This is a genomic window from Ruegeria sp. BF12 (assembly GCF_056538705.1).
On sequence record NZ_JBQFTP010000024.1, the window covers coordinates 1 to 48,596 of the forward strand.

At 57.8% G+C, this 48,596-nt stretch carries 46 protein-coding genes; 13 read left to right on the forward strand and 33 right to left on the reverse strand.

Going from position 1 to position 48,596, the window contains the following annotated elements; genetic code table 11:
• Positions 1–380 (forward strand): hypothetical protein (locus ACR0J0_RS22225; protein WP_480666171.1); only part of this gene is annotated, 380 nt, incomplete at its 5' end.
• 384 nt (positions 381–764) lie between these two features.
• Here the strand turns inward: ACR0J0_RS22225 and ACR0J0_RS22230 are convergent.
• Together ACR0J0_RS22230 and ACR0J0_RS22235 are read right to left on the reverse strand one after the other, a co-directional pair.
• Complete coding sequence (locus ACR0J0_RS22230; RefSeq protein WP_480666172.1) at positions 765–962, reverse strand: hypothetical protein; 198 nt, start codon at positions 960–962, stop codon at positions 765–767.
• A 469-nt stretch (positions 963–1,431) separates the two neighbouring features.
• Positions 1,432–1,797: an HAD hydrolase-like protein gene (locus ACR0J0_RS22235; protein ID WP_480666173.1), complete on the reverse strand. Its 366-nt coding sequence runs from the start codon at positions 1,795–1,797 to the stop codon at positions 1,432–1,434.
• 502 nt (positions 1,798–2,299) lie between these two features.
• Between ACR0J0_RS22235 and ACR0J0_RS22240 the strand changes: the two genes are divergently transcribed.
• Together ACR0J0_RS22240 and ACR0J0_RS22245 are read left to right on the forward strand one after the other, a co-directional pair.
• On the forward strand, positions 2,300–2,893 hold the full coding sequence (locus ACR0J0_RS22240) for a helix-turn-helix transcriptional regulator (protein ID WP_480666174.1): 594 nt from the start codon (positions 2,300–2,302) through the stop codon (positions 2,891–2,893).
• A gap of 348 nt (positions 2,894–3,241) precedes the next feature.
• Entirely contained in the window at positions 3,242–3,493 is a 252-nt protein-coding gene (locus ACR0J0_RS22245) for a hypothetical protein (RefSeq protein ID WP_480666175.1), read from the forward strand.
• A 64-nt stretch (positions 3,494–3,557) separates the two neighbouring features.
• On the opposite strand, the gene ACR0J0_RS22250 is transcribed toward ACR0J0_RS22245, so the two are convergent.
• The 3 genes from ACR0J0_RS22250 to ACR0J0_RS22260 are packed head-to-tail and all read right to left on the reverse strand — an operon-like array spanning position 3,558 to position 6,890.
• Positions 3,558–4,793 carry an ABC transporter permease gene (locus ACR0J0_RS22250; RefSeq protein WP_480666176.1) on the reverse strand — a complete coding sequence of 412 codons (1,236 nt, stop codon included), beginning with the start codon at positions 4,791–4,793 and terminating at the stop codon, positions 3,558–3,560.
• The gene (locus ACR0J0_RS22255) at positions 4,790–5,554 is read right to left on the reverse strand and encodes an ABC transporter ATP-binding protein (protein ID WP_480666177.1); all 765 of its coding nucleotides are present in this window, start codon (positions 5,552–5,554) and stop codon (positions 4,790–4,792) included. The genes ACR0J0_RS22250 and ACR0J0_RS22255 overlap by 4 nt, the downstream gene beginning before the upstream one ends.
• 7 nt (positions 5,555–5,561) lie before the next feature.
• The gene (locus tag ACR0J0_RS22260; protein ID WP_480666178.1) at positions 5,562–6,890 is read right to left on the reverse strand and encodes an efflux RND transporter periplasmic adaptor subunit; all 1,329 of its coding nucleotides are present in this window, start codon (positions 6,888–6,890) and stop codon (positions 5,562–5,564) included.
• A 546-nt stretch (positions 6,891–7,436) separates the two neighbouring features.
• Between ACR0J0_RS22260 and ACR0J0_RS22265 the strand changes: the two genes are divergently transcribed.
• Positions 7,437–8,345, forward strand: a complete 909-nt coding sequence (locus ACR0J0_RS22265; RefSeq protein WP_480666179.1) for a GNAT family N-acetyltransferase — start codon at positions 7,437–7,439, stop codon at positions 8,343–8,345.
• A gap of 142 nt (positions 8,346–8,487) precedes the next feature.
• Here the strand turns inward: ACR0J0_RS22265 and ACR0J0_RS22270 are convergent, their stop codons facing one another.
• The 21 genes from ACR0J0_RS22270 to ACR0J0_RS22370 form a co-directional block, all read right to left on the reverse strand.
• Positions 8,488–9,018 carry an N-acetyltransferase family protein gene (locus ACR0J0_RS22270; protein WP_480666180.1) on the reverse strand — a complete coding sequence of 177 codons (531 nt, stop codon included), beginning with the start codon at positions 9,016–9,018 and terminating at the stop codon, positions 8,488–8,490.
• A 645-nt stretch (positions 9,019–9,663) separates the two neighbouring features.
• Complete coding sequence (locus ACR0J0_RS22275) at positions 9,664–10,566, reverse strand: FAD:protein FMN transferase (RefSeq protein ID WP_480666181.1); 903 nt, start codon at positions 10,564–10,566, stop codon at positions 9,664–9,666.
• Positions 10,563–11,078 (reverse strand): nitrous oxide reductase accessory protein NosL, encoded by a 516-nt coding sequence (locus tag ACR0J0_RS22280; RefSeq protein ID WP_480666182.1) that lies wholly within the window; start codon positions 11,076–11,078, stop codon positions 10,563–10,565. The genes ACR0J0_RS22275 and ACR0J0_RS22280 overlap by 4 nt, the downstream gene beginning before the upstream one ends.
• Positions 11,075–11,896: an ABC transporter permease gene (locus tag ACR0J0_RS22285; protein ID WP_480666183.1), complete on the reverse strand. Its 822-nt coding sequence runs from the start codon at positions 11,894–11,896 to the stop codon at positions 11,075–11,077. Before ACR0J0_RS22285 ends, ACR0J0_RS22280 begins: the two co-directional genes overlap by 4 nt.
• Positions 11,893–12,786: an ABC transporter ATP-binding protein gene (locus tag ACR0J0_RS22290; RefSeq protein ID WP_480666184.1), complete on the reverse strand. Its 894-nt coding sequence runs from the start codon at positions 12,784–12,786 to the stop codon at positions 11,893–11,895. Before ACR0J0_RS22290 ends, ACR0J0_RS22285 begins: the two co-directional genes overlap by 4 nt.
• Entirely contained in the window at positions 12,776–14,032 is a 1,257-nt protein-coding gene (locus tag ACR0J0_RS22295) for a nitrous oxide reductase family maturation protein NosD (RefSeq protein WP_480666185.1), read from the reverse strand. Before ACR0J0_RS22295 ends, ACR0J0_RS22290 begins: the two co-directional genes overlap by 11 nt.
• Before the next feature lie 3 nt (positions 14,033–14,035).
• Positions 14,036–15,943: a TAT-dependent nitrous-oxide reductase gene (gene nosZ, locus ACR0J0_RS22300; protein WP_480666186.1), complete on the reverse strand. Its 1,908-nt coding sequence runs from the start codon at positions 15,941–15,943 to the stop codon at positions 14,036–14,038.
• Between the two features lie 16 nt (positions 15,944–15,959).
• On the reverse strand, positions 15,960–18,083 hold the full coding sequence (locus ACR0J0_RS22305) for a 4Fe-4S binding protein (protein WP_480666214.1): 2,124 nt from the start codon (positions 18,081–18,083) through the stop codon (positions 15,960–15,962).
• 44 nt (positions 18,084–18,127) lie between these two features.
• Entirely contained in the window at positions 18,128–18,592 is a 465-nt protein-coding gene (locus ACR0J0_RS22310; protein WP_480666187.1) for a DUF2946 family protein, read from the reverse strand.
• An 89-nt stretch (positions 18,593–18,681) separates the two neighbouring features.
• Positions 18,682–18,945, reverse strand: a complete 264-nt coding sequence (locus ACR0J0_RS22315) for a hypothetical protein (protein ID WP_480666188.1) — start codon at positions 18,943–18,945, stop codon at positions 18,682–18,684.
• Entirely contained in the window at positions 18,902–20,455 is a 1,554-nt protein-coding gene (locus tag ACR0J0_RS22320) for a cytochrome D1 domain-containing protein (protein ID WP_480666189.1), read from the reverse strand. The genes ACR0J0_RS22315 and ACR0J0_RS22320 overlap by 44 nt, the downstream gene beginning before the upstream one ends.
• The gene (gene nirJ, locus ACR0J0_RS22325; protein WP_480666190.1) at positions 20,430–21,644 is read right to left on the reverse strand and encodes a heme d1 biosynthesis radical SAM protein NirJ; all 1,215 of its coding nucleotides are present in this window, start codon (positions 21,642–21,644) and stop codon (positions 20,430–20,432) included. Before nirJ ends, ACR0J0_RS22320 begins: the two co-directional genes overlap by 26 nt.
• Positions 21,645–21,647: 3 nt before the next feature.
• Positions 21,648–22,142 (reverse strand): siroheme decarboxylase subunit beta, encoded by a 495-nt coding sequence (gene ahbB / locus ACR0J0_RS22330; RefSeq protein WP_480666191.1) that lies wholly within the window; start codon positions 22,140–22,142, stop codon positions 21,648–21,650.
• A complete protein-coding gene (locus ACR0J0_RS22335; protein ID WP_480666192.1) occupies positions 22,139–22,588 on the reverse strand; it encodes an Lrp/AsnC family transcriptional regulator in 450 nt (149 codons plus the stop codon). The genes ahbB (ACR0J0_RS22330) and ACR0J0_RS22335 overlap by 4 nt, the downstream gene beginning before the upstream one ends.
• Positions 22,585–23,574, reverse strand: coding sequence for a siroheme decarboxylase subunit beta (ahbB, locus tag ACR0J0_RS22340; RefSeq protein WP_480666193.1), 990 nt, complete (start codon positions 23,572–23,574; stop codon positions 22,585–22,587). Before ahbB (ACR0J0_RS22340) ends, ACR0J0_RS22335 begins: the two co-directional genes overlap by 4 nt.
• A 3-nt stretch (positions 23,575–23,577) precedes the next feature.
• The gene (locus tag ACR0J0_RS22345; protein WP_480666194.1) at positions 23,578–24,723 is read right to left on the reverse strand and encodes a cytochrome D1 domain-containing protein; all 1,146 of its coding nucleotides are present in this window, start codon (positions 24,721–24,723) and stop codon (positions 23,578–23,580) included.
• Positions 24,720–25,070 carry a c-type cytochrome gene (locus tag ACR0J0_RS22350; RefSeq protein ID WP_480666195.1) on the reverse strand — a complete coding sequence of 117 codons (351 nt, stop codon included), beginning with the start codon at positions 25,068–25,070 and terminating at the stop codon, positions 24,720–24,722. Before ACR0J0_RS22350 ends, ACR0J0_RS22345 begins: the two co-directional genes overlap by 4 nt.
• Positions 25,063–25,824, reverse strand: a complete 762-nt coding sequence (gene cobA / locus ACR0J0_RS22355; RefSeq protein ID WP_480666196.1) for a uroporphyrinogen-III C-methyltransferase — start codon at positions 25,822–25,824, stop codon at positions 25,063–25,065. Before cobA ends, ACR0J0_RS22350 begins: the two co-directional genes overlap by 8 nt.
• Before the next feature lie 205 nt (positions 25,825–26,029).
• On the reverse strand, positions 26,030–26,431 hold the full coding sequence (locus ACR0J0_RS22360; RefSeq protein ID WP_480666197.1) for a cupredoxin domain-containing protein: 402 nt from the start codon (positions 26,429–26,431) through the stop codon (positions 26,030–26,032).
• Between the two features lie 54 nt (positions 26,432–26,485).
• Positions 26,486–28,273 carry a NapC/NirT family cytochrome c gene (locus ACR0J0_RS22365; RefSeq protein WP_480666198.1) on the reverse strand — a complete coding sequence of 596 codons (1,788 nt, stop codon included), beginning with the start codon at positions 28,271–28,273 and terminating at the stop codon, positions 26,486–26,488.
• A 124-nt stretch (positions 28,274–28,397) separates the two neighbouring features.
• The gene (locus tag ACR0J0_RS22370) at positions 28,398–30,074 is read right to left on the reverse strand and encodes a cytochrome D1 domain-containing protein (RefSeq protein WP_480666199.1); all 1,677 of its coding nucleotides are present in this window, start codon (positions 30,072–30,074) and stop codon (positions 28,398–28,400) included.
• A 235-nt stretch (positions 30,075–30,309) separates the two neighbouring features.
• On the opposite strand from ACR0J0_RS22370, the gene ACR0J0_RS22375 reads away from it, so the two are divergent.
• From ACR0J0_RS22375 to ACR0J0_RS22405, 7 genes are all read left to right on the forward strand, one after another.
• On the forward strand, positions 30,310–31,491 hold the full coding sequence (locus tag ACR0J0_RS22375) for an NnrS family protein (protein WP_480666200.1): 1,182 nt from the start codon (positions 30,310–30,312) through the stop codon (positions 31,489–31,491).
• Between the two features lie 99 nt (positions 31,492–31,590).
• Positions 31,591–32,040 (forward strand): c-type cytochrome, encoded by a 450-nt coding sequence (locus ACR0J0_RS22380; RefSeq protein WP_480666201.1) that lies wholly within the window; start codon positions 31,591–31,593, stop codon positions 32,038–32,040.
• Between the two features lie 15 nt (positions 32,041–32,055).
• Entirely contained in the window at positions 32,056–33,423 is a 1,368-nt protein-coding gene (locus ACR0J0_RS22385; protein WP_239343150.1) for a cbb3-type cytochrome c oxidase subunit I, read from the forward strand.
• 5 nt (positions 33,424–33,428) lie between these two features.
• Positions 33,429–34,238, forward strand: coding sequence for an AAA family ATPase (locus ACR0J0_RS22390; RefSeq protein WP_480666202.1), 810 nt, complete (start codon positions 33,429–33,431; stop codon positions 34,236–34,238).
• Between the two features lie 9 nt (positions 34,239–34,247).
• Positions 34,248–36,170 carry a nitric oxide reductase activation protein NorD gene (locus ACR0J0_RS22395; RefSeq protein ID WP_480666203.1) on the forward strand — a complete coding sequence of 641 codons (1,923 nt, stop codon included), beginning with the start codon at positions 34,248–34,250 and terminating at the stop codon, positions 36,168–36,170.
• Positions 36,167–36,715 (forward strand): cytochrome c oxidase subunit 3, encoded by a 549-nt coding sequence (locus ACR0J0_RS22400; protein WP_480666204.1) that lies wholly within the window; start codon positions 36,167–36,169, stop codon positions 36,713–36,715. The genes ACR0J0_RS22395 and ACR0J0_RS22400 overlap by 4 nt, the downstream gene beginning before the upstream one ends.
• A gap of 5 nt (positions 36,716–36,720) precedes the next feature.
• Positions 36,721–37,008 (forward strand): cytochrome C oxidase subunit IV family protein, encoded by a 288-nt coding sequence (locus ACR0J0_RS22405; RefSeq protein ID WP_480666205.1) that lies wholly within the window; start codon positions 36,721–36,723, stop codon positions 37,006–37,008.
• Between the two features lie 58 nt (positions 37,009–37,066).
• Here ACR0J0_RS22405 and hemA read toward each other — a convergent pair whose 3' ends face one another.
• The gene (gene hemA, locus ACR0J0_RS22410; RefSeq protein WP_480666206.1) at positions 37,067–38,290 is read right to left on the reverse strand and encodes a 5-aminolevulinate synthase; all 1,224 of its coding nucleotides are present in this window, start codon (positions 38,288–38,290) and stop codon (positions 37,067–37,069) included.
• 182 nt (positions 38,291–38,472) lie between these two features.
• On the opposite strand from hemA, the gene ACR0J0_RS22415 reads away from it, so the two are divergent.
• Both ACR0J0_RS22415 and ACR0J0_RS22420 read left to right on the forward strand, forming a co-directional pair.
• Complete coding sequence (locus tag ACR0J0_RS22415) at positions 38,473–39,165, forward strand: Crp/Fnr family transcriptional regulator (protein ID WP_480666207.1); 693 nt, start codon at positions 38,473–38,475, stop codon at positions 39,163–39,165.
• A gap of 134 nt (positions 39,166–39,299) precedes the next feature.
• Positions 39,300–40,919: an adenylate/guanylate cyclase domain-containing protein gene (locus tag ACR0J0_RS22420; RefSeq protein WP_480666208.1), complete on the forward strand. Its 1,620-nt coding sequence runs from the start codon at positions 39,300–39,302 to the stop codon at positions 40,917–40,919.
• 100 nt (positions 40,920–41,019) lie between these two features.
• On the opposite strand, the gene arcC is transcribed toward ACR0J0_RS22420, so the two are convergent.
• The 6 genes from arcC to ACR0J0_RS22450 all read right to left on the reverse strand — a co-directional run bounded on the left by arcC (position 41,020) and on the right by ACR0J0_RS22450 (position 48,405).
• Positions 41,020–41,958 carry a carbamate kinase gene (gene arcC, locus ACR0J0_RS22425; protein ID WP_480666209.1) on the reverse strand — a complete coding sequence of 313 codons (939 nt, stop codon included), beginning with the start codon at positions 41,956–41,958 and terminating at the stop codon, positions 41,020–41,022.
• A gap of 3 nt (positions 41,959–41,961) precedes the next feature.
• Complete coding sequence (gene argF, locus ACR0J0_RS22430; RefSeq protein WP_170423409.1) at positions 41,962–42,960, reverse strand: ornithine carbamoyltransferase; 999 nt, start codon at positions 42,958–42,960, stop codon at positions 41,962–41,964.
• 56 nt (positions 42,961–43,016) lie between these two features.
• Positions 43,017–44,243 carry an arginine deiminase gene (locus ACR0J0_RS22435; protein WP_480666210.1) on the reverse strand — a complete coding sequence of 409 codons (1,227 nt, stop codon included), beginning with the start codon at positions 44,241–44,243 and terminating at the stop codon, positions 43,017–43,019.
• Positions 44,244–44,257: 14 nt separating this feature from the next.
• A complete protein-coding gene (locus ACR0J0_RS22440; protein ID WP_480666211.1) occupies positions 44,258–45,619 on the reverse strand; it encodes an amino acid permease in 1,362 nt (453 codons plus the stop codon).
• Between the two features lie 9 nt (positions 45,620–45,628).
• Positions 45,629–47,116, reverse strand: a complete 1,488-nt coding sequence (locus tag ACR0J0_RS22445; protein ID WP_480666212.1) for a YfcC family protein — start codon at positions 47,114–47,116, stop codon at positions 45,629–45,631.
• A gap of 281 nt (positions 47,117–47,397) precedes the next feature.
• Positions 47,398–48,405, reverse strand: a complete 1,008-nt coding sequence (locus ACR0J0_RS22450; protein ID WP_480666213.1) for a helix-turn-helix domain-containing protein — start codon at positions 48,403–48,405, stop codon at positions 47,398–47,400.
• Between the last annotated feature and the right edge of the window lie 191 nt (positions 48,406–48,596).

Sequence of the window (48,596 nt, forward strand, 5' to 3'; positions counted from 1 at the left end):
AGATGCGTTGGATGATGTTGAAGGACGCCTATCGGGAAGGGGATGCGTCGCGAACGTCCGCCGGCGTCCGCCTGCACTGCGTTCATGAAGCAGCTCACTTCCAGATGCTGATCGTCGATTGGAATCCGTTCGAATACGTGACCGATATCCTCCACAATTCGTCCATCGAGGGCCTTACAAATCTGGAGACCTATGAGTTGGTTCCGGTAGAAGAAGGCACCGAGGTCGTGTTTCGGATGGGGCAGCTGACTGACGCTGAAGGCAAACATCATCCCGTAGAGGAATCTGCAGTAATCGATCTGTTCGAGAATCTTTATCCTGTGGCTTTCGGTATTCTGGACGAAATGGCGTTGGAGCTTCATCAAAAGAAACAAGAGTAATGACTCTTGGGCGACTATTTGTCGGAACCATCATTGTGAGGCAGCCAGTCACAGTGAACCCTCTCGCGCTGAGCTGTCTGACGCGCGGCTGATCAGGAACGGGTTGCTATTTGAATTTTTAAAAATTGGCTCATATCTATGCGAGGTTTTGTCGCCGCCAACGTTGGCGAAAGCGGTCACCAACGCAATCATGTTGAACGGCAGAAAAGTCCCGCTTGTCGGCCATCCGACACTGGACTTTGAACATCCGGAATGCGCGGGTTCTCGGCACTCGGTATCTGCACTCCAAATATGGCAGTGGTGGTCCGGCAATTCCAACAATTAGAAAGGGCCGCTTTGCGAGGCGCAACCAGCGCAGTGGCCTAAACAGTGTGATCAAGTAAGTTAGTTAGGTCGCACCGCAACGAGAACGACGTTAAGTTTATCTTCCAAGGCCTGCAGTTTCTCGAGCTGTTCTTTTGGCAGCGTCACAGTATCAGTTTCAACAGCGGTAAGAGCCACAACCGGGCTTCCAATTTCTTTTTCAAGTTCCCGAACCGCATTGAGTTTATCGGCTTCAAGTTCCGCGATCGGGTATAGCATAGCAATCTCCTGGCTACTGATGATGGAAAGCATAGCCTATTTTCGCGATGTTTGGGCATACTATGGTAGATCGGCCTTGTTGCGCCCACCCGCCTTTCGTTGAACTCCGCTGAATGTCCCTTTAGTGCCGCATTCAGATGAATGCACGCGCAATACTCAGCTTATCCGGGAACGGCCGGTAAGGGCTCTTCCCGCTAGTCAAAACGACCCGCAGAGAACGGCGGCCAAGAGCCCAATTTGTCCAATACTGCGTGACGCCCCAATGACAGCTATGCGCAGAAAGCGGGCTTTGCATAGTTCGGAATGCGGCCCAAGTCGGACATGAGCTCAGAGTTCATTTGTTGCGGAGGGTTCTCCAAAGCTGCCGTTCACACGCGGCGCTTCGTTCACATGGTCGGTATGTGCTCAATGCAGATTCACCCAACACTCGAGTTAGCAGAAAGACGTATCTAAGCGGAACGCCCTAATATCAAGGCCGGTCTACAACAAAGTTCGGTACTATCCCTGCCTTCATGATCGATGCTTCAACATCATGTCCTGCGAAGAAGCCGAATCCAGAGATGAGCGCGGAAGCTATGCCAGCCTTTCGTGCACCTAGAACGTCGGTGTGCAGGCTGTCGCCAACCATCAGAACCCGGGACTTGTCGATGTGCCCCAGGCGGCTGAATGCAAGATCATAGATGTTGGCGAAAGGTTTTCCAAAGAACTGTGGGGTGACGCCTGTCCGGTCTGCTAGCCGGTGCGCGTAAAGACCGGGTTCTTTGGATACACCGTACTCGCGCGGAGCGACAATGTCAGGATTGCCAACCAATACCGGGCGGGGACGTTCCAGCAAAGCTGGCCTCCAACATGGCTTGTCGCGTTTCATTTCAAACGGCTGACCCAATCATCAAAAAACAGTCGACGGTTTCGTAGGGCTTCGGGTCATCCTCCAGATAAGAATCACAAAGGCATTAACATTGCCTCATTAATTCTGCGTTAATTTTGCATTAATATTAAATTCACGCCTGGAGGTTTCGGACACTTCTATCCAGCACTTATTAGGAAATTCAGGCAAAGATCACACACCTAACAGTAGCTGAAATGGAACAAATATCGAACAGGAAAAGTCAAAAAAACGATCACTGGTGCCAAATACGAGTTTGCAGTTTACTTAAATGAATATATTCAGGATAATCTTTACGCAACGTTAGTGTTGTTTCAGTGGTCTTGTCATCTCGAGGTTTTTAAGCGGTTTTTGCTGACTATGGATTGTCCCCGCGGCTGCCCTCAGGGCAGCTTTTCCATAGGCGCGCACTGCCGATTATTGACCGGGTTTTTAGTTTGGGTTTCGAGTGATGAATTTTCTGTCCTTTGTCCGCTGGTTTTCCCTTTTTGATGATCAAGCCGTCAATATTCTTCTGCTTGATTTAGACGGAAATATTTTCTCCCTGAGTGAATGTGACGCAAAGTCTAATGGCCGAAAGTTGTTCTTGCACTGGCGCGACGTAAACGTTGGGGATGATTTACAAAACAAGAAATTTGAAAGACTGATAAAAGCATGTCTGAGTTTTTCCTTTGAAAGCGGCGCCCCTTTACCTCCCCCGGTTATAGTCAAAATCAAAGAAGACCGTCGAATTTACATTGATGTTCTGCCTTTGCCGGACGAATACAAACCTCCTTTTGGACATGCTCATGCCTTGCTCAACTTCCGTGAGCTGGAAACCCAGGTTTCTGTCACGGATGATAGTCTTCGGGAATACTTTGGCCTTACGCCAAGTGAGGCATCCCTGGCAATGGCCCTAACCGAAGGCAAAAGTCTAAAGGAAGCATCGTCCCGGTTGGGTATCTCGATTTGGACGGCACGCAGTCATTTGCGGTCAATCTTTCAGAAAACAGACACGCATCGTCAGGCTGAGTTGGTGTCGTTAATCACCCACATGGATCATTAAGAAATAGCTTGTCAGCTTTTCTTTTCTGAAGCTCAATAGCATCCCCTATATAAGTTAATCTGAATTCACTAACGCGTTTAGGTTAGTTTATTTGAGCTAATCAAATTAGTATACTGTGTTTTCATATTAAATGTGATTCAGAGATAGATAAAACAAGCTGCTGCAAATGAGTTACCTAAAATGAGTTAGCCTATATTATTTAGCTCGTGATAGCTAGCGCGGCTGATTTAGTCAAAATTAGGCACTTCCTATGGGTGATTTATTATGAGTTTCCGCCCCCCTTGAACGAGCGATGTTTGCTTCCTTCATTTTTGCTTTACTATCGCCACGTTCTCAAAGGAGGTTATTATGAAAACGATATTGATTGCGGCCGTAGCATTCGCGTTGACTGCTCCAATGGCAATGGCAACAGACAACGGTGGAAAACCGTCTGATCGGGAACTGGCCGAGCGCCGTTGCGGAAACAACGGTGAAGGCAACGACGCTGAACTTTTGTTTAAGAAGAAAACCAAGGACGGAATTGTCTATGTCTGCAAAAAGTTTGTGGATCTTAAGGGCGAACCTGACGAAGACATCCCACGCGACGTAGACCCCAACTGAGCTTCCCCTTCAGCTCAGAACGCTGGTTAAAAGCGTGGACAAGCGCCCCAAGCGGGGCGCTTTTTCATTCGAATTTCAAGGCGACAACCGGATCCAGGCGGGATGCCCGTCGCGCAGGGACATAGCCAAAGATCAACCCCACCACCGAAGCCAGCCCAACTGCCCCGATCATGGACAGGGGGCTAAGGAACACGGGCCAGCCGGCCATGTTGCCAACGACGACCGCAACCCCGCCTCCGATGAGCAATCCAATCAGTCCACCAATGAAGCACAGCAAAACTGATTCCATGAGGAATTGGCCTTGCACATCGCTGGGTCTAGCCCCGATGGCCATACGCAGTCCGATTTCGCGGGTCCGTTCCGCGACGCTGACCAGCATGATGTTCATAATGCTGATGCCGCCCACAACTAGCGAAACCGAGGCGATCCCCGCCAACAACCAGCCGATCGTTTTCTTGGCCGCGTTCCGTGCCTCCATCGCGGCGGCGGGATCAACGACCCGAAAGTCATCTTCCTGTTCGGCCCGCAATCTGTGTCGTTGCCTCAGCAGAGATGAAATGGATTGGCTGGCATCGGCGATGCTATCAGTCGAGTTTGATTTAACAAGGATATAGTCCACCGCTCCCCGGTCAGTTACGTTCGAACTGCCAAAAAGACGCTGTTTCGCCGTTCTGATTGGTACAAAGACAACTTCGTCCTGCGCACGTCCCGATCCAGCCGTACCTTTTTTTGACAAGACTCCGATGACTTTGAAGGGTGTCTTAAGGATGCGAATGGTCTGGCCAACAGGGTCTTCTTCACCAAACAGGTTTTGCGCGGTGTCTTGCCCAAGTAAAGCGACCTTCTCGGCGCTGTTCAGTTCACCCGAAGAAAAGTGTCGCCCAGAGCTCAACGGCCATTCGCGGATCGAAAAATAGGTCGTCGTTGTGCCATTCACCGTGACCCACACACTCTGATTTCTATTGACCACCTGAATGTCTTCGCGGACAGACGGTGCGACCATTGCAACGTCGGGAATTGTTTCGGCTATGGATTTGGCATCCAATTCGTTCAGAATAGCAAGCTCATATTTCCCGCCGTCAATGCCAGTTGCATTCACCCATTCGGGTACGACCATCAATACATTTGCCCCCAAGGTCTGGATTTGACGCTCGACCTCTCGTTGCGCGCCCGACGCAAAGGCCACCATTGATACCACCGAAGCCACACCGACAATAATACCCAGCATCGTGAGAACACTCCGCAACAGGTTGGAGAGGAGCGCCCGAAACGCGATCTTGATACTCTCGGCGATATTCATTCCAGAAGCCGTCGTTGCGATCTGAGGTCTTGAGTTAGAATCAAGGGCGCTAAAGGTTTTTCCGACCGCGATAAATCAAGTTCGACAGGAGAGGTTTCTTTTTCAATTTGCCCGTCCCTCAAACGCAAAATACGCTTCGATTTTGCAGCGACGGTTTCATCGTGGGTAATTATAACGACGGTGTGACCAGCTTGGTTAATTTGCTCAAACAACGAAAGAATTTGATTGCCTCGTTCGCTGTCTAAGGCTCCCGTGGGTTCATCTGCTAATATCAACTTGGGGCGATTGGCCAAAGCACGCGCTATCGCAACCCTTTGTTGTTCCCCACCCGATAGTTGGCGCGGGTAATTGGATTGGTGACCTGACAGACCCATTTTTGTTAACAAGTCCGTCACTCGCTCCCTTCTCTGTTGCTTCTCCAAACCTGCATAAATCATTGGCAATTCGACGTTTTCGAAAGCCGTATGTCGCTGAAGCAAGTTGTAAGACTGAAAGACAAAGCCGATTTCCCGATTGCGGATTTCGGCACGTTTTTTTACTGACAAACCGTCTGCATTTTTCCCGCAAAACAACAAGTGGCCTTCGGTGGGCCTATCCAGAAGCCCAAGGATATTCATCAGTGTCGACTTACCCGACCCGCTTGGCCCGGTAATTGCAACAAAGTCACCTTCTGCTATTGTAAATGAGCACCCTCTGAGCGCGTCATATCGTGTTTCACCGCTGTCATAGCTGCGCCGCAAGTTATTAACCTCGACCAGCATGTCAGGCCTATTTCACGAAAAAGGAATTGACGAAGCTTCTCTTTTTGGACGCTTTTACCTCACCGGTTGCGATTTGATCGCCTTCTTGCAGATGCTCGGAGTAAACGATCTGGTGGCTTGCATCTCGTTGTCCCAGTTCAACGTCTATCGGTTCCAACGCCCCATCAGGCGCGACCTTCCAGACCAATGCTCCATCTTTGACGCTTTCGACCGGTGTGACAGTACTTGGTTGAAAACCGATTGCATGGCTCAGCACTTTTAGACCTGGTTCGGATTCTTGAATTGTGATCTCCACCAAGGCTGTCATACCAGGGAGCAGCAACTGATCCGTGTTGGTAGTCTTTAAAACGACGGTATACGTTACGACGTTTTGAAATACTGTCGGCGACTTTCGAACTTCTTTGACAGAGGCTTTGAAGGCCCGGTCAGGGTAGGCGTCTACCAGGAATTGAGCACTCTGTCCGACGTCTATTTTGCCAATATCTGTTTCGTCTACATTTACGTTAACCACCATCTGATCCAAACCACCCGCAATAGTGAACAGTCTCGGAGCTTCTAAAGCGGCTGCCACTGTCTGCCCCTCTTCAATGTTGCGGTCAATAATTACCCCGTTGGTCGGAGAGCGGATCGTGGATCTCGCGAGCTCAACTTCGGCAGCTTCCAAGGCCGCACGTCGTTGCGGGATGCTTGCCAATGCCCCGTTGAGTTCTGCCTTGGCTCTGACCAAGTCCGAACGCGTTACAGAAATTCTTAATTTGTTTGTGGCTAGAAGCGCTTTGGCTTCCTTCAGACGAGCTTCGGCGGTCAGCACTAAACTTTCGTCATCTTCGACGTCTGCGACAGCAACCGTGCCATTTGTTTGCAGCTGTTTTTTTCTGGCCAGTTTGGATTGAGCAACTGCCAAAACCGCCTGAGCTTCGTCGACCCTGGCCAAAAACACCTGTTGCTCCAACTTTGCAACTTCGATTTCAACCGAGGTCTTGTCTACTATTGCTTGTTGAACGTCTACGACTGCGAGGCCGACTTCTATGTCTGCTTCCGCCTCCTTGAGACGCGCCTCAAAACTCTGCCTGTCGATTTGCGCCAGAGCTTGACCTTTAACCACTGTGTCGTTGTAGCTGACATGAACCTTGGTAATTCTGCCGGATACCTGCGACCCAACCTCGACCGCAGTCAAGGAATCGACCTGCCCCGTTGCTGTGACAGTCTCCCTCAATACCCCGCGCTCGACCGGCACGGTTACAACTTCGAATAAATCGCGAGATGTGCCGCCATTAAAATAAACTAACGCAATGGCTGCACCGCCCGCCAGAATAAACGCCACGGTTTTCAACATATTACAACGATGCCATGAAACGACGTTTCATTCAATTTCTTAATCATCTAGTGCAAACTGATGACCTCGTACTTTCCGTTCTTTAAGAGGCAGATTCCTGTAATCAGTGAATTTTTTGACAAGAGCATTTTCAGAATTATGTCTACGCTCCAAAGCAAAGCGTGACGCAGTTGTTTATGAAGCCAATATGGCGAAATGAATACTCCAGAAATTATGCTCCTCTCCCACCTAAGTCGTCTGCTGTCACCCAAAATGACACCCAAAGCCGATTTTGAGTACGTCCAAGCGGCGCAATATGCGCCTATCTGTCTGATTTGTAAGGGAAGTTTTGGTGGCGAAGGAGGGACTTGAACCCCCGACAAGCGGATTATGATTGAGTCTAGGTATCGCCACGAGAGACCACAATCTGCCACATCCAACCACATCAACTTGTTGGCCACGTTGAGTTTAAAACGCGCGAACACCCACAACCGACAACAAGCCCTCATACTTAACCACACGGATGTTTGTCACCCATACGCTACCCAGTCCCGAAAGCGGGCGTTCATGCATCCCGCAGCGAACGTCCGCATCGAGCCCATCTCGGTCATTCTGCTGTCATGGTTTCTTGACTCTGCCGACGGTCACCTGAACGCTTACACAATGGATGACCTTGCCCCCGAATATTTTGGCAATTCTGATCAGCAACGCCTTCAAATGCGTGCGGACTATCTTTGGAAACTGGTGCAGGACATCCCTGACTATGCTTGCCATGGTCGCGTTGTGGGACTGGCAAATTATTCTGAGCATAATCTCGAACAGCAAATAGCGCTTGCACGTCTGCAAGGGGTTGCCCCAGTCGACGGGATGCCGCGGGAATATCTTGCCAAGCGCCGCACAGGATTGGAGAACGCGGGACTGATAACGGATGTCTACGACCACTGGGAAGGCTCTGTAGCGACGTTCAAAGCTGCCGATGCAATTCTTGCCAAAAGTGGCTTGCCCGCTGACCTAAAGGCCTGTGTTGTCACTTCGGACACCTCGGTGGAAGATTTGACAAATCGCGACAGCCTCACGCAGAGCTGCGATGTGCTGCTTCCCATGGGCTTATTCATGCGGGGCTTCGAGCGTCCAAGTGTGTTCCTTTATGCGAAAGACCGGGCAGAACGTGTCGTCGGAGCCGCCGCGGCCGTCGCGCAGTTTCACAACGAACACGACAAAAGCCAAATGGTGTGGTGGGGTATGCTCTCGACAGATCCCAAGAGACGCGGACAGGGCATCGCGTTGATCTTAGGTGCCATGGTGTCGCGCGATGTTCGCCAAAAGCTAGGGCTTTCCAAGTGTTTCACCGGTATTCGCGCCGGAAATGTGCCTTCGGAGGCGCTTTGTTCTAAGCTCGCATCGTCACGAACGGACACTGTAGATTTGCTCGCAATTAATCCGGAGTCGTTTGGTGGTGGCCAAATGTCCAAGTGATTTGGGCTTGGCAGCTTTGTCCCGCTGAGCCGCTGTTCGACACGTCGGACTTGCTCGTGAACCTGACCGGAAACGTCGGATGACCGCTTGGAGCCCAAATCGACCAATGCTACGCGTGGCACGAACGGAAGCTGTGCGAGAGCTACAAAAGAGGTTTCTTTAAAGGTGTTCCATCGAACGTACAAAGCATCATGAGGTCGGAGCGTTCTGTTTTCTCAAATATGACAGAGCGCGGGCGAAGGCCGAACTCGACAAAACCCAGAGCTCTGTAGAGTGTGATTGCTCGATGATTGGATGCATCAACTGTCAACTCTGCTTGAAGCAGACCGTCATCTTTTAGCACCTCAGACACTGTCTCCATAAGCGAACGGCCAATGCCTTGCCCGTGAGATTTGGCGGCAACATACAACGGACCAATATCCGCAGTGTGCTTCAACCGTTCAACACCGCCGCGCCGAGCAACCACGAAGCCGACGAGTTCGTCATTTTTGTCAAAAGCCCCGATGTAAACGCCGTTCTTGATACCGCTCTGAAAGGTCGCCTCAGGGATTGCCAAGAGTTCTTCGCGAGTGAGAAGAAAACACTCTGGCGCAGTTCGCAAGGCTTCCCCCCAGAATGCTCGAAGAACTGACGAGTCGTCTGGAGTAAGGCGGCGAAGTAATGGTTTTGTCACTATCAAATCCACATTTTTCGAACTAGTATTCGCATAACCCAATTTCTCGTCTTTTACCTGCTACAGAAACTCGCAAAAGCCATGTACGTCCACCATTGGGAGTGATTTGCATCAAGAGACCTGACACTCCACCTACCGCGACAGTGGAGTTTCTGGTACTGCCCGAATGCTTCAACCTCTTCACATCAAGCGCAGTGAGTTCTTTCGCTACTTTCGGCATGCTTACCCCGCAACTGACCCGCCAAAACCACTGACAGCAGTTGCGACGAGGTGCAATGGGTTACAGCGGAAAATTCTCTAATATTGTTTATTATTAATTTGTTGCGATGAGATTCGTCATCTGATGCAACGACAGGATGGCTGCCTTCGTCTCCGCCACCCCCCAATTTCATTGTAGTGCAATGCACGGTGTTCCGTGCACGTCGGTGACCTATTAACGCGACGCGCGCCAGCCAGTCTTTGGTCGACTTTTCCCTGCGATCGGGGTGTTTTCCTTTCGCGGTGCGAGTGTGTCGTTTTCGATGTCCGGTGTGTAAGCGCAGTTAACAAAAGAGCCAAAAAGACGAAACGCCAAGCCGCTGCCATTAGTTCTGGCAGCGGTATAGCGCAGCGTTGTGTCCGGATTATGCTTGTCCCGTGAAGGGATCAGATCTTCATTTCAAGCCTGGCATCGGGGAACCGCATCAGCGCGTTGGCAATCTGCCGATCCGGTAGGGCGCAAAGGGCGGTGGACAGGCCATCTGCAAGCGCTGCAGTCTTTGCAGAGACCGAAAGAACCCGATGTCCGGGCATTTCATCTGTCGGGCTAAGGATGTGGCCGTGAACATCGGTCAACATCAAGCTGGCGGAATCCGAAGTTGCGACGGCCCGGTCACTCAGCGTGATGCGTTTTTTGACCGTCCGCTCCGGCCCGGCAAGACCGACTTGCCAGGGCTGACCATCGTTGCGATCGCCCAAGGCCGCGATCTCTCCCATATCGACCAGCACATTTTTCAGGCCCTTTGACCTGAGCAGCGCGGCAATACGGTCTGTAACCGCACCTTGGGCGATACCGTTCAGCGTCAGTGCCGATTGACCGGGATAAGGCAGGCGGACTGCGTCGCTGTTCACAGAGACCTTGTGCCATCCGATCGTTGCCTTGGCGGATGCGATGTCGACCGCGTTTGCGTTATTGGCCAATGCGACCCACAGGGGTTGGATTGTGGGATCAAAAACCCCATCCGAATTCTCGTAAAGAGCCGTACACAGGCTGAGCAGATCCAACAACTCTGGTGCCGGATTCGACAGCTGACCGTCCCGGTTCAGGCGAGAGAGCTGGGATTCGGGGCGGTACAGGCTGAAGATGTTCTCGAGCCGCGTTACTTCGACTTCGACCGCAGCAAAGATCGGGTGCGCCTGCGCGTCGGTCAGACCTGCCAACTGCATGGTTGCCGGTGCACCCAGAGCGGACCCATGCCACCGGGCCGTCGGTGTGGGGGCGGCGACGGCGGGGCAGGCCGCACTTGCGGCCGAGATTGCCAGAAACCGGCGACGGGACAAAAGGGTCATGCGGGGGTCTCCAGTAACAGGTCCAGATCGACCGGGCCCAGCACCTCGGTGTCTGGGATGTCGGACAGGGGCAGAGCGGAACCGCCATATTGGTCAATGAAGGCAGTGGCGTCATCGGGGTTGGAAAACGGCACCACTTCGCGTGCGCCCATTCCGCCCGCGACATTCGAGCCAACGACAAACGTCGCACTGCCGGCTGCAATCCAATTGGAAATACCAGGCTGTCGCCAGTTGGGCGCGACGCTCATATCGCTGACATAGACAGCGGTGATTTCTGCATCCCGTTCGGGGCTTTTCAGGTAGGCTACCATGTCGCGTACCTGCGCAAAGAACAGCGGGGCAGGGTAGCCTTCCAGATGGATCTGCCCCTTTGGTCCGCCATGTTCTGCGATGTTCATCTGGCAGAAAAAGCTTAGCGCATCCGGGGTCAGATCAACCGGGTCAGGTGCCTCGGCGACTTCTTCTTTGCAGGCGCTTACCGCGAGCAATGCGATCAGGCACAGGCGTTTCATGGCTCAACCCTCCGGAAAGCAAGCCGCGCAAGGGCGAAGCCCAACACTGGCCAAATCAGCAGAGACGCGGGCGCGGCCCAGACGGGCAGGGCTTGCGCGGCTCCGGTCATGCCGGACGCCATCGCAACGCCTTCGGTCGCGGCAATGTTCCACAGACGAAATGCGTCGGCCGGGTTGGCAACCATCACCCACGGAAAGACGGATTGGGTGAATGTGCCTCCATTATCCATGACGACGGCTCCCAACAAGCCCAGATCATAGAGGACGACAAAGACCAGCCAGAGCCCGGCCGACAGACCTGCCGCCGCCGTTGCGCCCCTCGCCAGGGCGGACAGCAGGTATCCCAGCGCCAGAAACACTGCGCCCAGCAGGATGGATGTGAGGATGAGCCGGACCAAAGCCATCAGGCTTTCCGGCCCTGCGCCACCGAACCATGCGGCAACAGCGCCGGCGGTGCCAAAGCCGACGGTCATGGCAAAGGCCAGCGCAGCGAGGTGGGCGGTGAACTTGCCCAACAGGATTTCTCCGCGCCCGGCGGGGTAAGACAGCAGCAGCGACAGGCTGCCGCGGTCCACGTCGCCCGCGATGGCGTCAAACGCGATCATCAGCGCCAGCAGGGGGGCAAGATAGACTGACAACGTTGTCATCGAGGCGACTGAAACGGTCAGCATATCGACCCCTAGCGTGCCGGTTGGTGCGCTGCCCGCAAAGGTCAGCGCCAACGCGAACAGAACCATGATCAGCGTGGCGACCAGCAGCCAGCGGTTACGGCGCAGGATCAGCATTTCAGTGCGGGTGATTGCGAGGAAGCGGGTCATTGCAAATCCTCCTGAGCGTAGTGGCGATAGAGGTCTTCCAGCTTGGGCGGGGTCATTTCCACATCCGCCACTGCATCGCCCAGTCCGGCGATGCGGCGCAGGGCTTCCATCTTGTCATCTGGGGTGCAGAGCAGTTCGACCGACGCGCCATTGATGCGATTTCCGCCCAATTCGGCGGCAAGCGCTTCGGGATTGGCGCTGGCGCGGACCCGCAGGCGGATTGGCAGACCCGCCAGCGCTGAGAGGTTGTTTAACGTGTCATCGGCGACCATCCGACCCTTGCGCATGATGGCGATACGGTCGGTGCGGGCCTCAACTTCGGTCAGCGCATGGCTGGCAATCAGCACCGCGGTGCCTTGGGCAGCCAGTTCATCAATGATGGCGTACAGGTCCTGCCGCGAGATCGGGTCCAAGCCTGATGTTGGCTCATCCAGCAATGCCACTCTCGGCTGACCCAGCAGCACCTGCGCCAGACCCAGACGTTGCCGCATTCCCTTGGAATAGGCTCCGATCCGGCGGTCCAGAGCATCGCTCAGACCCACGCGCTCCAGCAGGCCGGGTACATCCGCTTTGGCACCGGACAATTGCGCAAATAGCGTCAGTTGCTCGCGCCCAGTCAGGGCCGGGTGGAACGACACCGCTTCAGGCAGATACGCGGTCTCGCGCCGCGCCTGTGCGCTGCCGGGGGTGGCGTCTCCGATCCGGATGGCGCCGCCATGGATAGGTGTCAGGCCGAGGATGGATTTGATCAGGGTCGACTTGCCCGCGCCGTTATGGCCCAGCAGTGCGACGCGCTGACCGGGGGTAAGTGACAGGGTGATATCATCAAGAACGCGGGTTTTTCCGCGGTCCTTGCTGACATGGTCGATAGACAGGGCCTTATCCGTCATGAGGCACCTTTTTCATAGCTGGGGGTTCAGGGGCTTGCATCAATGGATTGCTGTCCATCACACCGCCCGGCAACAACGCCGGGAAGGCCGATTGCGACCAGCGCACCAGTTGCACGGCAGGGGAGCCGAGCAGTAGTTTGGCTGAGGGTTGGGTCCACAGCACATGGTCCATCGAGTCATTGGGGCGATAGGGGGCATCGGCGATGCCGTTGCCATCCACATCGTAAGCGGCGAAATCGGACCAGTAATTTCCGCGCCCGTCTTCGGACCACTCGACCCATTTGGTCGAGACATATTTCACCTGCGTCCGGTTTCCGACAAAGGCATTGCCGACGATCCGATTGCGTTCGGACCCGGCCGTAAAGTGGATGCCGATCCCGCATCCCTGGAACCAGTTGTCGGTGAATTCGTTCTTGTTGGAGTTATAGAGGAAGGTGCATTTTTCCTTGGCACCTTTCACCACATTGCCGGTGATGACACTCTTGTTGGCGTAGTTCAGCATCACGCCATGTTCCCGGTCGCCGATCGAGACATTGTTGGCCACGGTCACATTGGTCGTGAACATCACGGCATAGCCCAGATCATTGCCGATCGAGATGTTGTCGCTGACGACTGAATTGTCGGCGTACATGTAGTGCACCGCAAACCGCAGATCGCGGAACAGGTTGCCTGTGAAGGTGTTTTTCTTGGACGAGTTCACAAAGATCCCGTCGCGGCCATAGCGGATGTCGTTGTCTTCCACCCGCGCGCCCGGCGCGTTCCAGACATAGACGCCATTGCCACGGTCGTTCACTCGCTGGTCCAAACGGCCTTCGATCCGGTTGCCACGCACGATGCTGTCCTTGGCCCCGTGAATGTCGACGCCGTAGAGATTGCCCAGCAGCACGTTATCCTCAACCACGGGTGCTTTGGCCGTTTTGGTCAGCTGGATACCGCTGTCGATCCCGTCATGGCTTGAACCAGAGCCGATCACCGTCAGCCCGCGCACGGTGACACCCGGCCCGGTCACGGTGATGACGCTGCCCGCGCCTTGCCCGTCAATGGTGGCCTGTCCCAGCCCGTCGATGGTGACGGGCCGGTCCAGAACCAGTGTTTCGGTGTAGACACCGGGGCTCAGGCGGAGGGTGTCCCCATCCGCCGCCTGCGCCAGTATTTCATTGATGGCCCCCGCCCGATTGGGCACATCCCAGTCCGCCGCCCAAAGGGGCGAGCCGAGCAGGAGCGGTATGAGCAGGGACCAACGCATGGGTTATGCTCCCTGCGGTTCGACCAGCATCCGGCCGCGCATTTCCATGTGCAGCGCGTGGCAGAACCACTGGCAATAGAACCAGTGCACGCCCGGACGGTCGGCTGTGAAGGTGACCGAAGCGGTCGCCAGCGGTGCGACCTCCATCGCGATGCCGTAGTTGCCCAGGCAGAAGCCGTGGGTCACATCGTCCACGTCATCCAGGTTGGTGATGTAAACCGTCACCTCGTCACCCTGTTTGACGGTGAACTTCTCTAGGCTGAAGGTCGGAGCCTGCGATGTCATGTAGACCCGCACCTTATTGCCGTCCCGGATGGGTTCCTCGGCGCCTTCTTCCAGATCGATGCCATCAGCTTCGGCCTGTTTGCGGGCGTCTTCCCATGTGACGTCGTTACGATCCCAGACGTTGACTGGGTTCACGATGTCGCTGCGAACGATGATCGAGTCATGCGGTTCGGCAAAGGTCGGGCCGTCGTGAACCACTTTCATCTCGTCGGACGAGATGTCGATCAGCTGCTCGTTTTCGGGCTTCAGCGGACCCACGTTCAGGAAGCGGTCTTTCGAGAACTTATTCATCGAAATCAGCCACTTGCCATCGGCATCCTTGGTTTCACCCATGGAGGTCGAGTTGTGGCCCGGCTGATAGTGCACGTCGACCTTCGAGATGATCGGGTCCACATCGGCACCGCCATAAGCCTCGATTGCCTTGTCGATGTTCCACTTCACGATCTGGCTGTCGAGGAACAGCGTGGTGAACGCGTTGCCCTGGCCATCATAGGCAGTGTGAAGCGGGCCAAGACCCAACTGCGGCTCACCCACAATGCACGACCGTGGATCAGCGTCGCTTTCGAACAGCGCGTCCAGTTTGGTAACGTCCATGATCGAGACGGTCGGCGACAGCTTACCGTTGATGCAGACGTGCTTGCCGTCAGGCGCGGTGTTGATGCCGTGCGGCGAGTTCGGGATCGGGATGTAGCGGGTGTATTTCTTGTTCTGACCCTTACGTCCGTCCAGAACCTTGACGCCTTTCAGCTCCTGATAGTCACCGGCTTCGATGCCTTTTTCGATCTCAGCGAGGTTGAAGACAACGACGTGGTCCAACTCGTTCTCGGTCATTTCGGCCAGGTTCATGCCCATTTCCGAGTTATACGAGGTCGAGTAAGCGTATTTGCCCTGATAGTCGCAATCGGTGTTGTCGAGGTTACCCGACACGATCACCTGCCATGCCACTTCCATGGTGTCACCGTCCAGCGCGGTGAAGATGTTCACGTATTGCGATGGATCGTCCAGCACGCTGCCGTCATTGACCAGCGGAGTTTCATCCTCACCATTGGCAAAGACATAGCCGGTGCGCGGGAATTTCTGCGGACGCAGACCGTGGATCGCCTTGGCGTTCGGGATTTCTGTGATCTTGTCGCATTTCATCACGTCGCAGCGCACGCGGGCGACGCGGGTGTTGGCCTTGTCGTTCATGAACAGGTAGCGGCCGTCATAGGTGCCGTCGGTGAACGACATGTGCGGGTGGTGAAGGTCGCCGTTGTCATAGGTTTTCATGCCGCGCTTGGCGAGAAACTCTTTGGTCTCCGGCAGCAGGCCGTCAGTCATGATCTTCAGCGATTCATTGGTCTGGCCCCAGCCGGTGGCCGAGCAGCGGTTGAAGACCGGCACGCGCATCAGCTCGCGCATGGACGGGAAGCCCAGAATGCGCAGTTCGCCGGTCTGACCCGAGGACCAGAAACCGTAATATTCGTCCAGCTCGCCGGGCTGCAGATTGGCATTGGCCGCGGCGCTGGCCTGTTTCGCGGTCATCAGGGTCGAGCCCAGACCGGTTCCGGCCAGCACGGCGCCGGTTGCGGTTGCACCCAGCATCCCGCGGCGTGTGATGTTCAGTTTGTTTTCATTGTCCGACATGATCGTTCCTCCTTTTTTAGGAAACGGATTGCGGTTTGGCGTTCGGATGGTTCGCCGGTGGTTGTCCGAGTGGGGTCTTCATCTGGACCGACCCGGTCTTGGCCCGCCGCTTCAGCTGGCGGATAACGACGGGACATTTGTCCTCGGACTGGTAGAGCACCTGACAATGCAGGCAGGTGACGCACTCGTTCGGGTTAATCTCACCGGTGGGGTGGATCGCCTGAACGGGGCATTCGTTGGCGCAGGTCTGACAGGGGGTGCCGCAATCCTTGTAGCGGCGCAGCCAGTCGAACATGCGGATACGCGCGGGGATGGCCAGCGCTCCGCCCAGCGGGCAGAGGTAGCGGCAATAGAACCGTTCAATGAACAGCCCGATCCCCAGCAGGGTCAGCGCAAAGACCACAAAGGGCCAGTCGCGCATGAATTTCAGAATGATCGCGGTCTTGAACGGTTCGATCTCGGCATAAGTCTCGGCCAATGGGATCGAGACGAAGCTGAGGCCAAAGAGACCCAGGAAGATCATGTACTTTGCGGGCCAGAGGCGCTCGTTCACACCCCAGGGCAGCGTCCACTGCGGCACCTTGAGCGCGCGGGCGATCTTGTTGGTCAGCTCCTGCAGCGCACCGAATGGACACAGCCAGCCGCAATAGGCCCCACGCCCCCAGAACAGCAACGCGGCAGCGACAGCGAACCACTGGATGAAGACCAGCGGGTCCAGCAGGAAGGCGTCCCAGCTAAATCCGGTCCGTAGGCTTCCGGCCAAGGCCATCAGGTTCACGACGCTCAGCTGCGCGTTGGCATACCAACCGATGAAGAACAGGGTCATGGTCAGATAGCCGATGCGGAACCAATAGAAGACCCGCGCGTTCATCGTGGCGTGGAACTGGAAAAAGAAGGTCGCTGTCAGCACCAGCAGCATGACGCCCAAAACGCCGATTTCAACGGTGCGGTCCTTCCAGATACGCTTCCACAAAGCGGCCTTGGCGGCGGCTTCGCCGGTAGCGTCATCCACCACGGCTGGGGCCGCAACCGGCAGCAGGTACTGTTCCGGCAGTTTATAGCCCAGATCAAAAGTCAGGAACGTTTTTTCAACTGCGCCCACGGCCCGCTGCACCAGCAGTTGCAGGCGGAACGGCTCGGCAGGGTTAAACTCAGCCTCGGCAGGGATTTTGAAGATATCCAGTTCGTTAAAACTCGGTGCATCCGAAGCCGCGACCTTGCCCAGACGCTCTTGCTGCTTGTCGAAGAACCGAACCGAGTTGTCGCCCTGGATCAGCTGAATGCGGTCAAAAATGCCGCCGCGGACATAACCCGATCCCTTAAAACTGTAGGCCCCGCGCCCCAGCACCAGAATGGCCTGTTCGCCTTCGTCCAGCCACTCGGTCAGGTTCTGATACTCGGCCGCGCCCAACAGGGACTTGCCGATCGACGGAACTGAGACCAGCGCCACATGCATGTCGATGAACGTGTCGTCAGGCTCACCCGGTTCCGGGCGTTTGATGGCACGCTGATCGCCTGTGGCCTCAAACGCGGCGTTGACCTGGCCAACATCCAGCGTCAGACGCCGGATTGAGCCGTCGCCGGACAGGGTGGTCCAGTCGTATGTGGCGTTCTGCGCCATATCGACTTCGCGTTTCGGGCCATCGGCCTGCAGCGGAGACAATCCACCCAGACCCAGCGCGCGGGCCACCTTGATACCGCCGCGCACAAGGCTGTCGTCGATCACCATGATCGTGACCGTCGCGCCCGAGATAATGTCGAGGTCATGCCCCTCGCCCCCGGTCTCGGCTTCGACCTTCAGGTCCAGCCCGGCATAGCCTTCGGTCAACTCGACCATACGTGAGTTGGGGATGCCGATCAGGACGATGGGTTCCGAGTGTTTGACCAGCTTCACACCGGTCAGAACCGCATCGTCGTCGATAGCGGCCACAACGTGGATAGGTTTGCCAGAATAACCGGTGGTGCCGACGAAATCGGATGTCAGGAAAGCCCAGGCGACGGTCTCTTCGCCTTTCAGAACCGGGGCAACGGGTACGTCATCGCGCACCGGGCCAAAGGTATCGGCACCGGGAACCAGATCGGCAGGCGTGATATCGGGCAGGAAGCTGGCGAGGCTGTCGGCCCGGGCGCTGATCGCCATCAGGCAGGACAGGGTAAGGGCCAGCAGGAAATGGATTGCGCGACTTACGACCACAGCGCACCTCCGGGTATTTGGATTGACGCTATGGACGCGCGCGGGGCGCGTTCGGTGTTATTTTTGGGCGCAACCGGGGGCCCTCGGGTTTCGGGCCATAGCAAGGCAGAACTGTAGGGTTCGCACAGGAAACGAACGCCGCGTTGCGCGGTTTCGACAAATCCGATCCGGTTCAGTTGAGTCAGGTCGGGCAGCGGCGCTGCCGCCGTTATCGCGCATAGTGCACAATCGGCACATTTGGGACAGGGTGCGGTCGGGTCGCGGTTTTCCTCTTCGAGGTCCACCTCTACCCAGACCGCCCCTGCCTCCGAGCAGATCTCCACCCACATGCTTGTTCCGGGACTCGCCAGCGCCGGGCCAAGCATTTGCAACAAAAGCAGGAAAATGCCCGCCAGCGCACATGTCGCACGCAGGGCGCGATCAGGGAGATTGTGCAGAGGGTTAAGGGCGGGCATGGAGAATCCAACTCGGCAATCTTTCCTGAGTCCTAGGGGATTCTCTCGCTCCGATACTTGACTTAGGTCAGGTCGCTGGAAATTCTCATTTATCCGTCAGCTTCGTCCATCAACCTGCGCAGCCAGCGACCCGCCAGCCAGGATGCCGGGACGCCCAAAGGGATCGACCACAGGATTGCGGTGACGGGTGCGATTATGCCAAAGCCTGCGCTGTTGGCGATCAGCCCTGCCAGAAACAGGTTGATGGCCACGGTCAATGCCGTGGCCGGATAAAGCAGAATGGCCAGTTTCCAAACCGGCCATTTGCCGTCAGTGGCTGGTGCCTTCCGAGAAGGTGATTTTGTTCCAGACATTGTATTTCCCCGAAGGTTTGCGCATCGGCAGACGGCGGACTTCTTCCAGTGTCTGCGCGTCGTAAACGATCACCGCGCCATCATCTTCCCAGATCGAAACAAGCGCATGGCGACCATCCTTTGTGAACTCGACATGGGCCACGGTCTTGCCCGGCGCGGGGCGCAAAGTCTTCACGATCTTAAGGCTTTGCTTGTCGATCACATGCATCGCATCCTTGTTGGGACCAAAGAACACATCGGCCCAGACATAGGGCGAATTCTCATGACTGCGCATGAAGAATCCCGGTCCTTCGGTCTTGATCCGTTTGACGGTCTCCCAGGTTTCCATGTCGATCACCGACACGGTGCCATCAGTCAGGTGCGGCGTGGCCATAACGGTCGTATCGCCATGCTGCCACGTGATGCCCGAGCCCAGATGCGGCATGCCCGGCAGGTCGAGATCGGCGACTTTCTGGCCGATCACCAGATCGATCACCTGACCACCCTTGCCATCGCGCGAGGCGCCCATAACGTATTCATAGCTCTGGTCGAAGAAAAAATCGTCCAGATAGTCGGGCGTAGTAATCTTGCGCACCGGGAAGGGGTCGGGATTCTTGAACTGACCCTCGATGCGGAAGTCGTGACCCAGGCCGGATTGGGGTGGGTTCTCGCCATAGAAAACCTCCCAGATCTCGGGTACGTCTTTCAGAGCCAGCACAAAACTTTCGCGCGGTGGGGCCTGATACACGGCCGAGACACGGCTGGGGACTCCCTTCTTGCTCTTGATCTCAACGACCTTGGCAACCGACAGGTCCTCGGTCGACAGCAGGGTCAGGCTGTTGGGCAGGTAATTCGCCACGGCAACCCATTTGCCATCGCCAGACATGGCGATGTTGCGGCTGTTGAGGCCTGCGCGCACGCGACCCACCTGTTTCAGCGCCCAGATGTCGTATTTCTGCACCCAGCCATCGCGGGACATGATGAACACGTACCGCCCGTCGGGGCTGAACTTCGGACCACCGTGAACGGCGAAGGGGGTCTCGAACCGGTCCAGAACCTCGAAGGTGTCACCATCCAGAACGCTGACATGATGATCTCCGGTCTCGACCGCCAGCGTGATATTCATCGGGTCGCTGTCCCAGACAGGGGCATCAGCCGAGACATAGTCCTCGTCCAGCGTCCGGCTGGCCATGATATCCGCCTCGCCCCATTCGGGATCATTTTCCAGCGGAGATTTCAGCCAGCCCGCCAGTTCCTCGATCTGCAATGCATCCAGCTCGTGCGAAAACGCAGGCATCTGAGTGGCGGTGCGACCTTCGGCAATCACGGCGGCCACGCGCGGCCCGCGCATGCGTTTCAATGTCTCGGGGATCAGGGCAGGACCCACACCGCCCAGACGGTTCTCGCCGTGGCACGAAGCGCAATGTTCGGCATAGTCCGACGGTGCATCGGCCCAGGCGGTGCTGGCCATCAACAGGGAACAGAACGTGCCGATTTTCAGAGTGTCAAAAGAACTGATGCGCCGGATCATGGCGTTTCCCCCGGAACGGCGTGACACGCAGACGATCGCCCGCACCCTCAACGCCAATTTCTTCGTTTGATAGATAGCAGGCCGGATCTTCGGCCCAGGGATCACCGGTCAGCTGCAACGCCCGAATCCGGGTATTACCGCCGCAGACGTCCTTGAGTTGACAGGCCCCGCAACGCCCTTTCAGCGGACGCGGGCGGGTGCGCAGCATGGCCAACATCTGGTCGTCGCTGGTCCAGAGTTCGGAAAACGATCGGGTCTTCACATTGCCGACCGTGTAGTCGGACCAATAGGTGTCGGGATGCACGCGTCCCAGATTGTCGATATTCGCCACGCCCAGACCGCTGGAGTTGCCCCCCCAGGCGGCCAAATGTTCGCGGACATGCGCCACTTTTTCGGCATCGAAATGCGTGCGGATCCAATTCAGGAAATACCCCGCGTCAGCGTCGTTGTTGCCTGTCACGATGTCCAGCGGGCGCCCGCCCGAAACGGCCTCCCATGCGCGGTCCAGCAGCAGATCGAGACCCTTGCGGGTGCGCAGGTGTTCGGCGTCTTCGCCCCGGTTCTTGTCGCCACGCCCGGCATAGACAAGGTGAGACAGATAGAACTTGTCCACGCCTTCGTCGTCGCACAGTTGCAACAGGTCCGGCAGGTGATGCTGGGTGCCCTCGGTCAGACAGAACCGCAGGCCGACCTTGATGCCGCGTTTCTTGCATTCGCGCACGCCGCGCAGGGCGTCGGCAAAGGCGCCCTCGACGCCGCGAAACCAGTCATTGGTGGCGCCGATCCCGTCCAGCGAAATGCCGACATAGTTGAACCCCACATCGGCGATCATGTCAGCGGTTTCGTCGTAGATCCGCGTGCCGTTGGTCGACAGTGCCAGCATCGGCACCAGTTCACGCGCGCGCTTGGCGATATCAAAGAAATCGAACCGGTCCAGCGGCTCCCCACCCGAGAGGATCAGGGCTGGAACGCGAAACTGGCCCAGATCCTCAAGGGTTACCATGGCTTGCTCATGGCTGAGCTCGCCGGGGAACGCCACATCCGCCGAAACGGTGTAGCAATGGCGGCATTTCAAATTGCAACGCCGCGTCAGGTTCCAGATCACAACTGGTTTTACCGGTCCGGGGCGACGTTTGCGCACCGGGGTCGGTTTGACCAACTGGTGCATATATTCGGTCAGGCGGAACATGTCTCAGCCTTTCGCTTGCTCTTTGGATTTCAGGCGCAGCCCGGTCTTTTTCAGAATGCGCGTGGAATAGAGGATGTCTTTGGCCCGGCAGGCATCGCCCAGAATCGCCGTGATCTCGGCCCGTTTTTCTTCGACCTCATCACGGTCCTTTCCGTGAACCATGGCGAACAGGTTGTAGGGCCAGTCGGGCAGGGCGCGGGGGCGTTCATAGCAATGGGTGACAAACGGCAGTGCACCGATCTGGGCGCCCAGTTCGGTGATGCGGGCGTCTTCGACATCCCAGACGGTCATGCCGTTCGATGTCATGCCCAGCTTGTAGTGGTTGGGCGCGGCGGCGATGCGGCGGATCACACCGCGCGATTTCAGCTCGGCCAGACGATGCAGCAGCGCGTCCTCGTCGATGCCAAGGCTGTCCGCCACCTGCGCATAGGGTGCGGGCACCAGAGGCAGGCCGCCTTGCAGCGCCTCGATAATCTCTCTGTCTTTTGCGTCGATCATGCCGCCACCCGGAAGCCGATGAAGAATTCCTGAAGTTTGGGGAAACGGAGAACCACGATCCCCGTTTCCCGTTCGATTGCATCGGCGGCGGCCTCGATCCCCTCGGGCGTTTCGGTGGCCAGCACGAACCACATGTTCAGCCGGTGCGTACGCTCATAATTATGGGCGACCTCGGGATGCGCATTGACTTTGGTCAGGACGGTTTCGAAATTCTCGGCCGGAACTGCCATTGCGCACAGGCAAAATGCGCCCCCCATTGCGGCGGCGTCGAAGAAGGGGCCGAAGCGTGTGATTACCCGGTCGTCTTTCAGGCGAGTCAGACGTGCCAGCAGGTCATGTTCCGACAAATCCAGTTCTTCGGCCACTGCTGCATAGGGATGCGACGTCAGCGGCAGGTCGTCCTGCATTCGGTTCAGAATTGCCCGGTCAGTTGCGTCAAGCGTCATGCCGCGGCCTCCTTTGTCTGGATCAGCGCACCGGTCTGTTTGAAACAGCGGGTCGAGAACAGGACCTTATGCTGCGCGCCAAACAGTTCCGGCAGGGCGCGTGCACTGGCCAAAACCTCGAGCGCTTCGCTGCGCGAACGGGCGTGGATCATGGAGTAAAGGCGGTAGGGCCAGACCCCTTCGATTGGGCGTCGTTCGTAACACAGGGTCACCCCGGGATGGGCCGCAAGGGCGGGTCCGGCGGCGTCGATCTGCTCGCTGGGCAAGTCCCAGACGACCATCGCATTGGCTGACCACCCAAGCGCGCGGTGCCGCACGATAACCCCAAGGCGCGAGATTATGCCGGCGCTGTGCAGCGCCTCGATCCGCGCCATCACTTCTGCCGCTTCGCGGTCCAGTGATCGGGCCAATTCGGTATAAGGTTCAGCAACCAGAGGCAGCCCGGAACTGAGGGCCTGCAACAAGGTTCGGTCGCCTGCTTGCAACGCCGAGCAATCAACCCGCCGTGGTCCGGGCACGTTGCGGACCTCGCCAGACATCCGAAAGCCCAGATCCACATTGAACGGGCGCACCAGTCGCAGGTCCAGAACCCGCAGCCCGGTGCGATTGGCGATTCGGGTCAGCGTTTCGTCGACATGCGCGCGGTCCGGCCCGGTGGCGACAAACCACAGGTTCCACTTGTTCTCGCGCTGGTAATTGTGGTTCACGCCCGGCTCGGCGTCGATCAGCGCGGCAACCTCTTCCAGCCGTTCATTAGGTGCGGCAACCGCGGCCAACGTGCTGGCCGAAACCGCCCCCGGCGCGACTGTCGCGCCAACTCGGGTGATCCGTCCGGTGGCTCGCATCCGGGTCAGGCGGTCGAGCACTTCGCTCTCGTCCAGTCCAAGCGTGAAAGCCAGCACCTGAAAAGGGCGCTCGTTGACGGGAAAGTCGCGCTGAAACTCATCCAGCAGCCTACGATCGATCGGATCGGTGATATGCTCCATCGCTTACAGCCCCATTTTGTGCGCACGGGCAGTGAAGAAGATGCCCGAGGGGCTGTCCGCATCAATCTCGCGCAGTTTTTCGAAGGTCTGCGTGTCGTAGACCATGACCTTGTTGGCATCGCGCACGCTGATCCAGACCTCATGCCCGCGCGGTGTGAACTCCATATGCAGCACCGCTGGGCCGGGTTTGAATTCATGGATGATCTCTTTGCTCACGCTGTCGATCACTTGAATCGTGTCATTCAGCGGGTGTGCGAAATTCACCCAAACCTGCCGCCCGTCGGGGCGGGCCATGGCAAAAACCGGCTGACCGTGAGTTTGGGTTCGCCCTGTTTCCTCCAGGGTGTCCGCGTCGATCCACAGAACTTCGTGGTGGCCCACTGCAGGCAGAACAAACTCGCGGCCTGTCAGTGCCCAGCCTTCCAGATGGGGCATTTTGTAAACAGGCATTTCTTCCTGACCACGGCCGTAGTCCGGCAGTACGCGGATCGGTTCGGGGGTGTCGGCCCACAGGTCCAGCGCGGTCAGCCCGTCTTCGCCGAACAGGCCGGTGATATAGGTGCGCCCATTGGCGGTGATCAGCGCGTCATAGGGATTTTTGCCCATGTCGGGGATCTTGGTGATCTCGGGGTCGCCCTTGGCGAAATCGGCGATCCATGTCTCGCCCGTGTCCCACATGGTAAAGACGAACCGGCGACCGGGTGCATCGACCAGGCCGATTGTTTTGCTGTCGGTGGGGATGTCGGCAACCATTTCCAGCGTGTCCGCATCAAAGACGCGCACGCCACCGGGTTCGTAATTCGAAACTGCCACCAATCGGCCATCATCCGAGATCGCGCCGCCAATGGCGTTGCCGGCCTGCACCACACGGTTCACGATCTGACGGGTGACGATATCAACCTTTGTCAGCCCGCCATCGCGCCCGAAGACATAGGCAAAGCGCTCATCGGGTGAATAAACCAGCGAGGCATGGGACAGATCGCCCAGCCCTTCGATCCGGGCCAGAGCCGCCCGGTCGGATTGATCAACCAGCAGAACCGAACCTTTGGCGCGTTCGATCACGAGCCCAAGGTCTCCGGTGGCCGTGGGTTCGGCTTGCGCCGTTGTCATCATCAGTGTGGCCGCAAGGCTAAGGATGAGGTGTTTCATTGTGCCTCCGATTCAAGAAGGTAACGAGCGATCCATTCGGCCTCTTCCTCGCTGATCAAAGGCCGCCATGGGGGCATTGCCGTATCGGGGATGCCATCGAGGATGACGCCGGTCAGAACGTCCGCGTCGTAATGCTCCAGAGTTTCCGATCGCAGATCCGGACCAAGGCCACCCTTGAGGCTCAGCCCGTGGCACGAACCGCAATCCTGGTGGACAAGACGTTTCAGGGCGTTGGGATCAATCACGTCAGCGGCAAGGGCCGACGTTGCGATCAGTACAGCTGTAGTGAGGACCGCGCGTGAGGTCCAAGCCGGAAGCCCGCCGATCATTTGGGCGACGCTAGCCATGAGCCTGCTCCAACAGGTCAGCCACAGGGCGATCCGCGTACAGCGAAACCACCTGTCCGATGATAAACAGCGTCGGGGCCTTTAGGTCGGCGTCCCGCACATCTGTAGCGAGCTGATCGAGGCGCGAAACAAGTCGGCGTTCCTCTGGCGTGGTCGCCTTGCCAACGGCCAGAACGGGGGTCGAGCCTGGCAGGTTTTCGGTCATCAGCCCCATGGCGATCTGACCGATATTGGCGACCCCCATGTAGATCACAAGGGTGGTTGCGGGATCGGCAAGGCGTTTCCAATCGAGGTCCAGCACCTTGTCCGCCTGCCGGTGGCCGGTGACGTACTGGACCGAGGTCGCCAAGCCGCGATGGGTCAACGGTACGCCCGTCGAACAGGACGCCCCCTGTGCCGCCGTGATACCCGGCGCGTATTCGATTGCGATACCGTGGGCCATCAGATAGGCGGCCTCTTCCGAACCGCGGCCAAAGATCATCGGATCGCCGCCTTTAAGACGGGCAACGGTGTGACCTGCGCGGGCCTCTTCGACCAGAATTTCGTTGATGCGATCCTGCGGGACGGTATGGCATTTGGGGGCCTTGCCCACAGGGATGAGACGTGCGTTTTCCGCGTGCATGGCGAGGATGTCGGCCGAGACCAGACGGTCGTAAACCACGACATCGGCTTCTTGCAGCATACGCAATGCGCGCAGGGTCATCAGTTCGGGGTCGCCAGGGCCAGCGCCTATCAGAAAAACCTTACCGCTCATGTGCAAACTCGCTTGTTCTGAATGTCTTCGGAACCCGGGTTTTCCTGCCGTTTCCATGCGCGCATTTGGGACGTTGCTGGGTGAGCCGGGCGTGTCATGACGGCAGACTGGCGCAATCCTAAACCAACCTCCTTGACATAAGTTAAGGAGCGCGGGATTTGCGCCCGCGCTCCTTTCTTCATGCCTGTATTTATTCTGCCTCGGCTCAGGGTTCGACGGTGACCATTCCGATCATATTCTGTGTTTCCCAATGCGGGCCGCACAGGTATTCCTGTGGGCCGGGCGTGAGGAACGTCAGATCAACGGATTCCTCAGGGAACAAACGGTCGCTTTCGGGTTCACTACCATCCTTCAGCAGGACCGAGTGGCTGGTGCGTTTGTCCACGTTCACCCAGCGCACCGTGGTGCCCGGTTTGACTGTCAGTTCGGTGGGACAGAAATTGTATTTGTACATCAGAACCACTTCGGCGTCCTCGACCGCCGATGAGGGTTGACCGAACAGCTCGGCATAGCGTTCTTCGGCCTCAGCACAGATCGTGGCGGCCTCGTCCGCAAATGCAGGCGCTGCCATAAGCAGCAGCGCAGGAAGAAGGCGGTGGGGTTTCATTGTCCATGTCTCCTTTCCGAAAAGGGTAGGGGCCGGATTGCCCGGCCCCTACAATCATTGTTTTACCACGTTGATACTGGCGGTGTCGTCATCCAGCGCGAGGCTGGTGTTCAGCGTCACATGGTGGAACCTTGCCGCGGCAAAGTCGTCGTGGATCGCAAAGCCGACCGTGTAGGTCTGGCCCGGCTCCAACGGGACATCCCCAGGCGCGCCGGAATTCAGCGGCCGCGAGAAGACGACGGTCCACATGCCACCGGACAGGTTGGCCGAGGCTGCGATTTCACCGTCATTGACCACGCGCTGTTCCAGCAGATAGCCGTTTGTTGCGCTGCCATCGGCGTAGACACGCATCAGGTCCAGATAGGTGCCATCGGCCAGGTACTGCTCGATCTGCGCTTCGGCTTCCAGCTTGTCCCAACCACCCAGCGGTTTGCCGCGGCGGCCTTTGACCTCGACATCGGTGCGGCTTTCGCTGATGTACTTGGTCACCGTGTCCTGGGTGTTCAGGCGGCCTGCGATATCACCGTTTGCGGAAATCGCATCCGCGCCCGGATCAAAGGGCATATAGCTGTTGTCTGCGTGACACGAGGCCCAGCAACCCACCTGTTCGCCCAGCTCGATCCCGGTGCCGGTGATCATCATGGCGACCTTGATCTGGTTGTCCGGATCCATCTTACCGCCATCCACGAAGGGTGCCGGGTTGTGGCCCGCATCCGGCCATTGCAGGCGGATATACAGGTTTTCATCGTCATGGGTTGCCTGAACGGTTGCGTCGATCACGCCGCGTTTGCCGGGGATCGGTGTCGGCTCCAGATCACCACCCGCGACGATCTTGTTGCCGATCGTATCCAGTTCCTTGGCATGGCAGGTCGTGCATTGATCGCCACCTTTGGTCAGCGGGCGTGCACCGCCGTGGAACTTTCCGTTCTGCACCCATTCGAACGAGGCCTGACCGGGGTAGAACAGTTTCAGATCCGCGCTTGCAACGGCATTCCAGTCGACGTCGCCACCGACATCGCTGCCACCACCACCTGCGGGGGCCGCAGCTTCTGCTCCGTTTGCTTTAGAACGCTCTTCGGCAACGGCTGCGTCAACGGCGGCTGCGATTTGGGCCTGTACGGCCTCGTGCTGCGCTGCTTTGGCGGCTTTTTCAGCTTCGGCTTCGGCAGCTTCCTTGGCCTCGATCTTTGCAAGGCTGGCCAGGTACTCCGGCGGGATCGGACGAATAAAGTCCGGGTTTGGTGCTTCCAGCTCTTCCAGATACTCCTCGTCGGCCCGGTCACGGGCATCCGAGTGCGCGATCCCCTTATGACAGTCGATACAGGTCTGGCCGATCTCCATCGCATTCAGGTGCTGCTGACGCGCACGAGGTTTTTGGAACTCGGGCATCATCGATTCGAAATCGTGGCAGTTGCGGCATTCGCGCGAGTCGGTGGCTTTCATCCGTTCCCACTCGTTCATCGCCAGATGCACGCGCTTGGCTTCGAACTTCTCACGCGTGTTGATGGTGCCGACGACCTTGCCGTACAACTCTTTGGACGCTTTAATCTTGCGGATCATCTTGTGCGTCCAGTCCTTGGGCACGTGACAGTCGGAACAGACTGCGCCCACGCCGGACCGGTTCACGTCATGGATCGTGCCGGTGTATTCCTCGTAAACGAAATCGCGCATCTCGTGGCATGAGATGCAGAAGTCCTTGGTGTTGGTGGCTTCCATGGCGGTGTTGAACCCGCCCCAGAAGACGATGCCGCCGACAAAGGCCGCGGCGATGCCGGCCACGGGCATTCCCCACAGGAAATACCGGCGCCAGATCGGTGGTTTTTTATCCGGTTCGGAGGTCATATCCGGGCTCCGTTATGGCTGTTTTGACTGGCGCGGCGTGTCAGGCCGGCGCATTTGGCTGAAAAGGCAAACGAAGAAAGGGCGGGCGAGGGGCCCGCCCTTTCCGGTTTTGGCTGAGAACCCGTCAGGTGACGTGGTTCGAGCGGTTGTAGACGTTGAACTTGCCGGTCGGGGCATACAGCCCTTCGATGCGACCGATTTCTTCCAGCGTCTTGGCGTCGAAGATCACGATCTGACCGTTGGGTTCTTTCGAGTCCGACAGGTTCCATTTGGAAACCCAGACCTCGGTGCCATCCGCGTTGAACTCGAAGTGTACGGCAGCGCTGCCTTCATCTTCGGTGATCTGGATGGTTTTCACGATCTCGCCGGTCTCTTTCGAGATGACCTGCACCGATTGCTGAATTTCAGGCTCGGGGTGCTTGGTCTGGTCCGCCCAGATGTAGTCCGAATTCGGGTGGGTCCGAACAAACAGGCCGGGGCCATCGGTTTCTACTTCGTAGCAGACTTTCCAGGCATCATCCGGACGATTCTCAGGATCGTTGCCCCAAACAGTCACGGTACCGACACCAAGGTGGGTTGTGCCAGCGACCGGACCGCAATTCGGGTCGACCCAGTTGGCGCCCGGCCCGGGGTGCGGCAGGGCAGCGGTGTCGATCATCGCCTCAAGCTTGTGAGTTTCGGTGTCGACAACAACCATCTTGTTCGACGCGTTCGCAGCGATCTGGAAGTACCGGCCTGTCGGGTCAAAGAAACCGTCGTGCAGGAACTTGGCCGAGTCGATTTTGTCGATCCGCAGGTTATCCAGGTCGGTATAGTCAACCTGCCACAGCTGACCCAATTCCTTGATCGCGACGATCCAGGTCGGTTCGTTCGGCGTTGTGTAGATTGCGGCCACACGGGCCTCTTCCACATAGTCGCCGTCCACATTCACACCGCGGGTCGATACAACCTTGACCGGTTCCATTGTCTGGGCATCTACGATTGCAAAGTGCGGCGGCCAGTAACCACCACCGATGACGTATTTGCCGTCGCCGGAAACGGCCACGTCACGTGCGTCATAGGCAATCTTGACTTCCGAAACCAGCATGTTCTCGGGCTTTTGCCAGAGGTCGATCTTGGTCATCTTGCCGTCGCGGCCCATGGTGTACCAGAAGCGGCCGGGGTGCTCAGGCTCGGTAATGCTGTGGTGTTCCGATGCTTTCAGAACGTGCACGGCATAACCTGTCGGGATATGTGTCAACACTTCTTTGGTGTCGCCGTCGATAACGGCCACTTTACCTACGTCACGCTCGATGACGACGAAGAAGTTTTCCCAGTTGCGGCCATGCAGCGGCTCGGTCGGATAGTCGGCTTCTTCGACATAGACCTTGCGGGTGGCTTTCATCTGTTCCAGCGACATCTCTGGCGGCTTGGGGGCCTCCATCTGGATATAGGTCGCCATATCCTTGATTTCCTGCTCGGTCATGATGTCCGAGAAGTTGTTCATACCGCCTTCGGTACCCCAGGCGATAATCTTTTCGAGGCGCTCTTGACCAAGTGCAAGGGTGCCGCCTTCGGTTACGGTGCCGTCGGCTGCGGTTTTCTTCCAATGTGGTTCGAGGCTTTTGCCGGTGGCGCCTTTGCGCAGAACGCCGTGGCAGCCCGCGCATTGTTCGAAATAGAGCTGTTTGGACGACTCAAACGCTTCGTCGCTTAATGTTGGCTCTTCGGCAAAGGCTGGCGCGGCGACGCTGCCAAGAAGCATCGCCAAACCGACCCCAAAGGCGCGGCCAGTTTTGTTGTAGCTGATTCCAAGTGACATGATCACTCTCCATTTGCTGGTGAGGCGGGGCTAAGGGTGGAACATCGCGGGATTGTGATCCTTGACGAAAGTCAACACCGGGGGTGCAATCCGGGTGTCGGGTGCGAAAAAAACGGTCAAAAACCTTCGGAAAATCTGTGTTTTAGGAACATGTTTTGTGCGGGTTTTGATTTTGGTTAAGTCATGCGGATTGGCCGACTGCTAGAGCTTGGGCAAACGACCAAGGAGAGCAGTCATGCCCGCAGTCATCACCCGTATTTTTGGTGAGGGGTTCCGAGTATTCTTTCTGTCCGCCGGGCTGTACGGGCTGTTTGTCGGACTGGTCTGGGGGTTATGGCTGACAGTGCCCTACATGGCGCCGGATTACGGCATGACGCCGCCGATGTGGCACGCGCACGAGATGATCTTTGGCTATGCCACCGCGGCGCTGGGCGGGTTCTTTCTGACAGCGGTGCCGAACTGGACAGGTGCGCCTGACGCGCGCGCGCGGTTTATTACTCTGGCAGCCGGATTGTGGCTGGCCGGTCGGATGGCAATGTGGTTCTCGGGCATGCTGTCCCCGGTTTTTGTGGCGGTTGTTGATCTGGCTTTCGTGCCGATCTTGGCTGCCAAGATCGCCACACAGCTGATCCGTCGCCCGAAACCGCAGAACATGATTTTCCTGCTGTTGCTCAGCTATATCTGGATCGCGGATCTAATGACCCACCTGGAATGGATGGGGATCACGGATGATACGCTGCAGACCGGCCTGCGGGCAGGGTTGATGAGCCTTTGCGCGATGATCGCGATTCTGGGCGGACGGATCACGCCGGCCTTTACGCGAAACGCCATGAAGCGCGCTGGTGTACCCGAAGCGGACTGGCCGGTCTCTGTCGCGCGCCTGGATAAGGCGGGCATGATTCTGGCCCTGATTCTGCCGCTGGGCGTGCTGACCCTTGGGGCGGCACCCGCAACCGGTGCTCTGGCGCTGGTGTTGGGGGCTGTGCAGATCCTGCGCATGTCGCGTTGGAGGACCAAATGGGCTACGCGGCAACCAATCCTGCTCGCGTTGCATCTGGGGTTGGGCATGCTAGCTCTGGGCCTGATCCTGTGGGGGTTTGCGGTGCTGGGTATAGGTGACGAGGTTGCAGCCCTGCATGTTCTGGGCATCGGCTGTGTCGGCGGTATGACCCTGGCGGTCATGAGCCGAGCTGCGCTGGGGCATAGCGGCCGCGCACTGATCGCGCCCGGACCGATGGTTGTGGCTTATGGTCTGATGGCGTTGGCCGCTCTGTCTCGCTGGGTCGGCGCAGAGCTGAATGCGGGCTATATGGTTGCGATGCTGCTGTCGGACGGCCTTTGGATCACCTCGTTTGCGCTGTATCTGGTTGCCATGTGGCCTGCTTTGACCAAACCCCGGGCGGATCATGCAGCCTGAATTTCAATTCCTTTCGCCTGTCTTGACTTTCGTTAAGGCGATCCTATGGCCCGGTCGCCATTCTGGCTTAACTAGCTAATCGGCGCAAAGGAGAGCGCGATGCGAGAAGTCATGACCAAGAGCATGGCCCGCAATATATTCTATGGCGGGTCACTGTTCTTTATTCTTATCTTTCTGGCCCTGTCGGCCCATTCCCACTGGTATATCGTGAACTCCGAGAATTCGGCGAAGCTCGATGACAGTGTGGTTAGAGGCAAGCACGTCTGGGAAAAACACGCCTGTATCAACTGTCACTCGATAATGGGTGAAGGCGCCTATTTTGCCCCCGAGGTCGCCAATGTAATGACCCGGTGGGATGTTCTGGACGATCCTGACGAGGCCTTCGAGGTCCTCAAAGGTTGGATGGAGTCTCAGCCTACGGGAATCGAGGGACGCCGGCAGATGCCCAATTTCAACCTCAGCGACGAAGAGATCCGTGATCTGGCGAACTTCCTGATCTGGACGGACAATATCGACGCTCAGGACTGGCCCCCGAATGATGCGGGCTGAGAAGGGAACGGAGAAATGAAGTACGAATCCCAAAAAATTGCCTACGCCTACTTTGCAGTAGCCATGGGCCTGTTCGCGATACAGGTGATCGGCGGCCTGCTGGCTGGTCTGATCTATGTATCCCCCAACTTCCTGAGCGAGCTTCTGCCGTTCAACATCGTGCGGATGCTGCACACCAACTCGCTGATTGTCTGGTTGATCCTGGGCTTCTTCGGCGCGGCCTATTTCCTGATCCCGGAAGAGACCGAGCGTGAGATCCATTCGACCAAACTGGCCTATCTGCAGCTGATCATCCTTGTGGTCGGTACACTGGGCGTGGTCGTGACCTATGTCTTCAACCTGTTCGAAGGCAACTGGCTGCTGGGCAAAGAAGGGCGTGAGTTCCTTGAACAGCCCAAATGGGTCAAGGCGGGCATCGTCGTTGCCGCGCTGATCTTCCTCTACAACATCTCGATGACGGTGCTGAAGGGTAAGAAAACCGCGATTTCGAACATCCTACTTCTGGGCCTCTGGGGTCTGGCGCTGTTGTTCCTGTTTGCCTTCTACAACCCGGGCAACCTGTCCCTGGACAAACAATACTGGTGGTACGTCGTCCACCTGTGGGTCGAAGGTGTTTGGGAACTGATCATGGCCTCGATTCTGGCCTATCTGATGCTCAAGCTGACCGGCGTTGACCGTGAGATCGTCGAGAAATGGCTTTATGTCATCGTTGCCGCCGCCCTGTTCTCGGGCATCCTCGGCACCGGCCACCACTATTACTGGATCGGTACGCCTGCGTACTGGCAGTGGATCGGTTCGATCTTCTCGAGCCTTGAGGTGATCCCGTTCTTCGCGATGATGGCCTTTGCCTTCGTCATGGTCTGGAAGGGCCGCCGTGACCACCCCAACAAGGCCGCGCTGCTGTGGTCGCTGGGCTGTGCCACGCTGGCGTTCTTCGGTGCCGGTGTCTGGGGCTTCCTGCACACGCTGCACGGGGTCAACTACTATACCCACGGCACTCAGATCACTGCGGCTCACGGACACCTGGCCTTCTACGGCGCCTATGTCTGCCTCAACCTGGCGATCTTCAGCTATGCGATGCCGATCCTCAAGAACCGCGATCCTTACAATCAGGTTCTCAACATGGCGTCCTTCTGGCTGATGACCAGCGGCATGGTCTTCATGACCTTCGTGCTGACCTTTGCCGGTACTGTTCAGACTCACATGCAGCGGGTCGTCGGTGACTACTTCATGGATGTGCAGGATCAGATCGCGATCTTCTACTGGATGCGTCTTGGTTCTGGTCTGGTGGTGGTCCTTGGTGCGCTGCTGTTCATCTACTCGATCTGGGTCCCCCGGAAAGAGATCATTGAACCCGGCGTAGCTGAAACACCTGCGGAGTAATGGATATGGACGGCTCCATACAAATGGGAACGGGGGCGGCTGACGCCCCCTTCTACCTCCCTCAGGGCGACGAATGCGACGTGTTCGCCGCCGCCTATACCAACAACCTGCCGGTTCTGCTGAAAGGACCGACCGGATGCGGCAAGACCCGCTTTGTGGCCCATATGGCCGCCAGCCTTGGCCGCCCGCTTTACACCGTGGCCTGCCACGACGACCTGGCCGCCGCTGACCTGATCGGCCGCTACCTGCTGAAAGGCGGCGAAACCGTCTGGGTCGATGGCCCCCTGACCCGCGCGGTGCGCGAAGGCGCGATCTGCTACCTTGATGAGGTGGTCGAAGCCCGCAAGGACGTGACCGTCGTGCTGCACCCGCTGACCGACGATCGGCGCATCCTGCCCATCGACCGCACCGGCGAAGAGCTTGAGGCTGCGCCCGGCTTCATGCTGGTGGCCTCCTACAACCCCGGTTACCAGAATATCCTGAAAACCCTGAAACCCTCGACCCGGCAACGGTTCATCTCGCTGGAATTCGACTTTCCGTCGCCCGAGATGGAGGCCGAAGTCGTCGCGCAGGAAAGCGGTCTGCCGCTGGAACGCTGCAAACCGCTGGTGCGCCTTGCTGGCAAGCTGCGCGGGCTCAAGGGTCAGGACCTAGAGGAAGGCGTTTCCACCCGTCTGGTTGTCTATGCCGCGACACTGATCGCACAGGGCATGTCCACCGACCGCGCCATCCTTGCCGCAATGATCGAACCTCTGACTGATGACGAGGATATCAAACGCGGGCTCCTCGATCTTGTCACGGCTGTCTTTGGGTGAGGCCGGCCGATGGTCAAGATCGACTTTGAGCCATGGGAACCCGAAGAAACGATCGGGAAACTGTGGCACACCCTTGCCAGCCGCCTCGATGCACCTGAGGTGCATGTTGGAGCCGCGGTCGACCTCTCTGAGGTCGCGGGGCGGCTGGCAGTCCTCTTTCGAGGGCTTGGGGGTAGTCCGGGCGTTGAATTGCGCCCGGTCTCACCCGAGGTTTCGCGCCACCGGCTAGGTTGGCGCCGCCGCCTTGCGACCGAAGCGGAATTAATCCCCCGTGCCTCATTCGATGGCGAGGTTTTGCGCCTGCCCGACCGTCTGGCGGTGTTCCCAGCACGTGAGGCAAATGGCGCGCTCTATGTTTGGCTTGCCGCCGCTGCGGCCCACGCCGGAACGCGAATTGACGAAGATGACCCGCTACGCGCTGATCTGCGCGCCCTGGCCGCCGCACAGGACATGGTCGACGCGACATTGGAAGACGCACCTGGTTTGCGACCGCTCTACACAGAGCTCTGCAAAGGGTTGCTGCATCAGCGCGACGTGCCCGACTTGCCGCCCATTGAAGCTGCGGTCGAGGAACTGGCCCGCCACATGCTGGGCGATCCCGCGCCGCTTTCGACCAGGGCCGAGGAGCTGCTGACGCTGGAGGATGACCTGACCGCGCCGCGCGGATACCAGCGTTTTCGCCCGGTCGCCCTGTGGCCGGAATTGCGTGCCGTTGGCTTTTCCGAGCATAACGAGGTCGAAAACCCCGACACCGAAGGCCCACCCGAGGAATCGGGCGAAAAAACCCATCGCGCCCGCCGTCGCAAATCGGATCAGGCGTCGCGTAGCGACAGTTTTATCTTGCACAAGTTTGAGGCGATCCTCAGTTGGGCTGAGTTCCTCAATATCAACCGCCGTATCGATGACGACGATCCGGACAACGCCAAGAAGGCTGCCGACGATCAGGAAGAAATAGGGCTTGGACAGATCTCCAAAGCGCCCCCGACCCGGTTGAAACTGCATCTGGACCTCGCACCCGAGGATGTGAACCGCGAACGTCTGTCGGGTCGAATCCTGTACCCCGAATGGGATGTGCGCACCGGTAAGTACCTGCCCGATCACGTCAACGTTCTGTTGTCAGATGCGGATATTCGCGAAGACGCTGCCGAGTTTGGTAAAGACCCCGCCACCGCTCGCCGGATACGCGCCGTGAAACGCCAGTTCGAGGCGCTGCGCCCCGGTCGGGTCATGACCCGCGGCCATCTTGACGGCGACCAGTTGGACATCGAAGCGGCCGTGCGTTCTCAGGTCGATCGGTGCGCCAATGGCGAAGGCACCGAACGCGTCTGGCTGCAATCGCGTCCCGAAGCACGCGACCTTGCGGTCTCGATCTTGCTCGACGTCAGCCGCTCGACCGAAAGTGCCGTCACGGGCCGCGCCGTGATCGATATCGAACGCGAGGCTCTGGCTGCGCTCGCTTGGGGGCTGAATGCCTGCGGGGACGATTTCGCAATCCACGCCTTCAGTTCGCTGAAACGTCAGCGTGTCTATGTCCAGCGCTGCAAACGGTTCGACGAGCCGATGGGCGGAACGGTCGAACAGCGTATCGCCTCGTTGCGGCCGGGGCATTATACCCGTCTGGGTGCTGCGATCCGCCATTGCTCGGCCGATCTCGCGGCGCAGTCTCGCAAACGTCGCCTGCTGCTGGTCATCACCGATGGCAAACCGAACGACCTCGATCACTATGAGGGCCGCCACGGCATCGAGGATACCTGCATGGCTGTGCGCGAGGCCCGTCGGGTCGGGCAGTCCGTGTTTGGCGTCACCATCGACAAGACCGGTAAAAGCTGGTTCCCGCGCATGTTCGGGCAGGGTGGATTTGCCGTTATTCCCGACCCGCATCGACTGACGATGGCCTTGCCGCAGATCTACCGCCAACTGGTCGGGGCATGAGCGACACGTCTCTCATCGACGAACTGCCCGGCGAATTGCTGATGTGGGTGCTGATCATTTCAGAGTTGCTGGTCTTCGGGGCTGGCCTGATCGCTTTCATGGCTGTTCGCCTGACCGACCCGGTTGGCTTTGCCGAAGCGCAATCGCACCTCTACCGCACGGGTGCGGCGTTCAATACGGCGGTGCTGGTCACCTCGGGTTATCTTGCCGCGCAGGCCCTGCACTGGCGCAGAGCGGCGTGGCGTGGCGTGGCGCGGCTGGCACTGATTGGCGCAGCCCTGCTGGGGATCGTATTCCTGATCATAAAAGGTGCCGAATACGCGGGCAAAGCCACACAGGGGATCACCTTCGAGACCCACCCGTTTTTCCTGTTCTACTACCTGCTGACCGGCTTTCATGCCGCGCATGTGTTGGCGGGTGTCGGCATTCTGCTGTTGGTGTCCTGGCGGGATGACCCTCGCAACATCGAGGCGGGCGCTCAATTCTGGCACATGGTCGATCTGGTCTGGATCATGCTGTTCCCTGTGATCTACCTGCTGGGATGATAGCCATGCCCACCGCTTCACCTTTTCCCAAATACTCTAACCGAAGGTTCCCGAACGCATTGACCAGCGCCTGGTTGAGCCTGTTGGCGCTGAGCTTGGCATCCGCTTTGCTGACCATGCTTTCCGCGCCTCCGGAACTTGTTGGCGCGGGCATTCTGATCCTTGCGTTAGTCAAAGCCCGGGTGATCCTTGCGCGTTATCTCGACCTTGCCGAAAGCCCCGCCTGGCTGCGCGGCTTTACCATGGTGCTGACCGGGTTTTCGGTGGTGATTTTCGCCCTCTATCTGATCTGACCAAAGAAAAAAGCCGCCTCGGTGAGGCGGCAGGTTAGCAAGCGAGGGGGCGCTTTGGTTACTGTGCGGCGATCGGCATCCGGGCGATCTGGCACCGCTGCCACAGGGCCGACAGCGCGCCGACCAGATGGTCGACATCTTCGTCGGTGTGAACGGGCGAGGGGGTGATCCGCAAACGCTCGGTCCCTTTCGGCACGGTGGGGTAGTTGATCGGCTGGATGTAGATGCCGAACTCTTCCAACAGTGTGTCCGAGATGAATTTACACTTCACCGGATCGCCCACCATCACGGGGATGATGTGGCTGGGGTTGGGCAGATGCGGAATGCCTTCAGCGTCCAACCGGGCGCGAACCTGTTCCACGCGGGCCTTTTGCATGTCCCGCTCGGTGTTGGACTGTTTCAGGTGCCGGATCGACGCGGCCGCACCGGCCGCTATCGCGGGCGGCAATGCGGTTGTGAAAATGAAACCGCTGGCAAAACTGCGCACGAAATCGCACAGCGCGGCAGAGGCGGCGATGTACCCGCCGACCACGCCGAAAGCCTTGCCCAGGGTCCCTTCGATCACGGTCAACCGGTCCATCAGGCCTTCGCGTTCGGCGATACCACCGCCGCGCGGGCCATAAAGGCCGACGGCATGGACCTCGTCGAGATAGGTCATCGCACCGTATTTGTCGGCCAGATCGCAGATCTCTTTGATCGGGGCGATGTCGCCATCCATGGAATAGACAGATTCAAACGCGATCATCTTGGGCGCGTCGGGATCGGCGGCGGCCAGTTTGGCCTCGAGGTCCTCCAGGTCGTTGTGTTTCCAAATGACTTTCTGAGCCCGTGAGTGGCGGATGCCTTCGATCATCGAGGCATGGTTCAGCGCATCAGAGAAAACGATCAAACCGGGAATCTTCGATGCCAGCGTCCCCAACGCGGCCCAGTTCGACACGTAACCCGAGGTAAACAGAAGCGCGGCCTCTTTCCCATGCAGATCGGCCAGTTCGTATTCCAGCAGCACATGGTCGTGAGTCGTGCCCGAGATGTTGCGCGTGCCCCCCGCACCCGCGCCGCATCGGTCCAACGCGTCATGCATGGCGCCGATCACGTCCGGATGCTGGCCCATGCCCAGATAGTCATTGGAACACCAGATCCGCACATCGCGCTGCAGCGCGCCGTCGGTCTGGCGCGCGTTCGGGAACGCTCCGCAGCGCCGTTGCAGATCTATGAAAACGCGATAGTTTCCTTCGTCCCGCAGATCATCAAGGCTCTGGGTGAAAAATCGCTCGTAGTCCATCTCGCACACTCCCGGGAATACTGGCTTTGGGCCGAGATTAGGTCTGTGAGCCCGTCAGGGACATGACAATTGTCAAGTTGCGGCGCATGAAAAGACTGGTGCAGGGGATTCATGTTTGGCATAGGCATAAAGTGACAAATGTACCGGCCTGACTATCGGCCAGGGAAAAAAGGGGACGCTTCGTGGCGCATGAAGCACAAAAAGCAATCGCCAGACAGTCGCTGTTGCTCAAAAGCTTGCCGGAACACCATATCGACAAACTCCTCAGCCATGCGATTTGGCGGCGTTATGATCGGGGTGAGACGATCTTTCTTCAGGAGGAAGAGGCCAAGGCGGTTCACGTTATTCTGGCCGGTTGGGTTAAGTTGTTTCGCATGGCACCCACCGGGGCCGAGGCCGTGGTCAGCGTGTTTACCCGCGGCGAGAGTTTCGGCGAGGCAGTCGCCTTGCGTAATGTGCCATACCCAGTTTCCGCCGAGGCGGTGTCGGCCTGCGAAGTGATGCATATTCCCAGCCCGATTCTGCTGTCATTGATGCGCGAAGACCCAGAGATCGGGGTGTCGATCCTGGCGGCTACGTTTACCCATCTGCATTCGCTGGTCGCGCAGCTTGAGCAGCTCAAGGCCCAGACCGGTGCGCAAAGGGTGGCCGAGTTCCTGTTGAACCTGTCTGACCAGGAAACTGGCAAATGCGAAGTTGACCTGCCATACGACAAGATGCTGATTGCCGGGCGTCTGGGCATGAAGCCCGAAAGCCTGAGCCGGGCGTTTTCCCGTCTCAAGGCTGTGGGCGTGAAAATCAACCGCAACCATGCGGAAATCGCGGATATTGAAACTCTGCGGGATTACGCTGAAAGCGACTCCTCCGAGAAGTAGTCTAAACAAAAGCCTCAATCGGGGGTTGCAAATGTGCCCGCCGCGCCAAGAAACTGCGTCGGTTTCTGGCAATTGCATGCGAATTTGTGTATACTTAATTCCGTAGTGCCGCACATTTCGGCGGGGTTGCGAACATGACACACGACCGCAGCATTGGCCTTGAGAGACCACCCATTGTTGCGCTCAGCGTCGCCAGGATCGCTCTTTCGGTTCGGGTCAAGTTGCTTGCCGCGTTTCTGGGAATAACCTGCCTGCTTGTTGGTCTGGCGCTGTTTGGCCTTTTCGCCCTGCACCAGACAAATCAGCGAACCGAGGCGATGGCGCGCGATCAAGAGCGCATCGCATTCTTTAGCGATACTTATGGGACAATTTCCAACCTGAACGGGCATGTTCTGGCGCTTTTCGTGCCTCAAGGCTCGTTGGATTTTGCACTGCGCGGCGGATTTTTCGGAACACCAACGGCGTCGATCTTTCACGTTGCCACGGAACTGGAGCGCAATCTGGCAATCGGAGCCCGCAAGTTCGGACAGCCCGGCATGCCGGATGAGAAAGCGATAGAAGGGCTTCGGTCCGATCTTCGGGCCCTTGAGCCTGCGCTTTTGGAGTTACGCCGGTTGAGTGGGGCGGGCGAACTCGCGGCGGCGGTGAATTACGGCATCCAGGTTTTTGAACCGCTACAGGCGATGCAACGCGAGGCCTATACGGCCGCGCAAGGTATCGAAAAAGAAATGCGCGACCTCGCAACTACAACGACGCAGGCTTACCTGACCTCGCGCCAGAACATCATTGCCGCAGCATTTGTGGCGATCGGGATTGCCCTGTTGCTGGGCTACTCGATTTCGACCGCATTACTGTGGCCAATTGAACGCATCCATGGGGCGCTCAGCAAGTTGTCTAGCGGAACGTTCGACACCAGAATCACGGTGCCCAACCGCGATGAACTTGGCGAACTGGCCAGCCATGTGAACCAAACCAGCGAAAAACTTGGCGCGCTTTACGAACAGGTCGAGCTGCAAAAGGCACAACTGTCTGATTGGAACGCGGCATTGGAATCCCGCGTGGCCAAACAGATTGAAGAGATCGAACGCACCAACCGCCTGAAACGTTTCCTTCCGCCGCAGGTGGCGACAATGATTGTCGGCGCAACCGACGAGGCGGACGTCCTGAGGACTCGCAAAGCTGAGATCACGGTTCTGTTTGCGGATCTGCGCGGCTTTACGGCCTTTGCGGCAGTGGCCAATCCCGATCAGGTCGTCGCGGCACTGAATTCTTTTCACGGCACCTGCGGACCGCTTGTCGAGGCGTGCGGTGGGACGTTGGAACGGTTTCTCGGGGATGGCCTGATGGTTTTGTTCGGTGCTCCGGTGCCATTGGACGACGCGGCGCAGCGGGCCGTCGATTTGGCTCAAAAAATGCAGGTGGATGTCCGTCAGGCAATGTTCCCATTCAAGGCAGGTTCTGCCGAGCACGGCCTGGGCCTTGGAATCGGGATCGCCACGGGCGCGGCAACCCTGGGACGGATTGGGTTTGAAGGGCGTCAGGATTACTCGGCCATCGGGCCCGCGCCAAACCTGGCGGCGCGTCTGTGCGAAATCGCGAAGGACGGGCAGGTGCTTGTCTCCAGTGCGACCGCTTGGCAGGTACAGAGCGATATGGTTCCGGCTGGCCCGTTTGATCTGAAAGGCATCGGAGCGAGTGTCGGGGCGTTCGAACTTGCAAACACGCCGGAACCTCAGGGCGCGTTGTCGATGTGACCGGAAAATAGCTATATACGTCACGCAGTATTGTAGGGCGGCCAATAGCTGCTCAGGGAAACGATGGCCGCTTTCAGGATCCGACTCAGATTTGATCCGCTCAGTGATACTGCGTCGCACCGGCCTCCAGCGAAACTGTGGTGCCTTTCTCGCCCCTTACTGCGGCCGGAACATCTGCGAGTGCGCAAATAATGGACCGACCGCCCGAGGATCGCACGAAGTCCTGTGCGGCCTGCACCTTTGGACCCATTGACCCGGCGGGGAAGTCGTACGCGTCCAACGCATCAGGCGTGATTGACCGGATACCCTTTTGATCGGGAGTTCCCCAGTTCAGGAACACGGCCTCAGCGTCCGTGGCGATGACAAAGAAATCTGCGCCAAGGTTCTGCGCCAGCAGGCACGAGGCGAAATCCTTGTCGATGACGGCTTCGACCCCAACCAGTTTCCGTTCAGCACCTGCCTCATACATCGTCGGGATGCCACCTCCGCCAGCGGCGATTACGGTCGCGCCCTTCTCCAGAATCCAACGGATCGGTTCGACCTGAAAGATACGTTTCGGGCGGGGCGATGGCACCACGCGTCGCCAGTACTCGCCATCCGGTTTCACCGTCCAGCCCTTGTCAGCCGCCTCTTTCTTGGCGTCCGCTTCGGAATAAACCTGCCCGATGAATTTGGTCGGATTGTCAAAGGCCGGGTCGCTCGGATCGACCTCGATCATAGTCAACAGGGTGGCGATGTGATGCTCGAAGGGCAGGATGTTCCCAAGCTCCTGCTCGATCATGTAGCCGATCATGCCCATCGTTTCGCCGACCAAAACGTCCAGCGGGTATTCCTCGACATCCGTATACATGATCTCTTGCAGGGCCAGCATCCCGACCTGCGGACCATTGCCATGAGTGATGACGGTTTCGTGCGCTTCGCAGAGCGGGGCGAGGGCTTCGGCGGCAATCTTTGCGTTCTTGCGCTGATTGTCCGCCGTCATCGCCTCACCCCGTTTGAGAAGCGCGTTGCCGCCGAGTGCTACAACAACGCGTCCCATGGTTCAGGCTCCCAATGTCGCGACGAGGATCGCTTTGATCGTGTGCATCCGGTTTTCGGCTTGCTCGAACGCGATGTTCATATCACTTTCGAAGACTTCCTCGGTCACTTCCATCTCGGTGATGCCGAACTGTTCGTGAATGTCCTGACCGACCTTGGTCTCCAGATTGTGGAAGGCGGGCAGGCAGTGCATGAACTTGACCGCCGGATTGCCGGTTTTCTTCATCAGATCCATGTTGACCTGATAGGGGCTCAGCAGCTTGATCCGCTCGGCCCAGACTTCTTTAGGCTCACCCATCGACACCCAGACATCGGTATGAATGAAATCCGCGCCCTCTACCGCGGACGTGTCGTCCGTGATGGTCACACGTGCGCCGGTCTTTTCAGCCCGCTCCATCGCCAATTCGCGCACATCGTCATGGGGCTGGGTTTCTTTCGGCGAAATCATCCGGACGTCGCAGCCCATGATCGCGCCCAACATCAGCAGCGAGTTGCCCATGTTGGACCGACAGTCGCCCGAATAGGCATAAACGATGTCTTTGCGGGGCTTGTCGGCGTGCTCGATCATGGTCTGCATGTCGGCAAGCATCTGCGTCGGGTGCCAGTCATCTGTCAGGCCGTTATAAACTGGGACACCGGCATATTCTGACAGCGTTTCAACCATGTCCTGACCAGCACCGCGAAATTCAATCCCGTCGAACATGCGGCCCAATACGCGGGCCGTGTCTTTCATCGACTCCTTGTGCCCGATTTGTGAGCCCGACGGATCAAGATAGGTGATATTCGCACCCTGATCGTAAGCGGCCACTTCAAAGGCGCAGCGGGTGCGTGTCGAAGTTTTCTCGAAGATCAGGCAAATGTTCTTTCCGGTCAGCGAGGGCTGTTCCGCGCGGGCATATTTCGCGCGTTTCAGGTCGCGGGCCAGATCCAGCAGGTACAGCATTTCACGCTGGCTGAAATCGGCAATTTTAAGATAGCTACGGCCTTTGAGATTGAATGCCATTTTGTCTCTCCTAACAAAAAATCAGCGGGCGCAAGGGGGCTGCACCCATGGTAAATTCAATAGGCGGGGTCGCGGTCGATCGGGCAGGTCATGCAGTGGCCACCGCCGCGGCCACGCCCCAGTTCCTGACCCGAGATTTCGATCACTTCGACACCGGCTGCGCGCATCTTTCCGTTCGTAAACGTGTTGCGCGCATAGCCAACGACCACACCGGGCGAGAGGGCCACGACGTTGTTGCCGTCATCCCATTGCTCGCGTTCAGCCTGGAATTCGTTGCCGCCGGTCGAGATGACCTCGAGCGAATTCAGCCCCAGAGCCTCTTTGTAAACGTCAAACAGGTGCCCTTTCTCCACGTGGATATCCAAATCGCCGCGGTCGCCAGGACGAATTGAGATACAGGTGATCTGGTCCGCGACTTCGGAGAATGCGGTGACTTTGTCGTGGTCAAGGCAAGTGAACACTGTATCCAGGTGCATGGCCGCGCGGCTTTTTGGCATCGCACAGGCGACGACACGTTCAGCACCGCCCTTTCTGAATAGGGCTTCCGCAACCTGTGCGACGGCTTGCCGGGTAGTGCGTTCGCCCATTCCAATGAAGACTGTGCCGTTGCCCACCGGTTGAACGTCGCCACCCTCGACCGAGGCGAGGCCAAAATCGTCGTCGCTGTCGCCCCACCAGAACTCGAACTCGGCGTCCTTGAACATCTTATGATGCCGATACACTGTGCGCATGATCAGGGTTTCCGGCTTACGAGCAGGCCAGAACATCGGGTTCGTCGTCACACCATCGAAAATCCAGCAGGAGGGGTCGCGCTGGAACTGGGCATTCGGGATGGCCGGAAGGATGAAATCGCCCAGCGAAACCAGATCGCCGAACTGCTCATCAATCATACCCTTGGGCAGGTCCGCGAAGATGATCCCGCCCAGCATATGGCGGGCCAACATTTTGGCATCCATCTCGTCCAGCCAGGCGCGCATTTCCACGGAAAACCCAAGCCCGACCATGTTGGGCGTGATCAGGCGGTCCAGAAGGAAGGCACGCGCGGCCGGGTCTGACCGGATCGCCTCGGCCAGCAGATCCTGAATGTCATAAACCTCAACCCCGCGTTCCCGCATGAGCGAACAGAATTCGGCGTGATCCTTGCGGGCCTGTTCGACCCAGATCACGTCATCGAACAGAAGCTCTTCGCAGTTTCGCGGTGTCAGTCGATCATGCGCCAGTGACGGGCGCGAGACGATCACCTTGTTGAGCTTTCCGATCTCGGAATGAACGCCGAGCTTCATGGCAATTCTCCTTTCTAGGTATCCGTTTTCTGAATGTCTTCAACGTCATTGGCCTGGCTCCAGCGGACCCAGACATGGATTGGCACGCCCGCCAGCAACAGGACGGAGCCAACCAAAACGGTTTCAGCGCCCGAACCGATGAAAGCCCAGACCGAATAAATGAACCCAAGCGCGCCCAGCACGACAACCTTGGCCAATTCCGGGCCATGCAAAACCTGCCCGCCTTTCAGTCGGATCATGATTTCGGCAACGGAACAGATGGCATAGGGTAACAGGCTGGCGACAACGGCGAGCAGAATGACAAAGTTGAATGCGGCGACCAGACCTTGGGCGTAGTTCATGATGATAAGAACCGAGGCCAGCGCGTTCGACAGGATCAGCGCATTTGCGGGCGTTCCAAATTTGGATTTTCGCGCCAATGCTGCAGGGAACACGCGATCCAAGGCCGCCCCGTAAGGGACCTGCCCGCTGAGTAGGGTGAATCCGTTTAGAGTGCCAAACGTTGATATCACCGCGCCTATGGCCACGAGGATACCGCCAACAGGGCCGAACATGACGTCGCCAACGGCGGCAAGCGGCGCGGCGGACACGGCAAGAAGCTCGGCAGGAATGACCCCCATCGAAACGGCAGTCACCGAGATATAGACGCATGCCGCAACAATCACTCCGATCACGGTGGCGCGCGGAATGGTCTTTTCAGGTTCGATAACGTCGCCGGAAGGAACCGTTGCGGATTCAAGACCCAGATAGGCCCAAAGCGTCAGGGCTGCCGCCGCCGAAATTGCCGTGAAAGCTGTGGTGCCACTTTGGTTGACTGGAATGTAGTTCTCGGTATTGATCCAGAAGATACCCAGCGTGCCAATGACGATCAGCGGAGCAAGTTTAAGCACCGTGGTCACGATCTGAACCAAGCCCGCCCCTTCCACACCGCGAATATTGATCAGCGTCAGCGACCAGATCGCGACCAGAGCGGTTGCAAGGCCGTACATGGGGACTTCGATAATGACCGGGAACAGGAAACCCAGATACCCCACCAAGGCCACGGCAACGGCGGCATTCCCAGTCCACAGGGCGATCCAATACCCCCAAGCGATGATAAACCCGGCAAAATCACCAAACGCCTCTTGTGAGTAAGCGTAAGGACCACCGGGCTTCGACACCACACGCGACAGTCGTCCAAAGATGATCGCCAGAACCAGAGCGCCTGCGGATGTCAGAATCCACCCCCCGATCGCGATAGGGCCGAACGGCGCCAGCGAGGCAGGCAACAGAAACACTCCCGACCCGATCATGTTTCCTACGACTAGAGCGATACACGCCGTCAGCCCAAGGGCACCCGTTGTTGACGTCGTCTCTGAGGCGGTACGATCGGTCATTGCGCCGGCTCAGCTCGACGTCGTGTCTGAGGTCTCGGCTGCTGGGTCGTCGATCCCCGGATCCGTAATGGCTCCGGCTGTGAGCGCGGCGCAGATGATGACGGCAAGGATGACCAACAGGGGGAAGACAAATCGAAGCCACCGATCATAAGACACCCGGCCAATGGCCAACCCGCCCATCACCACCGCAAAGGTCGGATTGAACAGGTTCACCCATCCATTAGCGGACTGATACGCAGTCACCACCAGATCGCGTCCAACACCGGCGAAGTCTGCCAGCGGTGCCATGATCGGCATCGACAGCGTTGCCAGCCCTGAGGACGAGGGCACAAGGAAGGACATCAGAATCTGAATGCCGAACATCGCGTTGATAAAGGCAAACTCGCTGAGGCCGGACACAAAGCCCTCGGCTGCTGCCAGAATCGTGTCGGTGATCTTGCCTGCGTCCATGATGACAACCACGCCGCGCGCGACCCCGATAATTAGCGCGACGCCCAACAGGTCGCGCGCGCCATCAACGAAGGTATCGACAAAGGTCGCCTCATCCATCCGGGACGCTTCATCCAGTTTCCCGACCCACCAGACGATGATCGACATGACAAGAAACAGGCCCGACATTCTAGCCATCCACCAATCCAGCGCGACCACGCCATAGATCATCACTGCAAAGGTCAGGCCGAACAGGATCAGGATGATCGACCGCGTCCGAGTCAACTCGGGGAACGCGTCGTCGCTGTCCGATCCTTTCAGGAAATGCGCCCTGTTTTCTTCGGCTTGATCCGCAACCACTGACGCGGATGGATCGGCCTTAACGCGTCGTGCATATCGCATGACAAAGGCAATACCAGCGGCCAGACATAAGGCGAGAATGATGAAGCGCAGGACGATCCCGTTGGTGAAGGGAATTCCGGCACCCTGGGATGCAACAACCGTCGCAAACGCATTGAAGGTCGAACCCAACGTTCCGATCCCCGCGCCCAGCATGATGACGGCAACGCCGGTCAGAGAGTCATACCCAGCCCGTATGAAGACCGGAATGATCAGCGCGTAGAACGCCAGCGACTCCTCGGCCATGCCATAGCTGGTTCCGCCGAAAGCAAAGGCGATCATCAAAATGGGAATCATCAGGATTTCCCGTCCGGCCAGCCGGTGCAGCAACCATCCGATTCCCGCATCTATCGCACCGGTTTTCGTAACCACCATCAGGAATCCGCCGATGATCAGAACAAAAAACGCCACATCGATTGCGGCGCTGGAGGAACTTCCCAGAAGTCCCGGGTCGTACATCCCGGCAATCGGGGCAAGGATGACGGACGTAATCCCCTGCGGGTTTGGCGCGACCTCGTGATAAGTGCCGGGTACAGGGGCTTCGCTGCCAAGCGCTTCGTTCATCTGCCGCTCATACTCACCAGCCGGGATGACCCAGGTCAGTACAGCTACAACGGCGATCAGGACAAACAGGATTGTAAAGGCGGTCGGGAACTTGAATTTCGACATAGTATACTCGCGCTTGGGGGTTAGCAGAGCGGGAAATCAATCAAACATTCGAATTTTATAGTCGCAAACTAATGCTAAGATGACATTCTGTCATCAAAGTTTTGCGAAGTGGAGTGCGCGTGGCAAAGCTCCGCGCTTAGGTTGCTTTGTTACACTCGATTTTGGCGGATCAATGAAAGACGGGTGGCAAAACAGAAGTCTGGCCATTGGGCGAACCAACGACACCGTTTTCAGCCCGATCATCTGGACCGAAATCAAAACCAAAGCCCTTGGGCCGCGGCCTAGACGGCAGTGTTTACGGCTGAAAGTTGACCGGCAAAACGCTGATTGCGGATGTCGTCGGGCGTCGTCTTGAAATGAGAGCGAAATGCACGGCCCAATGCTGCCGCAGACGAAAATCCGGTGGCCGCCGAAATCTCGCGCTGAGAAAGATCTGTTGTCCGAAGCAGGATGTCGGCACGTTCAAGACGCAACTCTCTGTAGGTGGTCAGCAGTTTTGTGCCGGTCTTGCTGAGAAACCTGCGTTGCAACTGGCGCGTCGACGTTCCCAATGATTGCGCCAGATCGGATATCCGCAGGGGATCTTCCAGGTTTTCAAGCATAGTTTCGACGGTTTTGCGGACTTGTGGATCGGCCTCGGAGCGTTGGAACAGGCGGATCGCAAGATGGCTTTTGGCGGATCGTTTGGGTTCGGACAGGCCGATATAGCTGCGTAGTGTGTCGGCCAGATGCTCACCATGATCAAAGGACACAAAATCGGACAAAAGGCGAAGCGCGCTCAGCCGGGTTGAGGCGCTGTGCAAACGACTGTCATATGACATGTGGATGCCGCTGCTATCGTCAATCAACCCTACTTCCTGTGCTGCGGCCATAAAGTTGGGATGAACCGCTGCGACCGTTCTTTCCGATCGTCCGGTTTGACCAAGCAGCAAAACCGCTCCGCCCACAAGAATTGTGCGGGACGCCAAATTCATGACCTGACATGTCCAGGCTTTTTCGGAATCATCCAGCAGCCAGTTTTTGTTGATATCCCCCCAAAACAGGGCTGTTCGACTTGACCAGCATAACGGCCCACCAACCGGTTCTTCGGCCGACCTCCGAACGTTGACAATGTAAGAGTGGTTTTCGACCAGCTTGTTCAGGGCGTCAAAGAATTCGATGACAATTTGCGCCGACGCATCGGTATCTGTGCCAGCTAGAATGACATCGACGTGGTGTTTTCTTTCAGGTGACGACGAGGCCGCGCAGGTCCAGCGTGCCCGGCCGTTCTTGAGGACGTAGTGTTTCATTGTTCCTCCGCCTGAGTGATGTGGACGTTGCCCATCAAGGCAAGGTCGTTTTCTGATGCCCGACCCCCGCCATGGCAGGGGTCGGAGTGTTTTTCAGGTCCGCGTTTTTACTCGGCGGCTTCTTCGTATTCTGACATTGGTGGGCATGTGCAGACGAGGTTTCGGTCTCCGTATGCGTTGTCGACGCGGTT

Excerpts from the sequence above, each read along its gene's own strand:
- ACR0J0_RS22315 (WP_480666188.1), bottom strand. The coding sequence starts at position 18,945 with ATGTCTGGAACAAAATCACCTTCTCGGAAGGCACCAGCCACTGACGGC.
- ACR0J0_RS22435 (WP_480666210.1), bottom strand. The coding sequence starts at position 44,243 with ATGAAGCTCGGCGTTCATTCCGAGATCGGAAAGCTCAACAAGGTGATC.
- ACR0J0_RS22345 (WP_480666194.1), bottom strand. The coding sequence starts at position 24,723 with ATGAAACACCTCATCCTTAGCCTTGCGGCCACACTGATGATGACAACG.
- ACR0J0_RS22305 (WP_480666214.1), bottom strand. The coding sequence starts at position 18,083 with ATGGCGATCAGCGCCCGGGCCGACAGCCTCGCCAGCTTCCTGCCCGAT.
- ACR0J0_RS22420 (WP_480666208.1), top strand. The coding sequence starts at position 39,300 with ATGACACACGACCGCAGCATTGGCCTTGAGAGACCACCCATTGTTGCG.
- arcC (WP_480666209.1), bottom strand. The coding sequence starts at position 41,958 with ATGGGACGCGTTGTTGTAGCACTCGGCGGCAACGCGCTTCTCAAACGG.
- ACR0J0_RS22275 (WP_480666181.1), bottom strand. The coding sequence starts at position 10,566 with ATGACCCTTTTGTCCCGTCGCCGGTTTCTGGCAATCTCGGCCGCAAGT.
- ACR0J0_RS22320 (WP_480666189.1), bottom strand. The coding sequence starts at position 20,455 with ATGATCCGGCGCATCAGTTCTTTTGACACTCTGAAAATCGGCACGTTC.
- ACR0J0_RS22395 (WP_480666203.1), top strand. The coding sequence starts at position 34,248 with ATGGTCAAGATCGACTTTGAGCCATGGGAACCCGAAGAAACGATCGGG.
- cobA (WP_480666196.1), bottom strand. The coding sequence starts at position 25,824 with ATGAGCGGTAAGGTTTTTCTGATAGGCGCTGGCCCTGGCGACCCCGAA.
- ACR0J0_RS22290 (WP_480666184.1), bottom strand. The coding sequence starts at position 12,786 with ATGACGGATAAGGCCCTGTCTATCGACCATGTCAGCAAGGACCGCGGA.
- ACR0J0_RS22400 (WP_480666204.1), top strand. The coding sequence starts at position 36,167 with ATGAGCGACACGTCTCTCATCGACGAACTGCCCGGCGAATTGCTGATG.
- ACR0J0_RS22405 (WP_480666205.1), top strand. The coding sequence starts at position 36,721 with ATGCCCACCGCTTCACCTTTTCCCAAATACTCTAACCGAAGGTTCCCG.
- ACR0J0_RS22255 (WP_480666177.1), bottom strand. The coding sequence starts at position 5,554 with ATGCTGGTCGAGGTTAATAACTTGCGGCGCAGCTATGACAGCGGTGAA.
- ACR0J0_RS22365 (WP_480666198.1), bottom strand. The coding sequence starts at position 28,273 with ATGACCTCCGAACCGGATAAAAAACCACCGATCTGGCGCCGGTATTTC.
- ACR0J0_RS22250 (WP_480666176.1), bottom strand. The coding sequence starts at position 4,793 with ATGAATATCGCCGAGAGTATCAAGATCGCGTTTCGGGCGCTCCTCTCC.
- ACR0J0_RS22350 (WP_480666195.1), bottom strand. The coding sequence starts at position 25,070 with ATGGCTAGCGTCGCCCAAATGATCGGCGGGCTTCCGGCTTGGACCTCA.
- ACR0J0_RS22245 (WP_480666175.1), top strand. The coding sequence starts at position 3,242 with ATGAAAACGATATTGATTGCGGCCGTAGCATTCGCGTTGACTGCTCCA.
- argF (WP_170423409.1), bottom strand. The coding sequence starts at position 42,960 with ATGGCATTCAATCTCAAAGGCCGTAGCTATCTTAAAATTGCCGATTTC.
- ACR0J0_RS22440 (WP_480666211.1), bottom strand. The coding sequence starts at position 45,619 with ATGACCGATCGTACCGCCTCAGAGACGACGTCAACAACGGGTGCCCTT.
- ACR0J0_RS22450 (WP_480666213.1), bottom strand. The coding sequence starts at position 48,405 with ATGAAACACTACGTCCTCAAGAACGGCCGGGCACGCTGGACCTGCGCG.
- ACR0J0_RS22230 (WP_480666172.1), bottom strand. The coding sequence starts at position 962 with ATGCTATACCCGATCGCGGAACTTGAAGCCGATAAACTCAATGCGGTT.
- ACR0J0_RS22375 (WP_480666200.1), top strand. The coding sequence starts at position 30,310 with ATGCCCGCAGTCATCACCCGTATTTTTGGTGAGGGGTTCCGAGTATTC.
- ahbB (WP_480666193.1), bottom strand. The coding sequence starts at position 23,574 with ATGGAGCATATCACCGATCCGATCGATCGTAGGCTGCTGGATGAGTTT.
- ACR0J0_RS22280 (WP_480666182.1), bottom strand. The coding sequence starts at position 11,078 with ATGAAACGCCTGTGCCTGATCGCATTGCTCGCGGTAAGCGCCTGCAAA.
- ahbB (WP_480666191.1), bottom strand. The coding sequence starts at position 22,142 with ATGATCGACGCAAAAGACAGAGAGATTATCGAGGCGCTGCAAGGCGGC.
- ACR0J0_RS22445 (WP_480666212.1), bottom strand. The coding sequence starts at position 47,116 with ATGTCGAAATTCAAGTTCCCGACCGCCTTTACAATCCTGTTTGTCCTG.
- ACR0J0_RS22385 (WP_239343150.1), top strand. The coding sequence starts at position 32,056 with ATGAAGTACGAATCCCAAAAAATTGCCTACGCCTACTTTGCAGTAGCC.
- ACR0J0_RS22370 (WP_480666199.1), bottom strand. The coding sequence starts at position 30,074 with ATGTCACTTGGAATCAGCTACAACAAAACTGGCCGCGCCTTTGGGGTC.
- nosZ (WP_480666186.1), bottom strand. The coding sequence starts at position 15,943 with ATGTCGGACAATGAAAACAAACTGAACATCACACGCCGCGGGATGCTG.
- nirJ (WP_480666190.1), bottom strand. The coding sequence starts at position 21,644 with ATGTTCCGCCTGACCGAATATATGCACCAGTTGGTCAAACCGACCCCG.
- ACR0J0_RS22265 (WP_480666179.1), top strand. The coding sequence starts at position 7,437 with ATGCATCCCGCAGCGAACGTCCGCATCGAGCCCATCTCGGTCATTCTG.
- ACR0J0_RS22380 (WP_480666201.1), top strand. The coding sequence starts at position 31,591 with ATGCGAGAAGTCATGACCAAGAGCATGGCCCGCAATATATTCTATGGC.
- ACR0J0_RS22360 (WP_480666197.1), bottom strand. The coding sequence starts at position 26,431 with ATGAAACCCCACCGCCTTCTTCCTGCGCTGCTGCTTATGGCAGCGCCT.
- ACR0J0_RS22295 (WP_480666185.1), bottom strand. The coding sequence starts at position 14,032 with ATGCGTTGGTCCCTGCTCATACCGCTCCTGCTCGGCTCGCCCCTTTGG.
- ACR0J0_RS22285 (WP_480666183.1), bottom strand. The coding sequence starts at position 11,896 with ATGACCCGCTTCCTCGCAATCACCCGCACTGAAATGCTGATCCTGCGC.
- ACR0J0_RS22260 (WP_480666178.1), bottom strand. The coding sequence starts at position 6,890 with ATGTTGAAAACCGTGGCGTTTATTCTGGCGGGCGGTGCAGCCATTGCG.
- ACR0J0_RS22390 (WP_480666202.1), top strand. The coding sequence starts at position 33,429 with ATGGACGGCTCCATACAAATGGGAACGGGGGCGGCTGACGCCCCCTTC.
- hemA (WP_480666206.1), bottom strand. The coding sequence starts at position 38,290 with ATGGACTACGAGCGATTTTTCACCCAGAGCCTTGATGATCTGCGGGAC.
- ACR0J0_RS22335 (WP_480666192.1), bottom strand. The coding sequence starts at position 22,588 with ATGACGCTTGACGCAACTGACCGGGCAATTCTGAACCGAATGCAGGAC.
- ACR0J0_RS22310 (WP_480666187.1), bottom strand. The coding sequence starts at position 18,592 with ATGCCCGCCCTTAACCCTCTGCACAATCTCCCTGATCGCGCCCTGCGT.
- ACR0J0_RS22240 (WP_480666174.1), top strand. The coding sequence starts at position 2,300 with ATGAATTTTCTGTCCTTTGTCCGCTGGTTTTCCCTTTTTGATGATCAA.